Annotated in this window: 49 protein-coding genes and 2 tRNA genes (1 of these 51 running past the window's edge); 28 read left to right on the forward strand and 23 right to left on the reverse strand. The window is 43.6% G+C overall.

Features of this window, described 5'->3' with window-relative positions; translation table 11 throughout:
• Window positions 1–167 precede the first annotated feature (167 nt).
• Complete coding sequence (locus B4F66_RS00005; RefSeq protein ID WP_292355817.1) at window positions 168–779, reverse strand: hypothetical protein; 612 nt, start codon at window positions 777–779, stop codon at window positions 168–170.
• Window positions 780–1190: 411 nt separating this feature from the next.
• On the opposite strand from B4F66_RS00005, the gene B4F66_RS00010 reads away from it, so the two are divergent.
• Genes B4F66_RS00010 through B4F66_RS00020 form a run of 3 tightly spaced genes read left to right on the forward strand, consistent with a single transcriptional unit; the run spans window position 1191 to window position 1805 of the window.
• Window positions 1191–1322, forward strand: coding sequence for a hypothetical protein (locus tag B4F66_RS00010; protein ID WP_292355815.1), 132 nt, complete (start codon window positions 1191–1193; stop codon window positions 1320–1322).
• 50 nt (window positions 1323–1372) lie between these two features.
• On the forward strand, window positions 1373–1534 hold the full coding sequence (locus B4F66_RS00015) for a hypothetical protein (RefSeq protein ID WP_292355813.1): 162 nt from the start codon (window positions 1373–1375) through the stop codon (window positions 1532–1534).
• Window positions 1527–1805, forward strand: coding sequence for a hypothetical protein (locus tag B4F66_RS00020; protein ID WP_292355810.1), 279 nt, complete (start codon window positions 1527–1529; stop codon window positions 1803–1805). The genes B4F66_RS00015 and B4F66_RS00020 overlap by 8 nt, the downstream gene beginning before the upstream one ends.
• Before the next feature lie 11 nt (window positions 1806–1816).
• Here B4F66_RS00020 and B4F66_RS00025 read toward each other — a convergent pair whose 3' ends face one another.
• Window positions 1817–2704: a fructosamine kinase family protein gene (locus tag B4F66_RS00025; protein WP_292355808.1), complete on the reverse strand. Its 888-nt coding sequence runs from the start codon at window positions 2702–2704 to the stop codon at window positions 1817–1819.
• 85 nt (window positions 2705–2789) lie between these two features.
• Between B4F66_RS00025 and rpiA the strand changes: the two genes are divergently transcribed.
• Window positions 2790–3491, forward strand: coding sequence for a ribose-5-phosphate isomerase RpiA (gene rpiA, locus B4F66_RS00030; RefSeq protein WP_292355806.1), 702 nt, complete (start codon window positions 2790–2792; stop codon window positions 3489–3491).
• A gap of 56 nt (window positions 3492–3547) precedes the next feature.
• On the opposite strand, the gene B4F66_RS00035 is transcribed toward rpiA, so the two are convergent.
• Window positions 3548–4060, reverse strand: coding sequence for a peroxiredoxin (locus tag B4F66_RS00035; protein WP_292355804.1), 513 nt, complete (start codon window positions 4058–4060; stop codon window positions 3548–3550).
• Between the two features lie 149 nt (window positions 4061–4209).
• On the opposite strand from B4F66_RS00035, the gene B4F66_RS00040 reads away from it, so the two are divergent.
• Complete coding sequence (locus B4F66_RS00040; protein WP_292355802.1) at window positions 4210–5226, forward strand: Gfo/Idh/MocA family protein; 1017 nt, start codon at window positions 4210–4212, stop codon at window positions 5224–5226.
• Between the two features lie 38 nt (window positions 5227–5264).
• Here the strand turns inward: B4F66_RS00040 and B4F66_RS00045 are convergent, their stop codons facing one another.
• Both B4F66_RS00045 and B4F66_RS00050 read right to left on the reverse strand, forming a co-directional pair.
• Window positions 5265–6872, reverse strand: a complete 1608-nt coding sequence (locus B4F66_RS00045; RefSeq protein ID WP_292355800.1) for a methyl-accepting chemotaxis protein — start codon at window positions 6870–6872, stop codon at window positions 5265–5267.
• A 217-nt stretch (window positions 6873–7089) separates the two neighbouring features.
• The gene (locus B4F66_RS00050; RefSeq protein WP_292355798.1) at window positions 7090–8724 is read right to left on the reverse strand and encodes a methyl-accepting chemotaxis protein; all 1635 of its coding nucleotides are present in this window, start codon (window positions 8722–8724) and stop codon (window positions 7090–7092) included.
• Window positions 8725–9273: 549 nt separating this feature from the next.
• Here B4F66_RS00050 and B4F66_RS00055 point away from each other — a divergent pair.
• Window positions 9274–11514 (forward strand): diguanylate cyclase, encoded by a 2241-nt coding sequence (locus B4F66_RS00055; RefSeq protein ID WP_292355797.1) that lies wholly within the window; start codon window positions 9274–9276, stop codon window positions 11512–11514.
• Here the strand turns inward: B4F66_RS00055 and B4F66_RS00060 are convergent.
• From B4F66_RS00060 to mfd, 7 genes are all read right to left on the reverse strand, one after another.
• Window positions 11500–12555 (reverse strand): PA0069 family radical SAM protein, encoded by a 1056-nt coding sequence (locus tag B4F66_RS00060; protein WP_292355795.1) that lies wholly within the window; start codon window positions 12553–12555, stop codon window positions 11500–11502. The two genes, B4F66_RS00055 and B4F66_RS00060, sit on opposite strands and share 15 nt — an antisense overlap.
• A gap of 2 nt (window positions 12556–12557) precedes the next feature.
• Window positions 12558–13328, reverse strand: a complete 771-nt coding sequence (locus B4F66_RS00065; protein ID WP_292355794.1) for an SIMPL domain-containing protein — start codon at window positions 13326–13328, stop codon at window positions 12558–12560.
• Window positions 13297–14298, reverse strand: a complete 1002-nt coding sequence (locus B4F66_RS00070; protein ID WP_292355792.1) for an alpha-L-glutamate ligase-like protein — start codon at window positions 14296–14298, stop codon at window positions 13297–13299. The genes B4F66_RS00065 and B4F66_RS00070 overlap by 32 nt, the downstream gene beginning before the upstream one ends.
• Window positions 14295–15806: an inactive transglutaminase family protein gene (locus B4F66_RS00075; RefSeq protein WP_292355790.1), complete on the reverse strand. Its 1512-nt coding sequence runs from the start codon at window positions 15804–15806 to the stop codon at window positions 14295–14297. Before B4F66_RS00075 ends, B4F66_RS00070 begins: the two co-directional genes overlap by 4 nt.
• A gap of 9 nt (window positions 15807–15815) precedes the next feature.
• Window positions 15816–16685 carry an ATP-dependent zinc protease family protein gene (locus tag B4F66_RS00080; protein ID WP_292355788.1) on the reverse strand — a complete coding sequence of 290 codons (870 nt, stop codon included), beginning with the start codon at window positions 16683–16685 and terminating at the stop codon, window positions 15816–15818.
• 90 nt (window positions 16686–16775) lie between these two features.
• Window positions 16776–17543 (reverse strand): methyltransferase domain-containing protein, encoded by a 768-nt coding sequence (locus B4F66_RS00085; RefSeq protein ID WP_292355786.1) that lies wholly within the window; start codon window positions 17541–17543, stop codon window positions 16776–16778.
• Window positions 17543–21001, reverse strand: coding sequence for a transcription-repair coupling factor (gene mfd, locus B4F66_RS00090; protein ID WP_292355784.1), 3459 nt, complete (start codon window positions 20999–21001; stop codon window positions 17543–17545). The genes B4F66_RS00085 and mfd overlap by 1 nt, the downstream gene beginning before the upstream one ends.
• A gap of 152 nt (window positions 21002–21153) precedes the next feature.
• Between mfd and B4F66_RS00095 the strand changes: the two genes are divergently transcribed.
• From B4F66_RS00095 to B4F66_RS00140, 10 genes are all read left to right on the forward strand, one after another.
• Window positions 21154–21363, forward strand: coding sequence for a hypothetical protein (locus B4F66_RS00095; RefSeq protein WP_292355782.1), 210 nt, complete (start codon window positions 21154–21156; stop codon window positions 21361–21363).
• 12 nt (window positions 21364–21375) lie between these two features.
• Window positions 21376–23217 (forward strand): excinuclease ABC subunit UvrC, encoded by a 1842-nt coding sequence (gene uvrC, locus B4F66_RS00100; RefSeq protein WP_292355780.1) that lies wholly within the window; start codon window positions 21376–21378, stop codon window positions 23215–23217.
• 53 nt (window positions 23218–23270) lie between these two features.
• Window positions 23271–23828, forward strand: a complete 558-nt coding sequence (pgsA, locus tag B4F66_RS00105) for a CDP-diacylglycerol--glycerol-3-phosphate 3-phosphatidyltransferase (RefSeq protein ID WP_292355778.1) — start codon at window positions 23271–23273, stop codon at window positions 23826–23828.
• A 38-nt stretch (window positions 23829–23866) separates the two neighbouring features.
• Window positions 23867–23941: transfer RNA gene (locus B4F66_RS00110), tRNA-Gly, on the forward strand.
• Window positions 23942–24020: 79 nt separating this feature from the next.
• Window positions 24021–24094 (forward strand) — tRNA-Cys (locus B4F66_RS00115).
• Window positions 24095–24221: 127 nt separating this feature from the next.
• Window positions 24222–25466 (forward strand): tyrosine-type recombinase/integrase, encoded by a 1245-nt coding sequence (locus tag B4F66_RS00120; protein ID WP_292355776.1) that lies wholly within the window; start codon window positions 24222–24224, stop codon window positions 25464–25466.
• A gap of 24 nt (window positions 25467–25490) precedes the next feature.
• Window positions 25491–26351 carry a DUF6387 family protein gene (locus B4F66_RS00125; protein WP_292355774.1) on the forward strand — a complete coding sequence of 287 codons (861 nt, stop codon included), beginning with the start codon at window positions 25491–25493 and terminating at the stop codon, window positions 26349–26351.
• Between the two features lie 93 nt (window positions 26352–26444).
• Complete coding sequence (locus B4F66_RS00130; protein WP_292355772.1) at window positions 26445–26648, forward strand: helix-turn-helix transcriptional regulator; 204 nt, start codon at window positions 26445–26447, stop codon at window positions 26646–26648.
• Window positions 26645–26941 carry a hypothetical protein gene (locus B4F66_RS00135; protein WP_292355770.1) on the forward strand — a complete coding sequence of 99 codons (297 nt, stop codon included), beginning with the start codon at window positions 26645–26647 and terminating at the stop codon, window positions 26939–26941. The genes B4F66_RS00130 and B4F66_RS00135 overlap by 4 nt, the downstream gene beginning before the upstream one ends.
• Window positions 26934–28478, forward strand: a complete 1545-nt coding sequence (locus B4F66_RS00140) for a replication endonuclease (RefSeq protein WP_292355768.1) — start codon at window positions 26934–26936, stop codon at window positions 28476–28478. Before B4F66_RS00135 ends, B4F66_RS00140 begins: the two co-directional genes overlap by 8 nt.
• A 63-nt stretch (window positions 28479–28541) precedes the next feature.
• On the opposite strand, the gene B4F66_RS14370 is transcribed toward B4F66_RS00140, so the two are convergent.
• The 4 genes from B4F66_RS14370 to B4F66_RS00155 are packed head-to-tail and all read right to left on the reverse strand — an operon-like array spanning window position 28542 to window position 32127.
• Window positions 28542–28754 (reverse strand): MJ0042-type zinc finger domain-containing protein, encoded by a 213-nt coding sequence (locus B4F66_RS14370; protein WP_366652825.1) that lies wholly within the window; start codon window positions 28752–28754, stop codon window positions 28542–28544.
• Between the two features lie 39 nt (window positions 28755–28793).
• On the reverse strand, window positions 28794–30608 hold the full coding sequence (locus tag B4F66_RS00145; protein WP_292355767.1) for a hypothetical protein: 1815 nt from the start codon (window positions 30606–30608) through the stop codon (window positions 28794–28796).
• Window positions 30608–31102, reverse strand: coding sequence for an ABC-three component system middle component 2 (locus tag B4F66_RS00150; protein ID WP_292355765.1), 495 nt, complete (start codon window positions 31100–31102; stop codon window positions 30608–30610). Before B4F66_RS00150 ends, B4F66_RS00145 begins: the two co-directional genes overlap by 1 nt.
• On the reverse strand, window positions 31090–32127 hold the full coding sequence (locus tag B4F66_RS00155; RefSeq protein WP_292355763.1) for an ABC-three component system protein: 1038 nt from the start codon (window positions 32125–32127) through the stop codon (window positions 31090–31092). Before B4F66_RS00155 ends, B4F66_RS00150 begins: the two co-directional genes overlap by 13 nt.
• A gap of 1098 nt (window positions 32128–33225) precedes the next feature.
• Between B4F66_RS00155 and B4F66_RS00160 the strand changes: the two genes are divergently transcribed.
• The 6 genes from B4F66_RS00160 (at window position 33226) to azu (ending at window position 40863) form a co-directional block, all read left to right on the forward strand.
• Window positions 33226–34590, forward strand: a complete 1365-nt coding sequence (locus tag B4F66_RS00160; protein WP_292355761.1) for a sensor histidine kinase — start codon at window positions 33226–33228, stop codon at window positions 34588–34590.
• Window positions 34583–35275, forward strand: coding sequence for a response regulator transcription factor (locus B4F66_RS00165; RefSeq protein ID WP_292355759.1), 693 nt, complete (start codon window positions 34583–34585; stop codon window positions 35273–35275). The genes B4F66_RS00160 and B4F66_RS00165 overlap by 8 nt, the downstream gene beginning before the upstream one ends.
• Window positions 35276–35435: 160 nt before the next feature.
• Window positions 35436–37790 (forward strand): autotransporter domain-containing protein, encoded by a 2355-nt coding sequence (locus B4F66_RS00170; protein ID WP_292355757.1) that lies wholly within the window; start codon window positions 35436–35438, stop codon window positions 37788–37790.
• A gap of 111 nt (window positions 37791–37901) precedes the next feature.
• Window positions 37902–38732, forward strand: a complete 831-nt coding sequence (locus tag B4F66_RS00175; protein ID WP_292355755.1) for an alpha/beta fold hydrolase — start codon at window positions 37902–37904, stop codon at window positions 38730–38732.
• Between the two features lie 313 nt (window positions 38733–39045).
• The gene (locus B4F66_RS00180; RefSeq protein ID WP_292355752.1) at window positions 39046–40035 is read left to right on the forward strand and encodes an aq_1923 C-terminal domain; all 990 of its coding nucleotides are present in this window, start codon (window positions 39046–39048) and stop codon (window positions 40033–40035) included.
• 378 nt (window positions 40036–40413) lie between these two features.
• Window positions 40414–40863 (forward strand): azurin, encoded by a 450-nt coding sequence (azu, locus tag B4F66_RS00185; RefSeq protein ID WP_292355750.1) that lies wholly within the window; start codon window positions 40414–40416, stop codon window positions 40861–40863.
• 82 nt (window positions 40864–40945) lie between these two features.
• Here azu and B4F66_RS00190 read toward each other — a convergent pair whose 3' ends face one another.
• The 4 genes from B4F66_RS00190 to B4F66_RS00205 form a co-directional block, all read right to left on the reverse strand.
• Window positions 40946–41716: an EAL domain-containing protein gene (locus tag B4F66_RS00190; RefSeq protein ID WP_292355748.1), complete on the reverse strand. Its 771-nt coding sequence runs from the start codon at window positions 41714–41716 to the stop codon at window positions 40946–40948.
• Window positions 41717–41763: 47 nt separating this feature from the next.
• On the reverse strand, window positions 41764–42201 hold the full coding sequence (locus B4F66_RS00195; protein WP_292355746.1) for a BLUF domain-containing protein: 438 nt from the start codon (window positions 42199–42201) through the stop codon (window positions 41764–41766).
• 170 nt (window positions 42202–42371) lie between these two features.
• Complete coding sequence (locus B4F66_RS00200; RefSeq protein ID WP_292355744.1) at window positions 42372–43367, reverse strand: PA2778 family cysteine peptidase; 996 nt, start codon at window positions 43365–43367, stop codon at window positions 42372–42374.
• A 14-nt stretch (window positions 43368–43381) separates the two neighbouring features.
• The gene (locus B4F66_RS00205; RefSeq protein ID WP_292355742.1) at window positions 43382–43759 is read right to left on the reverse strand and encodes a DUF6627 family protein; all 378 of its coding nucleotides are present in this window, start codon (window positions 43757–43759) and stop codon (window positions 43382–43384) included.
• A gap of 228 nt (window positions 43760–43987) precedes the next feature.
• Here B4F66_RS00205 and B4F66_RS00210 point away from each other — a divergent pair, with 228 nt between their 5' ends.
• Window positions 43988–46795 (forward strand): sensor domain-containing diguanylate cyclase, encoded by a 2808-nt coding sequence (locus B4F66_RS00210; protein ID WP_292355740.1) that lies wholly within the window; start codon window positions 43988–43990, stop codon window positions 46793–46795.
• A gap of 17 nt (window positions 46796–46812) precedes the next feature.
• Here B4F66_RS00210 and B4F66_RS00215 read toward each other — a convergent pair whose 3' ends face one another.
• From B4F66_RS00215 to B4F66_RS00225, 3 genes are read right to left on the reverse strand one after another with little or no spacing between them, the layout of a single operon-like run.
• Window positions 46813–47868: a TIGR01620 family protein gene (locus tag B4F66_RS00215; RefSeq protein ID WP_292355737.1), complete on the reverse strand. Its 1056-nt coding sequence runs from the start codon at window positions 47866–47868 to the stop codon at window positions 46813–46815.
• Complete coding sequence (locus tag B4F66_RS00220; protein WP_292355735.1) at window positions 47868–49277, reverse strand: YcjX family GTP-binding protein; 1410 nt, start codon at window positions 49275–49277, stop codon at window positions 47868–47870. The genes B4F66_RS00215 and B4F66_RS00220 overlap by 1 nt, the downstream gene beginning before the upstream one ends.
• 39 nt (window positions 49278–49316) lie before the next feature.
• Window positions 49317–51149, reverse strand: coding sequence for a sensor domain-containing diguanylate cyclase (locus B4F66_RS00225; RefSeq protein WP_292355733.1), 1833 nt, complete (start codon window positions 51147–51149; stop codon window positions 49317–49319).
• Window positions 51150–51354: 205 nt separating this feature from the next.
• Between B4F66_RS00225 and B4F66_RS00230 the strand changes: the two genes are divergently transcribed.
• The 5 genes from B4F66_RS00230 to nirB form a co-directional block, all read left to right on the forward strand.
• Complete coding sequence (locus B4F66_RS00230; protein WP_292355731.1) at window positions 51355–51876, forward strand: MarR family winged helix-turn-helix transcriptional regulator; 522 nt, start codon at window positions 51355–51357, stop codon at window positions 51874–51876.
• A 21-nt stretch (window positions 51877–51897) separates the two neighbouring features.
• Window positions 51898–52356 (forward strand): YybH family protein, encoded by a 459-nt coding sequence (locus B4F66_RS00235; RefSeq protein WP_292355729.1) that lies wholly within the window; start codon window positions 51898–51900, stop codon window positions 52354–52356.
• A gap of 412 nt (window positions 52357–52768) precedes the next feature.
• Entirely contained in the window at window positions 52769–54898 is a 2130-nt protein-coding gene (locus tag B4F66_RS00240; protein WP_292354115.1) for a putative bifunctional diguanylate cyclase/phosphodiesterase, read from the forward strand.
• Window positions 54899–55046: 148 nt separating this feature from the next.
• Entirely contained in the window at window positions 55047–56486 is a 1440-nt protein-coding gene (locus B4F66_RS00245; RefSeq protein WP_292354117.1) for a sensor domain-containing diguanylate cyclase, read from the forward strand.
• Window positions 56487–56691: 205 nt separating this feature from the next.
• A protein-coding gene (gene nirB / locus B4F66_RS00250) for a nitrite reductase large subunit NirB (RefSeq protein WP_292354119.1) crosses the window boundary here: on the forward strand, window positions 56692–57671 show its beginning. It continues 1450 nt past the right edge of the window; 980 of the gene's 2430 nt are visible here — the first part of the coding sequence; its start codon is at window positions 56692–56694; its stop codon lies off the right edge, out of view.

The raw sequence follows: 57671 nt of genomic DNA on the forward strand, positions 1-57671 counted from the left end.
TCCGAAAAACTCGGGACGATTCATCGATTGTATGCGGTTTATTGAATGGCTAGAATCAACTCTGACGGATGTAATTCGTCACTGCAGCACAACAATGGTGGATGTGCGAATCGTTTCCTTGCTCCTTGTAACGTAAGCTCTCAATTCGTGCATCTACCGCCTTATTTCTAAACTTGTTTTGATTTCTCGACTGACTCAATATCACTTATATATCTTGCTTCATCCTCTTTAGATATCATCTTCCAACTTGATAATCGATATATGGAATCAGCCACAATCGGTTGAAGATATTTCACTACAAATTTATCATTCGAAGTAGTGAATTGAGAAAAATGCTTATATAAGTTGATTAGAGACAATCCTTTGACTCTCACTTGTGAAATAAATAAAAAGTACCTTCCATATCCTGGATGTTTTGCATCAAGATCAGATGGAGTAAGGACTTTATAATTTCCTACATCAAGTATGTGTAATATTCGCATTGCCTCATCTAATGACCTGCTTTTATCAGAGACATTTCCTTTAATAAAGAATACAGAGTTTAAGCTTATAGCTTCAGGCTCGGATGAGTGATTAAATGGTCCATTAGTTATTCTCTCGAACGCCTCATGTGCACTATCAAATCTTGCTAATAGCAGTTCTAATCGGTGCGCGTTCTGCTGATCCCTAAACTGGATTCGTTGATAATTTAATGTAATAACTAAAGCAATAACTGATCCTATAGTAAGTAAAGGAGTTACTATGCCACTGTAATAGTTAGCAAAATCGGCAAAATCCATGGGACTGCCTATGGAATAGCCATGAAAGAACCATATAAAAACTATTACAGGTAAAATTAATATGACGAATGAAATCAGTACTATTAAAAGGAACTTTTTTGAATAAATTTTCCTCAGCAGGCCCGGCATACTTTTTATCCTTGCAATCGTTTGACATCGCCCATTAAAACGCCTAATCTTTAATTTCACCAGCTAAATCTGGTGCCGGTTTTAGCAGACTGGAATAAACCAAAGACGCACAGCGCGTCGAGTACGCGTTTTTTTGTGCCCATAGTTTATGGTGGGTGTGCGTGGGAGCCCTTCGGGGCTGCCGGTTCTCTTTGGTTCCCGGTCTGCTAACCCGCGTACATCCATCACCCTTATTTAGCAGTATTGGTGATGGTTTCTAAAAAAACCAAAGGAGACATCAGCATGTCTATGCAACAATATTCCCGCCTGCGCTTCGTTCAGGCTATTTCACAATTACCCGCTAATGAAAACGTTAAACCAAAGTTCGCCACCGGCCATGTCTGGGGCTGGCGTGACAGTATGGATGCCCACTAATTATCCAACTGACCAATGGTATTCTTTTCACTTGTGGTGGTATTACACCCATGGAACGACGCTCAGCAATTGCTGCAGGTTCAGTTGGCCATCAGGTTGAGTTTTATCACTTTGGCTTTGATATCCAGGGCAAACCTATCGATCCACGCTTTAAGACATTAGTCATTGATACCACACGACCAATGTTGATGATAGGTGATGGCCATGAGTGAGCTAACCACCTATGCCAATCCGGCAGAGCTTTATGGCCAACCAATCCGTATGGTCATCGATGAGCAGAAGATGACATGGTGGTCATTGGATGATTTGGTGATGGCTACAACTGAGCATCCTGAGGACATGAATGAGTATCGTGAGTCGATGGCGATTCAATGTGTTGAAAAACTGATTGGTACACATAATTGGTACACAATAAGCGCTAAACTATTATATGCCGTTATTCGCTATATATTGCCCATGCAGACAAATAACACTTTGATTTGACTCATTCGTAACTAACTCCGTAGCTCGGCCAGTAATTGTGAAATCATGGCGTCGGCCTGACCGAGGTAGCCGCCACCAAACAGGTTGAGATGATTAATAATATGATAAAGGTTGTAAAGCGTTTTGCGTGTGCGATAGCCTGAGTCGACAGCACGAACATTGCGATAAGCCGCATGAAAATCGCCGCCAAACCCCCCAAATAATTCGGTCATCGCCAAATCGGTTTCGGCATCACCGTAGTAACAGGCCGGATCAAATATCACCGGATTACCCTGTTCATCACCGGCAGCATTTCCCCCCCACAGATCACCGTGCAACAGGGAGGCTTGTGGCTGATAATCGGTAAAAAAGGCGGGCAACTCATCAATAAGCCGTTCGCCATTTTTTTGCAGACTGCCTCTGAAACCATTGCTTGCAGCAAATTCCAGTTGTTTACCCAAACGCTGCTGTTGCCAGAACTCCACCCAATTATTTGAGCGATCATTTAATTGTGGCGTGCTGCCAATGGTATTATCCATGTGCCAACCAAAATAGGGTTGGGGCTGTTGGTGGAGCAGGGCCAGTTGTTCACCGAGTTTGGCATTCGCGCCACCGCGCATGCCGCCTAAAGCAATATATTCCAGCACCAGATAACTATGTCCATCAGCGGTGCCGAAACAGATTACTTCCGGGACTCGCACAGCATTCAATGCGGCCATCTCCTGCAGGCCCTGCGCTTCTGCGACAAACATATCCGCCAGGTTTGGGCTATTTACCTTGATAAAGAATTGCTTGTCGGGCGTTTTCAATTGATACGCTGTATTAATGCAACCTCCTCCGATGGAAGACAGTTGATGCGGATGGCAGCTTAGTCCGGTGACGCTTTCAATTTGCTGAATAATTTCATTGAGTTGAGCCATGAATTTCTCCATCAAAGATGAGCAGGCGGTTTAACCATGCTAAGCTGAAACGGTAATTTTGCCAAAACATTCAAGGAGTTTGTCAATGTCTACTGATACCGAGGCCACGCCACAAAGCCCCAAACAGCAAGTGGCAATCAAAGCCGCTGAAATTGTCGACAATGGCATGATTGTGGGGCTGGGGACAGGATCAACAGCGAATCTTTTTATTGATGAATTGGCTCGCCGTCAACGAGAAAATCAACTGGATATTCAAGTGGTCGCCAGCTCTGTGATCAGTCGGGTTAAGGCCGAACAGGCCGGGCTTAGAGTTATGGCCATAGAGCATCTGTCGCATCTGGATATGTATGTCGATGGAGCAGATGAAGTCACCAGCGATATGACTTTACTGAAGGGCAGAGGGCAGGATCTGGTTTGTGAAAAGTTGCTTGCCAGTCATGCCACAGCCTTTTATGTGATGGTCGATGAAAGCAAAATGGTGAACAAAATAGGTGAGAAAAATGCCATTCCAATTGAGGTAATCCCGCAGGCAGCACAGCTGGTATTGAATCGCTTGTCCAAATTACAGGCCAAAGGCAGTTTGAGATTAAATGCCGCGGGTGACAATGTTGCTTACAGTGCGGCAGGGAATTTGATTCTGGATATGCAGTTTACGACGTTTGAAACCGCACAGATCAATGCTTTACTGACAGTGATGCCGGGAGTAGTTGAGCATGGGATTTTTGCTGATGTTGCCAAAGCCGTGTTTGTTGGCTCATCTGACGGCGTCAAGTTATTGCAGGCCTGAATAAAAAAGGGCAGTGATCAACACTGCCCTTTCAGCAAACAGATAACGTAATTGGTTTATTTTTTTAATTCTTCAAGAATGGTTTCGGCTTTGGATTTACCAAACTCACCCGAACCTTCAACACCAATGTATTTCACTTCGCCATCGGTAATGATCATCGCTGCACGGAATGAACGTACACCCATTCCACCACCGGTTAAATCACGATCCAGACCTAATGCTTTAATATATTCCGCACTACCGTCTGCCATCATGCGAACTTTGCCATTGGCCTTTTGTTCACGACCCCATGCCGCCATCACAAATGCATCGTTCACCGCTAAACACCAGATTTCATCAGCGCCAGCGGCTTTTAATTCTTCAGCATGTTCAATAAAACCGGGCAGATGTTGAGATGAGCATAAAGGGGTAAAAGCGCCGGGAACCGTGAATAAAACAATGGTTTTGCCTTTTGCCATTTCACGTACATCCATCGGAGATGGATTCATCGGGCAGCCATTCTGAGGATCAAACTCCACACACTCTGTGAGTTTGCCATCGGGTATTTGTTGTCCAACTTCGATTGTCATAATCTCTCCTTATGGATAAATAAGCTGACTGGTTAGCATAAGCCATCTGTCAGGAGATATAAACACTGATTATTGCAGGGACTTTCAAGTTTGGTGCAATCAACTTAAATCGTTATGATGGATAGCACAAATGATTGATGGAGAAAAAAATGACGGCAGATAAAAACATTCTGAACTGGGGCATTCTCGGTGCAGCGCGTGTCACTGAAAAACTCATACCAGCCATTACGCAAGCCAGCAATGCGCGGTTAATCGCTGTGGCTAGCCGTCGTAAAGGGGCTGCAGCGGAAGTAATTGAAAAACTGGCCCCGGCAGATAACGGTATTCAGGCCTGGGATGACCCTGAAGCTTTATTAACGCATCCTGATATTGATGTGATCCATTTACCAATGGCCAATGAAGAACATGCTGAATGGGCATTAAAAGCGATTGCTCATGGCAAGCATGTGTTGATTGAAAAACCGATGGCTCTCACGGTTAAAGATATTGATGCCATTACCCAGGCTGCTAAAGAAAAGGGCGTGACGGTGATGGAAGGGTTTATGTATCGTTTTCATCCTCAGCATGATGCAGTTCGGGAGATTATCGAATCTGGTGTTATTGGCGAAGTCAGAACCGTCAGTAGCCGTTTTGCCTTTCCAATGAAACCGGCACGTTTATACCGGGTTAATCGACCCATTGCCAATGGTGGTGGAGCAATGTGGGATATTGGCCCCTATGCCATTCATACTGCCAGATTATGGTTTGAAGAGGAGCCCAAAGCCGTTACTGCGGTGGCTAATCTAAATGAGCACGGTGCTGACTTAAGTCTGACCGGTATTTTTGATTATGGTGAAGGAAAATTCGCCCAGTTTGAGATGAGTTTTCAACATGCCCGCCGCAGTGTCTACGAAATTATTGGCACTTTAGGCGGAGTCACCTGTCATGCCACCTGGCAACCGGCTGACGAACCCGCCAAGATTTCGTGGTGGACCGAGGCGGGCCAACATGAAACGGTTGAAGTGCCCGCTGCCGATCAGTTTGTTAACGAAATCGAACATTTTTCCAATTGCGTGTTGAATAATAGTGCTCCATTACTCAGCCTGGAGGATGCCCGGGCTAACTGCAAAGCGATTGTGGCTACATTGCAGTCGGTTAAAGAGGGCAAAATGATAAAACTGGATTAACAAAAAAGGCTGCACATTGATGCAGCCTTTCTATTTAATCAAACCTGGAATTTATCGACAGTAGTTTTGAGCCGTCCGGAGAGCAAGGCAAGTTGCTCAGCAGTTTGTGATATTTGCTCACTGATTTCGGCTCGGTCTTTTGCCATTTGTGAGATTTTGTCTATCTGGCTGTTAATTTGCTGACTGTCCTCACTTCCCTGGGCTGCTGCCGAGGCAATATTTTCAATGACATTATTTGTCTGCTGAGCGCCGGCGTTAATTTGCAGCAGGGATTGACCTGCTTTTTCGACCAGTTCCACGCCGTGTTTTACCAGTACTTCACCTTGATCTGCATGTTTAACAGCATTCTGCGTTTCCGATTGGACTGCGGCGATAACTTCTCCAATCTCTAATGTGGCCTGGGAGGTACGCTCGGCTAATTTGCGTACTTCGTCAGCTACAACGGCAAAACCTCGTCCCTGTTCACCCGCCCGTGCGGCTTCAATCGCGGCATTTAATGCCAATAAATTGGTTTGAGCTGCAATATCCTGAATCACTTGAAGAATGCCACTTATTTCGTCAGAACGTTCGCCGAGATTGGTAACCGTAGACGCCATATGTCGAACGGCTTCAGCAATTTGATTAATACTGTTAGCAGCTTCAGCCACAACCGCCCGACCGTTTTCTGCAGAATGTTGTGCGGTTTTGGAAATTTCCTGAGCTTCAGAAGCATTATTGGCAACTGACTGGATAGTGGAATTGATATGGCTAATTTTCTGAACGATATCATCTACCACTTGTTTCTGTTTGACTGAACCGGTGGCGACGCGATCGGATATATCCGTTAGCTGATTGGCAGATTCTGAAGTTTTTTGGGTATGTTCCAGTAAATCACGAATAATATTCTGTAAGTTATTCATAAACTTATTAAAGGCACTGGCCACCACGCCTATTTCATCATCGGCATTCACTATTGGTAACCGTTTGGTTAAATCGGCCTCACCCATAGCCAGATTGCTCATCGACGTTTCCAGTCCGTTAAGCGGCAGCAGTAAACGGCGGGTTAACAGACGAATGGCAATGGCAGAAATAATTACCAGAATAATGGCAAATATCATGCTTTTAGTCACCAGCTCGCCAATAATGTCGAAAAACCGTGCTTTTTCGACACCGACATACAAAATGCCGATGACTTCACCCTCATTATTCAGAATAGGCTCATAGGCAGTAAAGTATCGTACTCCCAGAATATCTGCTTCACCATGAAATGGCTGCGCCTGTTTTAAAACTGTGTCGTAAACTTCTCCTGGTGCGAGCTTTGTACCAATGGCCCGCGTGCCATCGTCTTTAATCACATTGGTCGATATGCGCGTGTCATATTGAAAGATAGTGGCCGTACCGCCCACTAACTGTTTGATTTTATCGACGACAGCATAATCCTGATCAATGGGTTGGCCATCTATCAGTAATTGGTTGTTTTCCAGACTGAATTGCTGGCCTTGTTGCTCTAACACTGACCAGGCTACCCGCATATTGCTCTCCTGGTTTTCCTGAGCTTGCATGTATAAACCCTGACTCAGGATATAGGTAGTGGCGCTGACAATAATTAAGGTTAGCAACAGGCTGCTCACCACATTGGAGACAATGAGTTTCTGGTATAGCTTCATATTCTCTCATCCTAGTGTACTGATTTTTATAGAATAACTATGGCCCTTGATAGTTATCGTCCGCAGTAACTTTTTAATGAGTTTTATATTCTATTAAGTAACTATTTGGGGTGAGCTATATGTCCAGAAGTGAGGTGTAAAGCGATTAAACGGCGTTGTTAAACAAAAATGCCACTTAATGAAAAGTGGCATTTTCTATGGTCTTGAAGTGAATGATTTAACTTGCAGTTTTAAATTTACTGATGGATTGTTGCAGTGCATCAGCCAGTTGATTCAGTTCAGTACTGAGTGAAGAAATAGACTGTGATCCCGCTTCCGCCTTATCAGATACATCGGTAATCCTGCGAAAGTTATTGTTAATTTCTTCAGCGACGGCTGACTGTTGTTCGGCGACACTGGCTATCTGAGCATTCATATCATTGATGGCGGTAACTGAACGGCTGATGACCTCCAAAGATTCACCGGCATGTTCTGCCTGGGTGACACATTGATGGGCTTTGTTTTTGCCTTCTTCCATGACTTTCACTGCGATTACCGTTCTACTTTGAGTCTTTTCAATTAATTTCTGAATATTGAGCGTCGACTCTTTGGTACGGCTGGCGAGACCACGAACTTCATCAGCAACCACGGCAAAGCCTCTGCCATGTTCACCAGCACGGGCCGCTTCAATAGCAGCATTCAATGCCAATAGGTTGGTTTGTTCGGTAATGTCTGCAATAACTTCAACAACGGTGCCAATTTGTTTGCTGTCTTCGGAAAGTTCATCAATAACTCTGGCAGCTTCTTCTACTTTTGCCGCCAACTCTGCAATGCTGGTAAGTGTTTTGGCTACTTCCTGATTACCATTAATTGTCTCTTTATCCGCTGTTTGAGCTTGCATCGCAGCCTCACTGGTCAGACGTGCAATCTCTTGTACTGAAGTGGAAATTTCACTGATGGCATTGGCCCCATCTAGCGTTTGCTGTTTCTGGTCAATGACTAAACTCTGATTATCTGCCGAAGTTTGATTCATTACTTTTGCCGCATCTGATACTTGTCCTGCGGATGAGCTAATGGCTTTCATAATATGCGAGAGTTCGCTCGACATAGTGCTTAGTGCACCGACAATACTTTTAGGAAACTTTGTTTGAGCTTGTTGAGTTAAGTCACCTGAAGCAAATACTCTGATTAATTGAGCTGCTGAATCAGGCTCACCACCAATGGTTGAATACAATCGGCCAATCAATCGATAGCTGACAAAGATGGCAATGACGAAGGCGATCAGCGTCACCGTAATCATTAATGCCATAAATCCCCCGGTTTGCTGACGTATATAGTCAACCTGATCGCTGATGGTGGCTTCCTGAAAATCAATAAATTGATTTACTGCTTTCAACCATTGTGTGTAAGCAGGGGAGGTATTCAGTAACAGATAATCCTGTGCTTCATTATCCCGACCCTGATTAATCAGCTGTATGGTTTCTGCGGTGTGGGAAAGCGTTTGTTGTTCAATGGTTTTAATATTATCCAGCAGCGTTTTTTCCTGAGCGGTAAATTGCTGAGGATTATTGGCCATTGCTTCCAGGCTTATCGCTGATTCTGCATAGAACTGTTCTAAACGTTCGATATCCTGAAGATGCTGCTGGCGCTCGGCACTGCTGTCACTTAACACCACATCCCGAATCGAAATGGCCCGGTCGTGAACACTGCCTCGAAAATTAATAGCAGCCCGTTGTTTTACGGTATCAACCTCATTGATTTTACTCATAGTACGGTCAATTTTACTGACTTCATTAATCCCGATAATGGCGATTAACACCATTAAACTTAAAACGATGCCAAAGCCGAGTTGAAGCCTGTTTTTAATAGTCACTGAATATTCCTGATATGCGTAAACGTGCACGACATTGCGTAGTTAGCTGATGAAGCTGGCGATTATCTTTCAACACATGTGAGATTTATGTCAAAGCGGTATTATCGATGCCGTTTTAAATTATTGCTTCAGGAAATTTCTCTTTGGTCTTGGCAATTGTGGATTAAAGGAGAACGCAATAACTGCTTAGAAAGACACTATCGAAACAACTTCGCACTTTTTTCGGAGTTGGAATGGATCCTACGCATTTTAGTTTTATTTAAGAAGTTCATAGAATGTCGTTAGCATGGATTTTTTTGAATGCTGTCGGCATTTACAGCACGCCAGTAATACATCGAATAAAACAAAACATTTATTTCACAAAGACTTATGGTTTGGTACCGTAGAGTTAAAACGTTATGATAGTCAAAACAAATTGATTTAGTTGAAGTAAGTAATCCACCCATCCTTACCTAAAATCAGCACCGTTACGCTATTTAAACAGAAACAATTAACAAACTTCTTAAGGCGCAATAAAGCCATAGATGAATTCGAAATTGTAAGGTTTACATGTCCCTATTCTCAAAATTTTTCCCTCAGTTAGCCAGTATCCGTAGTCGTTTAGTTTTGTTGGTTTTGTTAAGTTTGGTTCCAGTTGCATTGGTATTAATCTATTCAGCTTTGGAAAATCGACGACTCACAGGTGAACAGGCAATTAATAAATTGTCCACGATTGTTGAATTGATTCACAACGATTTCGAAGATGCTATTTATGCCTCTTCTCAGTTATTAACCTCATTGTCATTAACACCTGAGAAATGGCTTAAAGCTTCTCCACAATGTAATCAGCAGTTGGCCAATCTGAGTAAACAATTTGCCAGTTACAGCAATATTTATTCGGTGGATCTCAATGGGGAAGTCATTTGTACTGCAACAAATAATGAGACAACGATAAATCTGCTGGATAGGGATTACATTCAGAATTCCTTGTCTGGTGGAGCAATTATTGTTGGTCAACCCGTAGAAGGAAAAATCTCCAAGCAAATGGTCATGCCAATAGCGCTGCCTTTATATTCATCAACGGGTGAAATTATGGGTGTCGTTGGCGTTAGCATCAATCTTTCCCTTTTTCTCAATCATAATCTTCGGTCGCATTCTCTCAACAGCAAAAGTCTAAATAATGTCACGGCGACTTTATGGCAACCAGATGGAACAGTACTGGTCAGAGCACCGGACCCGTTCTCTATGACTGGGCTGCAAGCTCGTGAAAGTGAATTGTTTCAAACGCTCATTGGTAACACGACTAATCGACAGACAATGGAAGTACGCGGGCTGGATAATACACCGCGCTGGTATGCATTTGACCAAATTGGTCTTGGTGAATCCAATATTTTATTGAGCGTAGGTCTGCCAACGGAGGAGTTATTTGCGGAAGTCGATGCTATTTTTTGGCGAACATTAAGTGTACTGGCGGTGGTTAGCCTTTTAGTTATTCTCGCTGCATGGTTTATCGCTGAGCTCGCAGTGCGTCGGCCGGTGAGCAAGCTGGCAAGCCTGGTTGAACAAGTGTCAAGCGGTCAGCGTGGTATTCGTATTGGACAAATGGTCGGGGCCAGTGAATTAAAAACACTAGCCCACAACTTTGACTTAATGGTTAGTTATCTGGAAAGTTACGAAAACAAACAGGCTGCCAATCAGCAAGCTTTGACACAAGCCAAAGAAAGTCTTGAACTTAAAGTGCAGGAACGGACTCTGGCACTGGAGTCGGCCAGTCGTGAAGCTATTGATAGAGCTAAGCTGCTGGAAAAACAACGACTTGAAATTACTGTTATGAATGAGCTGACTGACATGCTGCAGTCCTGTCATACATTGGATGAAAGTTGGCCAATTATTGGGCGGTCTCTTACCCAATTGTTTGAGGATTTAGAGGGGACGATTTATACCTATCGGGATAGCGGTAATGCTTTAATGCATGGTGTCAGCTGGGGGAAAAAAGCGATCGAAAAACATGATGGCTTTGCCCCTGACGATTGCTGGTCTTTAAGATTGGGCCGTAGCTGGCAATTTGAACCCGAAGGACTTCATACCCGTTGTAATCATATTGCTGAGACAGAGCAAGGTGCTTATATTTGCATTCCTATGCTGGCTGATGGCAAAACACTTGGAGTATTACATCTTCAACTACCCAATAACGACGGAAAGCAGGTTTTTGTTGAGCTTGCTCAATCGGCTGCTGCACGATTGGCCCTTGCCTTATCCAATATCAAACTAAGACAGACGTTACGTAACCTGTCTATAAAAGACGTGTTGACCGGATTGTATAATCGTCGTTTTGTTGAAGAAATATTTGAGCATGAAGTCGCGCGCTGTCGTCGTAATGATAAATCTTTGTCAGTACTGATGATCGATGTTGATCATTTCAAACGTTTTAATGACAGTTTCGGTCATGATGCTGGTGACGTGGTTCTTCGAGCCGTGGGCTCCCTGTTGAAAGAAAGTTTCCGTAAAACTGATTTTCCATGTCGTTTAGGTGGGGAAGAGTTTTTGGTCATTCTTCCTGAGTGTGATGGCAATGCGGCTTTCAAGGTTGCAGAACAATTAAGACTAAAAATCAGTGAGCTTGTATTGTTTCATCAGGGTAAAGCTTTGGATGGGGTGACAGCATCAATTGGTGTAGCCACTTGGCCAGAACCGTTGAAAGACGAGCATATATTGATTGCTGCTGCTGATGCCGCTCTTTACTCAGCAAAACATGCTGGCCGTAATCAGGTGCACACTGCCGAAAAGAATGATGCATTAAAAAAGGGATAGCTGTTGACCGGGAGCCTGGAATAAATCCTGCCTTAAAGGCGCTAATTTAGAGTCGATCTGAAGTTTTTTAGTGATATTTCGAAAGCGTTGGGCTAACAGATCAGCAAATATCCCTTCACCGCGCAGGCGGTGACCAAAGCGCGGATCGTTGTTTTTACCTCCACGTAAGTCATGGATTCGGTTCAGAATGTGCTGGGCCTGATCTGGTCGGTGAGTTTGCAGCCAGTTTTCAAATAATGGGCTTACCTCAAGGGGTAATCTGAGCAGAATGTAATTAACATCCAATGCGCCTGCATCGGTAACAGCTTTCACAATATTTTCCAGTTCGGCATCGGTTAATACGGGTATAACCGGGGCAATCAATACCGTCACCTCGATGCCTGCAGCACGTAAGGTTTCAATGGTTTGTAGTCGTCGTTTCGGCGCGCTGGCTCTGGGCTCCAATACACGCGATAGCGCTGGATCCAATGTGGTTACTGAAAGATGTACCCGAACCAGATTTTGTCGGGCCATTTGCTGCAGAATATCGATATCCCGTTCAACCATAGATGACTTGGTGACGATATGACAGGGATGGCAGGTTTCATTCAACACTTGCAGGATCTGTCGGGTGATTTGATATTCGCGTTCAATGGGCTGATAGGGATCGGTGTTGGCTCCCAATGATATTGGCGAACATGAGTAGCTTTTTGCAGCTAACTCTTTTTTGAGCAAAATGGCAGCATTGGGTTTGGCCGTAAGTCTGGTTTCGAAATCAAGGCCAGGCGATAACCCTAAATAGGCATGTGATGGCCTTGCATAACAATAAATACAGCCATGTTCACAGCCCCGGTAGGGATTAATTGATTGGCTAAAAGGCAGATCCGGGGATTGATTACGGGTGATGATGGTTTTGGGTTGTTCAATCTCCACCGTTGTTTTGGGTGGATTATCTGGTTCCTGAAACCAACCATCTTCAACCGTTTCACGCTGATGGGCGTTATAACGTCCATCAATATGAGCAGATGTACCGCGTCCTTTGATGGGATCTTTATGACTCAAAGTTAATCAGACAGATAGTATTCCACTGTAGAAACCACCCGAACCTTTTTGATATGCGGATTATTATTATCGCGGGCGCTGATACTGAATTGACCTTGCGAGGCTTTGCGGATTTTGCCTAGATTGCTGTCAGAATCCTCGGCAAATTTTTCGGCAACTTCACGGGCATTTTCGGTAGCTTCTTCAATCATTTCCGGCTTGACTTCGTTCAGTCGTGTAAACAGATATTCGGTCTGTGCCATATAGTTATTACCCGCTAATACCAGCCCTTTTTTGCCCAGATCGGCCAAATCTGTCATTGCCATACGAACCGCTTCAATATTTTCTGAATAAACGGTTATTGTCTGGTTTGCGGTGTAACGAAATTCTGCCCTTGGGCCACCACCGTATTGCTGGGCTGATTTATCGGTAATCGAAGGAGCGTTAAAAGTGATTTCAGCTTCATCAATGCCACGTTGGAGCAGAAAATCACGAACTTTACTGCTGTTATCTTCGACAGTCCGATAAAGCTCCGGCAAATCATTGTTGGCTTCAATAAACTGAATAGGCCAAATCACCACATCAGCAGGGTAGTCACGTTCAGATAAGCCTTTTACCGTGACGCTGCGTTCGAACTGTTTAAAATCGATCAACGCCTTGCCAAGTTGAAATCCCAGCAGTGTCAAGCCCAGAAATAATGCGCCACCTAAAATCAATGCGGTCGATTTGGTTTGATTGGCCATATCCTGAACTCCCATAGAATCAGCGATGATCGGTAAAGTGTTCTCTTGCATAGGCGACGCGGTCAGCGACACTCATTCTTCTCTTATGACTAAGACTTTCTATCTGGCGTAGTCGTGGCAGCAAGCCTTTGCCATTGGCAATCTGGATGGTCAGTCCAGGCCGGGCATTTAATTCAAGTAGCATTGGCCCTTTAAAACGATCCAAAACAATATCTGTGCCTAAGTATCCCAGCCCTGACATTTCATAGCAAGATACTGCCAGTGTTAATACTTCTTCCCAATGCGGGACCTTCAAAGTCATCATATTCAATCCGGTATCCGGATGTAATAGAATCGGCTTGTCAAATTGTACGGCCCGCAGAGCATGACCATCACCTATATCCAGTCCAACACCGACCGCACCTTGATGCAGATTGGCTTTACCATTGGAATCTGCGGTGGATAAGCGCATCATCGCCATGACTGGAAAGCCCCGGAAAACAATAACACGGGTATCCGGTACGCCTTCATAGCTGAAGCCGCTGAAGCAATCATCAAAGTGAATCAAATCTTCAATAATGGCTACATCGGCTCGGCCGCCCAGTGAGAATAGACCCGCCAGAATATTGCTGACATGGCGTTCCAGATCACTAATAGTGGCAAATTGACCGTTAGACTTCCGGTAACCTTCTTCACTCTGACGAGTAATTACCATGATGCCCTTACCGCCTGATCCGTGGGCTGGTTTGATGCAGAATCCGCTACTACAGCGCTGCAGAATCTGACTTAATTCTTTAACCGCATGCTGTTCACTGATAACGCCAATTAAATCAGGGACTTTTACCCCGGCCTCTAGGGCCAGTTCCTTGGTCTGAAGCTTATCGTCTACTAATGGAAAAAGATGCCGGGGATTGTAACGGCTAATATAGGAAACATTACGACGGTTCATCCCCAATACACCGATTTTACTCAGTGCACCGGGATGCGCGTAACGTTCACGCATGGTTTGGAACCAGTTCATTTTTACTGCTGGCTCGCTCATGATTTGTCCAGTTTGGTTAACGGTTTAAAGCGTTTTAACTCCAGTAAACGATAGCCGGTGTAACTTCCTGCCACCAGGGTCAATCCCATCAGGATGAATTGAATTCCCATGAAGTTGAAGGTCAAGTGACGCACCCAGTCCAGATTCATTGCCATATAAGCCAAAATGGCCACCAACAGAGAACCGCCACCCTGAATCATGACTTGTTTGGCACCTTCTTCTTCCCAAAGAATCGACATACGCTCAATGGTCCAAGCCAGAATGATCATCGGGAAGAAGGTGATTTTCATACCTTCAGTCAGGCCAAATTTATAGGCGATGATGGAGAAAATGGCGATCATGCCAATAACCATGATGATTACCGCGGATATTCGGGCTACCAGTAATAGATTCAGGTAGGACAAATAGGAGCGAATCATCAGTCCCACACCGACAATCAATAAAAAGCCAATCAGACCGGTCAGCAGACTGGTTTGAATAAACGCCATGGCGATCAATACCGGCATAAAGGTACCGGAGGTTTTGATACCGACCAGAATGCGCATTAATACAACGATTAAAACACCAACCGGGATCAACAAAATGCCTTTGAAAATGGCCTGCTCTTCCAGCGGAAGTGTATATAACGAGAAATTCAGCCATTCATTATCGGCAAACTTTTGATTTAACGCGATATTAAAAGGTTGTTCCTGAGAGATCATTGAAAAGGAAACCTGAGCATTTGTCGCCCCAATGACTTCCAGTACCGGTCCGGAGTGATATTGCCACAACAACATATTTTCCGCTTGACCCTGCTCACCTGTTTCAGGATTGAAGATGTCATATTCTTCCCCCTCAAACACCTGAATATATTCAATTAGCGACTGTCGGCGACGGCCATCCTCAAGTTCTAATGCATGGATACGCCTCGCTGGTACACCTGCCTCCTGTAGCAATTGTGAAATCCAGGCTGTTCTGGGTTTGACCTGTGCCAGCAGTTCAGCGGTTTGTTGTTGATTATTAAACTCATGTATTAACTCCCGAGCCAGCGTGTAATTGGATGATGAACGTTCTATTGCACGATCGAGAATCATTTGTGCTGCAGTAGCATAGGGCTCTTTTTCGACATTCGGTTTAGCGCTTGGAATGACAACCTGTTCGTCTGGAATGGCAAAAGGATCAACCAGCATATCTACTTTGTAATACAGAGACTGGTTACCAGTTGCCTCACGAATTGACCATTCAGCATAGGTACCACTTTCACGTTCAACAAAAGAAAGCCCATAACCCGGGCTGGCCGTCTGTTGGTTCAGCTGTGTAAAACCGGGTTGGGTATTTGGAATGGCTAAACGCGCCGTTACCGGATTTCCATCAGCTTCAAAATCTACCTTGGCTTCAATTGACCAGGTCTGTCTTTGCTCACCGGGAAACCACGGAATATCAAAAGCAATATGCCGGTGCAGAGTTAACGCAGTACCGGCAAGAAACAGCAGACTTACCAGAATATAAAAAGGCGTACGTGATGCCATGATGAATCCTTATTCTTCGTCTGATGCTTTAGGGTTAGCCTGCTTGGCTTTTTTCGGTATCGCCGATGCACGATCTTTGAGGATTTCGGGTTTTGGCTGAACATTTTTCTTAGCCACATCCACCACCGCGATATCTTTTAAAAATTCACGACCCAACAGAATCGGATAACTCATATGCGAGCGATCGGTCAGGGTGAACTCTGCGGTGTCCGTCATGTTACCAATACGAATGGTCAGTCTTACCACTGGGCGTTTATCAAGTTCGTTGGTCGAGGACTGGCGAATATTCGCTATGCGGGCAATGGGGGCTTCCACTTCGTAACTATTGTCGCTGCCTTCTTCCGGAACAATGGTGAAACGCGCCCATTTTTGTCCATCACGCTCCAGAGTAATAATATCCTGAGCTGTCAAAGATGATGTTGTGGCGCCTGTATCGACTCGCGCAGGAAACACCCGATTTACGGCTTCAATCCACAACCATTCTGTTTGGCCCAATACCAGTTTGTCATTTAACGTCATGGGTGCCGCTGGTGGACAACTGCTGGTTTCCATTGGCTGAATAGCTTGTACTGACTGAACAACGGCACGTTTAGCCAGTGTTTCATTCAGTTCTGCAACTTGATCATTAAGCTGATCAAGCTGTTTACGGGTAATTTGTTGTTCTTTGGAAAATGACTGTAGCCCAGACTGGTGTTTGTTCTGGTTATCAATGATTTTCTGGCACTGTTGGCGAACCTGAGTTTCCATTCGTGATTCAGTGTCGCTAAGTGCGGATTTTAATTGTTCATTGGAAACAGTCGGGCGTGACTGGTTTTGAATACAAGCAGTGGTCAACAGACTTGATACCAGGATGATGAATGGAAGTTTTAGTTTGAGCATGTCTTTCCTAAATCTTAAAACGGATTATAAAGTCAAAACGCGTTTATCAAGTTCGGCTTGATTGGGCTGCATATTATGAAGTATTCCCGGTTAACCCGGCGACTTTTTCTCGGCCAGTAAATGCACGTAACGTCCCATATCACGATAGGTTGGCATTCGGCAATATTGCTGCTCTAAAGCCAGCAATTCCTGTTCATTTGTCTGGCGACGAGTCTCAGAGTTCAAATAATCACTAAACACGCGGATTCCACTGTGTTGTTTAATGTCAAAACCCTTATTTTGTAAAAACTGAATCAATTCAAATGGGTATTGCGGATTGGGTGGGCTGAGCTTGTTACCAACACCAATATAGCGATCATTGAGAATTGGTTCCAGTCTCCAGCCACCACGAATGATATTTTTGTAAACCATAGCGTTACGATTATAGAACATCAATGAGAGATAACCACCGGGTTTAACGCGATCCATGACCTGTTTCAGCGTTTCCAGGGGAGTTGCCAGCCATTCCACAACGGCGTGACAAATTACCAAATCAAACGCTGCCAGTTGCGGCGCCAATTGTTGAATAGAGGCATGGTGAAAACTGGCTTCCAGTCTTGCCTGAGCAAATTCCTGTCGCGCCTGACTTAACAGTTTTTCAGAGATATCACACAATGTCAGCTGGTGACCAAACCCGGCTAACCATAAACTCATCTGCCCGGCACCACAGCCAGCATCCCAGATTGTTAATGGTTTTGCCTCGGTAAACTGCTGTAAATCCTGTTTAAGGATCTCTAATCGTAACTGGCCTTTAGCTGTGTCATAAATTCGCGCATTAAATCGCTCAGCCAAATCGTCGAAATTTCGATCCTGTTGCATCAGGCGGCCGGTTTAAGCAGGTTATCCAGCAGGGTATCTATAACCATGATCCGACTTTCCGCGTCCGGCATGTTATCGGTAAAGCGTAATTTATCCTGACCATCCAGTTTGAAGCGAGAGGGTTGTTTTTGAATCAACTGGATGATGGTCATCGGTTCAACCTGAGGTTCTTTATCAAACAGCAAACGACCCCCTTGATCATAAACATCAATCTTGCGAATACCGATGGTTTTGGCTTTAAGGCGCAACTCATGTACAGCAAATAAGGTTTGTACTGGTTCCGGTAACAAACCAAACCGATCAATCATTTCCACCTGCAGTTCGCGTAAAGCTTCTTTATCTGCCGCCGCTGCAATGCGTTTATATAACACCAGTCGGGTATGCACATCAGGCAGATAGTCGGATGGAATCAATGCGGGCACATGCAGATCGATTTCCACTGTGTGGCGCGCCATATTATCCAGATCCGGCGTTTTGCCTGATTTCAATGCATTGACCGCACGTTCCAGCAGTTCGTTATATAAGGTAAAGCCAATTTCCTGCATCTGGCCGCTTTGCTCATCACCCAATAATTCACCGGCACCACGAATTTCCATATCGTGGGTCGCGAGGGTAAAGCCTGCCCCCAAGTCTTCAATTGATTCAATCGCTTCAAGACGTTTAATAGCATCCGCTGTCATGGCCTGTTGCGGTGGGGTAATCAGATATGCATAAGCACGGTGATGTGAACGACCAACACGACCACGGATTTGATAAAGCTGTGCCAAGCCTAATTTATCGGCTCTGTCGATAAAGATAGTATTGGCAGTTGGTACGTCGATACCAGTTTCAATAATGGTGGTGCAGACCAGCACATTAAAACGCTGATGGTAAAAGTCGAGCATTACTTGTTCCAGCTCACGTTCACGCATCTGACCATGGGCTACGGCAATGCGCGCTTCAGGCATTAAGGTTTCCAGTTCGCGTGCGACCCGATCAATGTCTTCGACCTTGTTATGCAAAAAGTACACTTGTCCGCCACGTTTGATTTCACGCAGCATGCCTTCACGTATTTTGTCGGCATTCCATTGCAATACGAAGGTTTTGATTGCTAACCGGCGTGCCGGTGCTGTGGCAATAATCGATAAATCACGAATGCCGGAGATAGACATATTCAAGGTACGGGGAATCGGTGTCGCGGTTAAAGTGAGGACATCGATCTGGGCACGATATTTCTTCAGCTGTTCTTTCTGTGTGACACCGAAACGATGTTCTTCATCAAGAATAAACAAGCCCAGTCGTTTGGGATCAATATCCTGCTGTAATAATTTATGGGTACCAATGACAATATCGGCAGTCCCTTCGCTGATCGCTGATTTAACATCATCAAGCTGTTTCTTACTGCGGAAACGGGACAAAACTTCAACGCGCATGGGCCAATCAGCAAAACGATCTTTGAAGTTTTCATAATGCTGTTGAGCGAGCAGGGTGGTGGGCACCAGGACCAAGACCTGTTTGCCTGATTGAACTGCTAAAAATGCGGCGCGCATGGCGACTTCGGTTTTACCAAAGCCCACATCACCACATACCAGCCTGTCCATCGGTGTTTCTGATTGCATATCAGCAATCACCGCATCAATCGCATCCTGTTGATCGGGCGTAGTTTCAAACGGGAATGCCGCGGAGAAGGCTTCATATTGTTCATCGGGTGATTGCATCGGCGGTTTTTTGTTGGCAGCGCGTTTGGCATAAATATCGAGTAATTCTGCTGCCACATCACGTACTTTTTCAGCTGCACGGCGGCGCGCTTTTTCCCATTGCGTAGTACCAAGTTGATGTAACGGAGCAAGTTCAGGTGCGGAGCCGGAATAGCGGCTGATTAAATCCAATGAGGCCACGGGCACATAGAGCTTGTCGCCCTTGGCATATTCCAATGTGACATATTCAGTGGCGACATCACCAACATCCAGTGTTTGCAGACCCAGATAGCGGCCAACACCATGATCTTCATGCACCACGGCATCACCAATGGTCAGTTCAGCAAGGTTTCGGATGATGGCATCGGAGTCACGTTTTTTACGGCTACGACGTCGGCGTTGCATAACCTGTTGGCCGAACAGCTGGGTTTCAGCCACCACCGCAATGTTTTCAACTTGCAGTAGCAAACCCTGTTCGAGTGGAGCCACGGTAATGCATAGCGGAGCATTTTCGTTAATAAACGCATCCCAGTTGTCGACGACTTTGGGCTGCAGCTGGTTTTTACGCAATAGGTCCAGCAGGGTTTCACGACGTCCTGCCGATTCGGCAGCGATTAAGATTCGGCCGGAAAATTTATCGATAAACTGATGTAACGCTTCACAGGGACGATCCTGCTTGGAGTTCAGCGGTAAAGATGGTGGCATTACCGTGGCATAGTTGCTGTTACCTGCCGAGCCATCCAATTCAAAGTTCTGGCATTGCAGTCTTTGCCATTGTTTGAACTGACTGAATAATTCTTCTACCGGCACAAACACATTGATCGGGGGTAACAATGGTCTTTCTGGATCAACACTATGCTGACGGTAACGGATCTGGATTTCCTGCCAGAACAGTTCAGCAGCATTAAAGGTGTCATTGAGCTGTACTAACAGCGTGTTATCCGGCAGATAATCGGTGAGTCGGGCAGTTTGCTCGAAAAATAGTGGCAGATAAAACTCGATACCGCCCGGCATATTACCGGCACTGACTTCCCGGTAAATCAAACTGCGTTGCGGATCCCCATCGAAATACTGACGGAATTGTTTACGGAATAACGCAATACTGTCGTCACTAACTGGAAACTCTCGTGCAGGTAACAACTGAATCTGATCAATGGAGTCGATGGATCGCTGGGTTTCCGGATCAAAGGTTCGAAGCGTATCAATTTCATCATCAAATAAATCAATACGGTAAGGATGCCGACTGCCCATTGGAAACAAATCGATAATCGCACCGCGAACCGCAAACTCACCGTGCTCAATCACCTGGGCAACATTCCGGTAACCGGATTTTTCCAGTTTCAATCGCCATTGTTCAATATCAAACTGATCGCCAATCTTCAGTTCCAGGTGGTTGCCATCGAGAAATGCTCGCGGTGCAATGCGCTGCATTAGGGTGGCAATCGGCACCAGTAAAATGCCGCGTTTAAAGTCGGGTAGTTGATGTAATGTCTGCAGTCGTTCTGAAACAATATCCTGATGCGGCGAAAAGCTGTCGTAAGGCAAGGTTTCCCAATCCGGGAAATGCAATATTGGCAGCTCGGTATCGCCCAGATAAAAACGAATTTCCAGTTCAAGCCGATGGGCGCTGGCAACATCATCAGTGACCACTAATAACGGACCATTATGTTGCTGAGCCGCTTTAGCTAACAGCAAACCCTGTGCACTACCGTATAATTGTCCGGCACGAAGTTGATCTTTGGCTGATGCTGGTAAGACAGGCTGAAGCAAATTAGCTGGCAAGAGTGATACCCTGATAGTGAAATGATAAAGCGCGTTATTTTCCCACAATTGCCCGATCACAGCACTCGTGATTTCGGAGGAAGATAATGTCCTTACAAACAATAAGTGTTAATGCTATAGTCAAAATTTTTGCAACGAAGCGGAGATGGAACATGGGGAAACGTACGGAAAATGTTGTGTTATTAAAAGTTATTGGCACTGCTGAGTTATTAGCTGCCTTGGCCATGTTTTATTTTTATCACGAAAATGTACCTGCAGTAATCGGTGGATTAATTTTACTGGGTTTGTCTGCTAACAGTTTTTATCAGGCCCATAAATGTTATCAGCGCCAATATTCTCCACGAAAAGACGATAATTCTTAATTACGAAATTTAATGAGTCAGGCTGAAAACCCCACAATAGAATCCCAATTCGATCCGGTCAGTTTTGTAAAATCACTAACCAGTCGTCCTGGTGTCTACCGTATGCTCGATGCTGAAGGCACGGTCATTTATGTCGGCAAGGCGAAAAACCTCAAAAAACGTGTTGGCAGTTACTTTCGCAGCAGCGGTTTAACCAGTAAAACCCAGGTGATGGTGGCGCAGATCGCGGCGATTGAAACCACTGTCACGCATACTGAAAACGAAGCCTTGATCCTGGAAAATAATCTGATCAAGGAGTTGATGCCTCGCTATAACGTGTTATTGCGGGATGATAAAAGCTACCCATACTTATTGATATCCGGTGATAAATTTCCTCGCTTAAGCGTTCATCGCGGCGCCAAGCGTAAAAAGGGCAAATACTTTGGTCCTTATCCCAGTGCCGGGGCGGTTCGGGAAAGCCTGAATCTATTACAAAAACTGTTTCCGGTGCGTCAGTGCGAAGACAGTTATTATCAAAATCGCAGCCGGCCCTGTCTGCAATATCAAATTAAACGCTGTACTGCGCCCTGTGTAGATTTAGTCTCTGAAAGCGATTATCAAAAAGATGTGCAGCACACCATTATGTTTCTGGAAGGTAAAAACCAGCAGGTAATGGATGAGTTGAGCCAGCAGATGGACACGGCGTCACAGAATCTGCAGTTCGAACAGGCGGCTTTTATCCGTGACAAAATCATCAGTTTACGCAGGGTGCAGGAACGCCAGTATGTCAGCTCAATGCAAGGTGATTCCGATGTGCTGGCGGCGATAGTTAGAGATGGTATAGCAGTAGTTGAAGTCAGTTTTGTACGAGGTGGACGTAATTTAGGTAGCAAATCCTATTTCCCTAAAGGGTCGTCGGATTTGACCGAGTCAGAATTACTGGCGGCCTTTATACCGCAGTATTATCTTGGTAAAGACGTGCCGGCGGAAATCCTGCTGAGTCATGAAGTTGAAGAATCACAGCTGTTGCAGGAAGTATTGCAAACCGAATCGGGACATAAAGTCAGCCTGCGTAAGCCGCAACGTGGCCATGCGACACGTTGGTTGCAGATGGCGATGACCAATGCCGATATCAGTCTTACCCAGCGTATCAGCAGTCGCTCCAATTTATTGCAGCGTTTTGAAATTCTGCAGGATGTATTAGAGCTGGATGAAATGCCCAAACGTATTGAGTGTTTCGATATCAGTCACACCAGTGGCGAGCGCACGGTAGCTTCCTGCGTGGTATTTGGCCTGGAAGGCGCAATTAAAAGCGATTACCGTAAATTCAATATCGAAGGCATTACCGGTGGCGATGATTATGCCGCCATGCATCAGGCATTGAGTCGTCGATTTACCCGATTGAATAACGGTGAAGGAAAACGACCGGATTTACTGTTGATTGATGGTGGTAAGGGACAGATTAAAGAAGCGCAGGAAGTGCTGGCTGAGCTGAATTTAAGTGATCTTCCTATCTTAGGTATCGCTAAAGGTCCTGCACGTAAACCAGGTGAAGAAACGTTATTTCTGGTCGGTCGGGCTGGCGAAGTGACCTTATCTGCAGATTCACCCGCATTACATTTACTTCAGCAAGTTCGGGATGAAGCGCACCGTTTTGCCATTACCGGTCATCGTCAACGCCGTGCCAAAGCCCGTAAAAGCTCAACCTTGGAAGATATTGCCGGATTAGGACCCAAGCGGAGACAAAAATTATTGCAGCAATTTGGCGGCCTTCAGGAAGTAAAACGGGCAGGGGTTGAAGATCTACAGAGGGTGGATGGAATCAGTGCTGCTTTGGCACAAAAAATTTACGATATGTTCCATCCGGACAATTAAACACGTCATAGTGCTAACATAAGCGTTATCTATAGCTTATAACGAAACGATTTATGCTGAATATACCTAACTTACTCAGTCTGCTCAGGGTGCTTTTAATACCTGTTCTGGTGGTACTGTATTTTCTTCCCAGTACCTATGCTCCTTTGTGGGCCACCATTGTCTTTGTGCTGGCGGGTATCACGGATTGGCTGGATGGCTATTTGGCTCGAAGGATGAACCTCACCTCGCCCTTTGGAGCGTTTATTGATCCTGTCGCAGATAAATTAATTGTGGTGGTGGCGTTATTGCTGATTCTTTTCAAATCACCAGTATGGTTTATTCTGCTTCCGGTGATTGTCATCGTATTTCGTGAAATCACAATTTCCGCATTACGCGAATGGATGGCTGAAATTGGTGCCCGCCATGTAGTTCAGGTTTCTTCTATCGGCAAATGGAAAACCACATTTCAAATGGTCGCTATTGGTTGCCTGATATTCTATAAACCGCTGTTTGGATTACCTGTTTTTGAAATCGGTGTAGGCTTGTTATACATAGCCGCATTACTCACTTTGACCTCAATGATCAGCTACTTGAAAGCAGCCTTGCCAGTGTTGGTAGATAAGGGTTGACAGAAAATATTAAGTGCCTATAATGCACGTCTTCCTAAGCGGGAATAGCTCAGTGGTAGAGCACAACCTTGCCAAGGTTGGGGTCGCGAGTTCGAATCTCGTTTCCCGCTCCAAGAATAAAAAAAGCCGCGGTCAGTCCAAGTTACTACTGCGGCTTTTTAGTCTTGAAACGTAAGAAAAAAGACATACCATGGCTGGGTGGCAGAGTGGTCATGCAGCGGACTGCAACTCCGTTAACGCCGGTTCGATTCCGACCCCAGCCTCCATTTACACTTCCACAACCATCCTAAATCGTCCGTAAAACCAGTAATATCAACGGTTTTATGGATTGTCGTGTTCCAGCCTCGTCCAATAGTGTCTATGTACTTCCCACCATTTTTAGTGGTAACTTTGATGGGAACATTCAAAGTGCTGGTGGGAACAATGGCTTTAACAGACATGAAAATCCGAAATGCTAAACCTGAAGCTAAGCAATACAAGCTTTCAGCAGGACTTGGCCTTTATCTTGTTATTTCTCCCAAAGGTGGAAAGTGGTGGCGCATTCGTTATCGCTTTGGTGGGAAACAAAAAGAATTGTCTCTGGGAACATATCCCACAACTACCCTAAAATCTGCTGTCCTTAAACGCGATGAAATCAGAGCAATGGTTGCTGATGATATTGATCCAGCAGTCGAGCGAAAGACTGAAAAGCTATATAAACATGCTGCAAGCGAAAACAGCTTTAAAGCTGTAGCTGATGAGTGGTTTACAAAATTCTCTAGTGAATGGTCTGAACAGCATAAACAACGCACAATCGGCCGATTGCGTAATGATGTTTATCCTTGGCTTGGTTCAAAAGTAATCAATACTGTAACCGCACCAGAATTGTTAATGGTACTGCGTCGAATGGAAAGTAGGGGCGCTATTGATAGTGCTCACCGTGTTCGCCAAATCTGTAGTCAGATCCTACGTTATGCAATTGCCACCGGTCGGGCTGAACGCGATCCTGCAGCAGATTTAGTTGGTGCTTTACCTCCAGCCAAAAAAACTCACTTTGCATCTATTACCGAGCCTAAAGCTATTGGTGAATTAATGCGAGCGATTCAAGGCTATCAAGGCAGCTACATTACTGCATGTGCTCTGCGTTTAACGCCCTATGTATTCGTCAGACCGGGAGAGCTTCGACAAGCCGAATGGAATGATATCGATCTGGAAAATGCTGAATGGCGTATCCCAGCCGAAAGAATGAAAATGAAAGTGTTGCACATCATCCCGTTATCAAAACAAGCATTAGCTATATTTGAGGATATAAAGCCACTTACAGGCAGAGGAAAATATGTTTTTCCAAGTAACCGAACTCTAGCAAGGCCGATGAGCAACAACACCATCAATGCAAGTCTAAGAAGATTAGGTTATACCAAGGAAGAAATGACTGCTCACGGCTTCAGAAGTATGGCTTCTACAATTCTCAATGAGCAGGGCTGGAATCGTGATGCTATAGAACGACAACTTGCCCACAGTGAAAAAAATGGTGTGAGAGCAGCTTATAACTACGCTCAATATTTGCCAGAACGAAAAGAAATGATGCAGGCATGGGCTGATTACCTTGATGGATTAGCCAAGGGTGCAGATGTTATCCCGATTAAAAGCAATTCTTAAACAAAATATTCAAGGCATTACCAGATGAACCAAGAAAACTTAAGTGAGTTTATTCCACCCGAGTTTGATATAACGAAATACGATGCAGCAGCCAATATGGAGTTAGTGAATTGGCTTGAAAATCTCACGATGCGAATGCTTGGTTATCATGCTATTGGCAAATCTATAGATGAACAAACAAAGAAATTAATATTAGAGCTGACACAGAAAAATATCAGCTTGGGAGTTGTTTTAGAGAGTTCATATGCCAAAATTTTAAATGACATGCTTGCTGAGGATAATGCCCAGTATGCTTCTGTTGTCAGACAGCTGACTTACTTCGATCTCTTTAGCACAGCAGATGGATTAAAAACTGCTGAGCTTGAGCAGTTATATTCAGCAGTACAAACCCAAATTTATCCACTAATTAATCAAAATAATCTCGGCCAACTAAACGAATTCATGCAAATTGAAGCTATGGATGGAAAAGACAATTTGGCGTGGCTTGAGATCGATCTGAATTGCTCTAAGAATGAGATTTTAGATGCCGTCTCAGGATGGGTGGCAAATGCCAAAGCTGAACGGCAAGCAACTCAAAAGACCAACAACAGAGAGCGCAAGATTAATAGTTTCAATCTTGTTGCTTTCAGAAAATGGCACGATGCCAGAGTTTTAGCATATTTAGACTTAGCAACATGGAATAGCTTGGTTGGAAATAAAGTAACCAGCCCAATTCTTGGAAAAATACTCTTTCCAGATCCTAGGGACGTAGTTGGTAAAGCCGGAAGGATAGATGATTCGTCTAAGCATTACGCCAATATATTAACTTCACAAGCATCTTTAAGAAGAATGCTAAATGTTCTCGCAGACGCAAATCGGAAGAAAAACACCCAAAAAACTTCCTAGGAAGATTTTATGGCTATTCTCATCCAATGAAACACTGAGTTAACTACTGGAAAATCTCTCCCTGCATCTACTACAAATCACAGGGAGATATTGATGTCTGAACAAATTCTAAAACTGCCAGAAGTCATAACGACGACGGGCCTTGCTCGCTCAACAATCTACAAATTGATCAGTGAGAATCGCTTTCCAAAACAAATCAAGCTAACAAGCTTTTCAAGCGGCTGGCTCAAGTCTGAAATTAATCAATGGCTTGAAGAGCGTATTGCTGCTTCTCGCAACCTGGAGGCATTGTCATGAAGCCTCTGAAAAAGCTAAAAATCACGCCTGCACAACTTAATTATCTGCAATGGCTTAATACTGGTGGATTGGAACCCGAAAATGTTGTTCTGATTTGTACAGATTTATGTGAAAAGTTTGGTGCAGTAATACATTCCTCAGTCCCACCTTTTAAGACTGATATCCGAGCTATTCAAAATCTGTATAAAAACGGATTAGCTGAAACTTATCCAGAAATTGACCTTGGGATCACATGGCTGATTGTTACGATTAGCGATAAAGGCCGACAATACTTGGAGGCTAATCATGACTGAAATACATCGTGATGATCGCCTTTTTGTGGATGAAAAAACCAATACCCTGCCAGATATCTTTAAGAAAAAAATCATTGTGGAATATCACAAACGCTTAAAGAACCAAAGCCGACGAGAAGCAAACCTGTATCTCTTAAATATAAGCGAACATATCGAATCTGCTGTGCTAAGCAGATTAAGCCTGAAAACCTTAAATGCTGATGAGGATGACTTAAAGATACTTGCTGAGAGTGAGGCCCAAGAGTGCATTTTTATCTGGCAGTCTTCAAACAGTGAATCCCTCAAAAAACCTTATAAGAGAATTCTCAGCTTTATGGCTTCTAGAGGTATTCAGCCGTCTGGTCTTAAAGAAGGGCCAAGTACATCTGATATGCTTTCAATCATTCGACACTCAATTAGAAAAAGTTGGTGGCTTTCTAATCTTCGTACAAGACAAAATCGTGATATTGAAATCATCGCCAGAACATTAAATTTCGTAAAGAAAAACGCAGAGATATATGCCTCAGATTTAAATGTCAGGCGCCGCCGATGGCAAAAGCAAAAACAGCATGAGTTTCTGGAAAATATGCTGGTTACTAATGAGGAAGGTCTTTCGTTTTTGTTATCCGAGATGAAAGCTACTAGCGTTTCCAATCCGGCTATAAGAAAAGCTGAGCTGATGGTACGTTGTCGAGGGTGTGAAGATTATGCCAAATCTAAAGGGCATATTTCGCTTTTTATAACCCTGACCTGTCCTTCAAAATATCACCGAGCTTATTCAACCAGTGGCGATCCCACCAAAAACTGGAATGGCAGTTCGGCAAGAGATGCTCAAGAATATCTGAAAACAACCTTTTCCAGAATTCGATCCGAGTTAAATCGTCAAGGTATACGTCCCTATGGTTTTAGAGTCGCTGAGCCACATCATGACGGAACGCCTCACTGGCATCTGCTGTTATTCATTAAAGGTTCAGATGAACAATCGCTTAAAGATATTTTCACTCACTATGCCTTTGAAGAGGAAGGAGATGAAGAGGGAGCAGATAAGCACCGTATAACCATCGTTAAAATTGACCCTAACAAAGGAAGTGCAACGGGCTATATCGCTAAATATATTTCAAAAAATATAGATGGTGAAGATATAGATATCGGTGTTTACGGTGAAAACCCATCGGAAGCGGCCAGACGAATCGAAACATGGGCCTCTATATGGGGGATCAGACAGTTTCAGCAAATTGGTGGGGCTGGAGTAAGTATTTGGAGAGAACTACGCCGTTTGACTCCTCTAGAAGATCCTGAGTCGCTTATCGAGTTGGGCCGAAAGGCTGCTGATGATAGTAAGTGGGATGAGTATATGAAATTGATGGGAGGTCATGATTGCGCGCGAAAAGATCGTCCAATCAAGCTTGTTTACAAAGAGTCGGTTGATATTTCTACCGGTGTGCTTAAAGAAAACCAATACGGTGAAATCAAAGCACAAAGCATTTACGGGCTTGAGCATGACAATGTCAGAATCAATACCCGACCACACACATGGGAAATTTCACGGGCTAGCTGATTAGCCCGCTTTTACTTGGAGTTCTGTCAATAACTGTACGTATTAGATTTGAATAGCTCTAGTTCAATCCTTAATTAGCGTGTAAATGTAATAGGAAGTTGAATTCCAGCTTTTTATTAGATGACCACATTCAGTACATGAGAATGAATCTTTATCTCTAACTGGCACTCTGTGTTCTACCACTTTGTAGAATGCACGACAGTTTTCACATTGTTCGCTTGTTTCTTCAGACTTCCAAGTTTTAACCATTTTTAAATCCTTACAATACTTATTCATAGGGGTATTGTGAACGTAACGAGTTGTTTTTTTTATAGGTCAAAAGGTATTTTTTTTAACTACAGGATAAAACCCCGCCCTTCCTTTATCTAATACTCCTGAAAACTCGATTGGAGATAATCGACTTGCTGTATCTTGTTTAACAGGCTCGTTCTCCAACACGATAACTTGTCCGGGACCAGTCCATTTAGACAGCCAGTCATAAAATAGGTCACGAACAGTTATTGGTGAAACAGTTGCCTCGGCGGCATTATTTGGATCAGAGTATGACTTAAGTGGGGAATCTAAAACAACAACGCCTAGATGAGGATGTCCATTATCCAATGCATGCTGCATCAAAGCTACTATCAATGCAGAGAGGAATATTGCACGCTTTCCTGCACCATAGCTCAATCGTTGCCTCCCATCAATTTTTATATCGCAATCTACAGCCTCAAGGTCAACAGTATTTATCTCTTTAAACCCCCATGAGTATAGAAGGGTCTTCACTATTTCTCCGACCTTCACTGCATCCACATCCGTTTGTCTTTTTATCGCGGCTCCTTTTTTAGTTGAGATAAGCTTAGAGATAATTTCTTGTTCAGCAACTAACCTATCCATTTCTTCGAATATTTGAAGTTGTGCTGAATATTCAGTTTTAGCCTCTGCAAGTTGCTTTGGATCAGCGCTAAATTCAGAAACACTGTTTTGTAGAGCTGTTTTTTCTTGATGGGAAATCCTAGTGAATTGCTCCTTGAGAATCTCAACATGACTGGTAAGCTCCGAAATAATTATATTTTCTCTTTCTAAGGCATCTTTCAATCCACCCCGAAGAGCTTCTATCTTCTTTGCCTCCGCTTCCATCGCAAGTTGTTGTTTCAAAACTGTTTCAGTTAAAACTTCATTGCTATCAAGCTGTGAGTCAATCGGAGTACCACAGAGCAAACAAGGTTGACTAGGTAGAGCATCAAAAACAGCAATGCCATCTACAACTGCACGGAGCCTGTCTAAATCACTTACATACTTTTCATCCAGAAGCGAAAATCTAGACGCCATAAGCAGAGACTGATTTAATTTAGATTCAACAGTCGATAGCTCAGATATTGTTGCCGCAAGTGAATTACGAATTTCACGCAGCTCTGATGATCGCTCTTTTTGTTGGCTAGACAGTATGTCTAGAGTGAGATTAACTTTTGATAAAGCATCTTCAATTTCAGATTTTGTCCTTCCATCAGGAACCTCTTTTTTTATACGCTCTAAGTCATTTTCTATAGCTATAGCTAATGTTTTATTCTTCAGCTTTTCATCTTTAGATTGAGCCAATATTACTGCCGAATCATCTTGCCCTGTTAAAAACACTGAAAAAGAAGCCTTGCGCTGAGTTCTGCTACTATATGATTCGCCTGTCGTCTTTTCCTCACTAATCATCGCGGGCTGTGATATGAGAGACCAATGCCGTAAATCCCCTCCTGTTATCGGCCCACGCTTTGATGTGGAACGTAAGACTAGCTTGCCTTTCGCTCCAGAGAGCCCAACAAGAAATACTCCAACATCATCAGACAAGGGCTCATCTGTATTTATATCTTCTTTTTCACCATTAAAAATCTCGGCAACACCACCTAAGAGTGAGTGTTTAATTGTATAAATGTCATTTTCTGATGTCTCTAACTGCAAATATAGGTTTGTATAACCCTTACTCTCTGGTATTTCTTTTGGTACCTTTTCTCCCCCAAGGAGATACCAAAGACAATCTCGAATATAAGACTTTCCTGTATCACTAGGACCTCTGACAAGAGTACCATTGCCTCTAAAAAGTATCTCCGCCTCAGGCTTTCTAAGTCCTGTGGCAATTAACTTTTGCAGTATTACTGGCATTATTCAAATATCCTTTTTGACTCTTCATTCATTTCAGCTTCCCAACGACAACCTAAATCATGAAATATTTTTGTTAACTCAATCATATCAACAGAGCCATACTTTGAAGTTACCCAGTTGCAACGCATCACTAGTTCTGAAAAGTAAGGAGATTCGACCGAATCAACAATTGCTCGAGCATTAATCCCAGCAAAATATGTAATCCCATCGTCATCTAATTGGATATCGACTAGATTTTTTGTTGCCATTAAACGCAGGCCCGACAGGACGATTGTTCGTCTGGTATATATCTCTGCACTTCTATATGGAACTGGTGTATGCAAGCTCACTGGGCCAGAAAAATCTCCAGAATAAATAGCAGCATAATCAAGCAATAGAAGTTTTTGTAAGTCCGCTCCTCTAGGAAACATGCTGGACAGCATATAGACCATTCGGATCCCAAGCTCGAAAGGAGAGTTAAATGGTAATGTTTCAAATAAATTTATTTTAGCCATTTTAGTTTCTCATCGTTAACTAGTTGATGGCATGCTCCAGGAAGATCTGCTGGCAGTAACCTAGTAGACAGAGGGTTATTTGTGATTTGAAGCTCAGCAGCAGCGCTCAATACAGTCTCGAGCTTATCCATGCCGTTTTTATGCTTTGGACTTGCCGCTATACGTTTAATACCAGCAAGCACAGACACTAAAAGTCGATCAAATTCACCCGGAAGCACATCTCTGCTAAACCTTTTTAGACCCTCAGCGCTATAAAACTCGCCTCTACACCCTTCTAGATGCTCCTTATAAATTTCGGATTTGAAAATATGCTCTAGTAGAAGATCACTGTTAGCGTGCTCTGAGTAAACCTTAATGAGTTGATTTATGTACACTAGCTCCTCTTCTGAGGGCAGTATTGGTGTAGGAGGGTTGTCTCCCCTAAGTGGTTCCAATCCGAAAAGAGCGGCATGAGCCTGCAAATTTTTTGAATGCAGCGAAATCAGATCCTTTACTGGGTATTCTTCAACTTTAGAATAATCAAAATTTATTGCGGCATTTAATGTTGGACCAGCAAGTGGAAATTTTGTTGTATCAATACCGTGCTTCTTGTCTTTCCAGCTTGTTAAAAAAGTTTCTTTCAGTTCATGGGGATGAGCAATTAAGTCGTGTAACTTTGGTGTTGTATTCTGAGATGCGCAAACATAATATGTATGTGGTGAGGGATAGGTTCCGCTACCAATGTGATACATTATTTTTGCTAGTTCTGGATATAATACTGACTCGCCAATAGCAGATTGATAATGCTTCGCTTGGTATAAATCCCATTCATTTACTTTCAGCTCTTTTGAGTATCTAGCTTCAATATCACGACCTCCATCACCAGCTCCTCCCATCTTTTGCACAAACTGATATTTTTTGCCTTCTCCCATGTCTACTCGGCAACAATCCTCGATAAAACTTTCCCACTCATCAGCACTAAAAAGCTGAATTAATGATGCGGGGGGAAATTTTACCGAATTTATTTTTTGAGTTTTTTTAGCCATATCCCTGCCAATAGTCATACTTCAAAAATGGATATTCTCACTTCATTTCTATTGTGTCCAATATATGTAGTCTCATGTATTTATTTAAAACATTCCTTGGCCGTCTACATAGTGTCTACATTAGACAAAAATAAAAAAGCCCCAACAATAAACAAGTGCTGAGGCTTTGATATATGGTGGGCACACAGGGACTTGAACCCCGGATAAAGGGATTATGAGTTAATACTTCATCTGTACAACAAAATTATTATAGATAAACATTTCATTGAGCTGGTTAAAACGATATATGGATAAAGTAACTAGGGCCACTATGGGGGCAAAGTGTAAAATAGGGTTTATCTAAACTTATGTATGTCGTGTATATAGGTGAGGTATTCGTTTGACGCCGCCGGATCAACATATAAATACTATTTTTAAACATTGAAGTAATGTACAAGAAATTAATTTGATGGTAACTATGGTGGTAATATTTTATTTAAAATAAAAAATACTCAACAAAAACAATGCTATACACCTTCTATTTGATAGTGACCCCACCTCCATTTTAAAGTTCAATACAATCAAATAGTTAAGGCGCTTTCGGCGCTTTTTTTATGCCTGCAATTTGATGTATGCCGATGATTGATACTCAACGCCTGTATGACAAATAGCTTAGTTTGCAACTAAATCATTCATTTTAGATGAGCTTAGTGGAAAAGTTGTATGCCTTAATGATTGGCCCGCTTTTCGTTTTTTTTGAAAACGAGGGTAGGGGGATGGGTCTGCAGATGTTTTGTGATCTGAATAGACGCTAAAAGAAACTGTTTTCTTTATTTTCAACAATTGTGAATGTATCCAGTTGTGCTGGAAACCTCATAGAAATGGAGGGTGTGTACCAGAAACTTGAAGGTGACATTTAACCACTTTATCATTGGGCGAAAGACTGATTGGTGGACTTCGTGTGCCATCAGCAGCAACAGAAATCAGGACTGGTTCGTAGATTGCTCATTTCCCGCTGGTTCATGTTGTTTATTAAAAGTCTCAAGTCTTAAATTCCTCACTAAAGTGATTTAGCCGGACTCTTTCGCTCTATCTCAAACCTGTCTCTGCGAGAAAATAGTGTTTCCTGATCTTCGAACAATTGTCCTTGTTTTAGTTATCACCACCTGTATCGCGGCAATCGCCTTATTTCTGTTTTATCGACTGATAAAAGAGATAAATGGATTGCAATATGCCGCCATTGGAGGCGGTTGTCAGGCATTAGGCTCCGTGTTCTTATTACTCAGAGATAGCATCGACCCGATGGTGTCGATCATGGTGAGCAATAGCTGTTTTTTTCTGTCATTTCTTTTTTATTATCAGGCTGTCAGATTACTGACCGATTTAAAAACGAGTTGGGTGATTCCATCCACTCTAATCGTTATTTTGTCCCCGCTGTTTATGTTGTTCCCTGGCAATGAAAACCTTGGCGAACGTATTATCATCTCGTCGTTGGGTCTTGGGATATTAGGCATGATGTGTGGTTGGGTGTTAGGCAAAAATGCCATTGATTTGCCAGGCAGAAAAGGCCTGGCATTGATGTTTTTTTTATTCAGCGCGATAAGTTTGTGGCGTATTCCGAATATGTTGATTACCCCAATTGGGGAAGTGGGATTTTTAGACTTCAATGCAGGCTATATGATTTTTCTGTGGGGAATCATCAACAGTATCGTAACGACCATCGGTCTTATCATATTGGCATCGGAAAAGTTACAGCAACAATTAAGGGTGAAGTTCGAGCAGGTCAGTTATGCCCGTGACATTGCCCATCGTTCGCTACAGGAACAGCAGCACTTCATGGCGATGTTGTCGCACGAGTTCAAAGCACCGATTGGTGCAATCAAAGCCAATGCAGATGCTGCCTTGTTGCTAGCAACGCCACAGACCGGCTTCGTGGAAGAGAGTTTGTCACGAATTAAAAATGTTTCAGAACGACTCAATTCACTGGTGGAGCGATGCCTGGATGATGAATGGATGGCCCATTCAATCGAAAACAACCAGGTCAGTTTAGAACCTGTTTCGCTGACGCAAATTCTCAGGAATTTATCTGACGAATTTAATGTGACATTTCACTCCACAGTTTCTACCGATGCTGTGGTCAAAGGTGAATCCATTTTTCTGCCGGTATTATTTGCCAATTTGATTGCCAATGCCTTGCGGCATGCGAGAAATATTGAATCTGTGCAGGTGAGTTTACTGGAGCAGGGCAATGATTATCTGGTTCAGGTAATGGATGATGGTGAAGGTATTGATGAACAACAGCGCCATTATATTTTTGATAAATACTACCGTGCTGACAATGGTCACTCGACAGGGGGCTCAGGGTTAGGATTGTTTTTTGTCAAAAAAATTACCGAAATGCATGAAGGTGAGGTCACAGTGAACTGTGATGGGCTGACGACATTTACCGTACGGTTAACAAAGACAGAGAGGAACAATGGCTAAGCCCAGAGTTGTAATAGTCGATGATGACGCGGATTTCCGGGCGCCAATCAAAGCTGTGCTTATCAATGAGGGCATTGTGGTGGAAGAGGCAGAATCTGCATCGCAGCTAAGGCGGGTAATGGAGACCTTTCACCCTGATATGGTATTGCTGGATGTGAATTTGCCAGATGACAGTGGTTTCAACATTGCACGCCATTTAAAACAAAATACTTACGTGGATGTGGTCATTCTGTCCTCAATGGGTGAAGTAGAACACCGGGTAAGTGGTCTTAATTCAGGTGCGGATTATTACTTGCCCAAACCCGTTGATATTCGTGAATTATTGGCCGTTATGCGTAATCGTTTTACGACGCAGGCTGTGAACCCTGTCAGGCAGACCGGACGTTGGACGCTGGATACAACGAGCTGGCTTCTGACATCACCCGATGGTCAGCAACATGTTTTGAACAGCAGTGAGTTTGCTTTGTTAAATGAGCTTGCCAAACAGTCTCAGCTGAGTAAGCCGTCAACCCGTGAAGCCTTATATACGGCTATAGGAAAGCCTAATTATTCCCCCGAAAGTCGAAGTCTCGACTTGCATATATCTCGGCTGCGTCAGCGCCTGAGTTCAGACCAGTTCCCGTTCCCGATAAAAACAGTGCGAAATGTCGGCTATGAGCTGACCGAAACCATGGTGATTGTGTAGTCATCTCCCCCGGATTTATTGATACAAATTGATACAAAAATAAGCTTAGAAAATACCCGCCAATTGAGTATGGTTTATCGGTGCAAACAGAATCCTGCAGTGAAATAAAATGCTGCAGGGTTACCTGTTTATCGATGAAAAAAACGTTACAGGAACTCTCATGAACCGGGTATATCGCATTGTATGGAACGCCAGCCGTCAAGCCTGGATGGTCGCTGCTGAGCTCACTCGCGGCAAAACCAAAAGTCAGATCAGCCGTAAAAAAGGGTTGCTGAAGCTGATCAGTAGCAGCTTGTTGGTTTCAACCAGCCTTGCCTATACCGGTACTGCATTGGCAACAAGCTACGACTGGAACATACCGAGTGGTTATTGGAGTGAGGGGGCAAACTGGGCCGAAGGTGCAGCACCAGACGAAGCTAATCCTGAAAGAAACTACATTCGTATCAGTAATGGTGGCGAGGCAATTGTTCACAATACGATTGATCTCGAGGCCAACAACAGTATTCTTTATGTTGGCAATGATACCAGTCAAACTGGTTCACTGGTTATCAACGATAATGGACAACTAACGCTTGGCCTATTGTATATCGGGACATATGACGATTCACAAGGGAAGGTTTTGGTTACAGGTAAAAATGCCCGGTTAAATATGACTAGCACGAGTAGTAGGTCATATTTTGGCTTTAGTGGCAGTGCTGAAATTACATTGAATAACAGTGCTGTTATCACGGCAAATAGTATTACGCTAGCTTCATCTGTTGGCTCTAACGGCATAATTAATATTGGTGCTGCGAAGGATGAGCCGGCAGTTGCTGGGGGGAAGTTTGATGTTAACCAGTTAAGCTTTGGAGATGGGGTTGGCAGTCTGGTGTTTAATCACACTGATGAGGATCTTCAATTTCGCTCTTCAATAATTGGTAAGGGAGATATTGAGCTCTATAGTGGCACGACCCGATTCACTTATTATAATCAGCGGTTTTTTGCTGGTGATATGCGAGTAAATGGAGGCACGCTGGCAGTCGATTCAGGTAATACTCTAAACGTTGGAAGTATATATGCTAGTCAGGCAGCCAATTATCATCAGGAAACCAATGCCAAATTGAGACTTGGGGTGGCTACAATGGATAACTATGCCAAGTTGAATGTGATGGGGACTGCCACATTTGCCAAAGATACTGGTCTGGATGTCAATGTGATGGGGTCACCATCACTGACTCAGGGCGGCACTCTATCGAGTGTGATCAGTGCAGGCACACTCAACGCTTCTAGTTTTACCATGACTGATAACTCAGCTTTATATGATTTTGCCTATGAGATTAATGGCAATGTAGTTGACCTGAAAGTCATTGCTGAAGGAACGGGAGGGGATTCGGGCGATGACTCTGGCAATAGCGTGCTCAGAAGTGTTAATAGTCAGGGCTTTACACCAGGCCGCGGTGCTGCCAGGGTGCTGGATACCTTTGTAAATAGTGGTATCACCGGTACTGATATTGAAAATGTCACAACCGCTCTTGGTAAATTATCTACACAACAACAAGTCAGTGAGGCTGTAGCTGAAACCTTACCATTATTAGTTGCAGGCACCACTGGACTGGCTTCGAACACCATGCGCGGCACCAACCGGGTGATCCAAAGTCGGCAGGCCAGTAACCGTGGCTTATCCTCTGGTGATGAGTTCTTGGTGGATAAAGCGGTGTGGTTAAAACCCGTGGGAAGCTGGAGTCGGCAACAAGAGCGTAATGGCGTCAGTGGTTACGATGCTGACAGTTATGGGTTTGTTGGTGGTATTGATGGTGAAATAACGCCCACTAGTCGTTTAGGTTTTGCCGTGTCTTATATGAATACCAATGTTGATGGCAATGGCTTAGCATCTGGCAATCGTGCCGATATTGATGCCTATCAGCTTATCGCCTACGGTAGTCATAACTTGACGCAATTTGAAGATATCGAAGTTAGCTGGCAAGCCGATGTGGGTCTCAATAAAAACGATGGCAAACGCCGTATCAGCTTTATGAACCGCAAAGCCACCGCTGACTATGACAGTTACACAGCACATGTTGGGGCGGGCATTGGCAAGCGCTTTCAGCTGACTGAGCAAAGTCTGATTATGCCGACCCTGCGTGCTGACTATGCTTATATTAAAGATGAAAGCTATACCGAAAAAGGTGCCGGTGCATTAAATCTGGATGTGGATAGTATCAATGCCGAGGAATTGATTCTGATGGCACAAGTGGAAGCTAACCATCAGTGGAGTGAGTCAACTTCTTTATCGACTATGCTTGGTGTTGGTTATGATGTGATTAATGACGACACCAGTTTGACCGCCTCATATACGGGTGGTGGCACTGCTTTTACCACAGAGGGAATAGATCCATCACCCTGGTTAGCGCGTGCAGGGGTCGGAGCGACCATGTCATTGAATGATATGACCGAGCTGACAGCCAGCTATCATTTGGAAGGGCGTGAAGACTTTTTGAATCAAACAGCATCAGTGAATATGCGCTGGCGTTTTTAACAAAATGCTATGTTTAGTATAAAGAAAAGCCTCAGTGGATAACCACTGGGGCTTTTTTTGTGGCTTAATGCCCATGTTAAGTATGACGTTCAAAGTATTTAAGGATGGCAGTTGAAGCAGTTTGTTAAATCGTTTCCTTTTTATATTATTTTTATCCTGCTGATCACTGGCTGTACTCATCTGCCATCTACTCAGGAACGCCTTGCGAGTGCTACAAAGCTTGCTGAAGACGCTGGCTGGACCTCTGAAACCATATCCACCTCCTATTTCGATCTTCAGGCTTTTATACCTGCACAGCGTTTGAAAAATAATCGTTTAACAGTATTTATTGAAGGAGATGGCTTAGCCTGGATTTCACGTTCACAGCCTTCCTCTGACCCTACGCCGTTAAATCCTGTTTCACTGAAGCTGGCCTTAGCTTATGAGTCTGATGATGCCGTGGCTTATCTTGGGCGACCCTGTCAATTCACATCCCATGATCAAAAGCGTTGCACACAAAAATATTGGACCTCCCACCGCTTTTCAAAAGAAGTCATTATCGCCACAGGTGAGGCGATTACAGCACTTAAAATAATGATAGGAGCTTCTGAATTACAGCTGGTAGGCTATTCTGGTGGCGGGGCTATTGCAGCGTTAGTTGCCAGTCGACGCGACGATGTGACGCGTCTAGTCACGTTTGCAGGCAATCTGAACACAACAGCGTGGACAGAACTGCACCATATTTCACCGTTATCAGGGTCGCTCAACCCCGCAGACGCGGTATCAGGGCTTCAAGGTATACAACAGATTCATTTTGTGGGAGAACATGACCGTGTTACCCCTGCAGAAATTGTAGAAAGTTTTAATCGTTTATTACCACTGACAGCGGATAGTCAGATCATTATTATCCCCGAGGCAGATCATCGATGTTGCTGGCTACAGGTCATCAAACAAATGAAGTAAGCGTCTTAATCAATGCTGATAATCAGCACTTAATAAGTTTTGATTTACCCATACAGCAAAAGCCGCTCATTTCGGATAAATCTCACAAAGCTCACCCGGTTGAAGTAGTGTTTTCATGGTTGATAAACGTGAGAATTTAGTTCCTTTTGCCAACTTTCGTCTCTATGCATAAAGGCAATCAAGTGCTGGGCGGAAAGGAAAGTTGAAATAGCACGCTTTAAGATTAGCCTATGTTCTTAAACTAAACTGGTTCGTTATTAGTCATACAGGCATACTGCGTTTCTGTTTTTTTATTATTTTGTTGGAGACAACAGTGTTCAGAAAAAAAATCATTTATGTGCCTCTGCTGATAATCGCTATTGCATTGGGTGGAGCCCATGCAGTTGCTAATAATGAGGCAAATCAGGCAGCTCAGGCGTTAGTTGATGAGTTAGTCGCTAAAATTAACCAGAATGGCGTTCAGGTCGAAGTCGGGGAGGTTGTTGCCAACCCCTATACCAAAGATATTACGGTGAATGATGTTCTCATCACTGATGATGCTGATCGTAAACACCAGATTGGTTTACTGACGATAAGTGATATTGAGTTGAATCAGGCGCAGGATTTTATCTATGCGATGGATATTTCAACTGAGGATGCGTTGTTTACCGTTACCGGTGGTGATGGCACGGAACAACAGGAACAATCTTTAGTTGAAGCATTGCGAAACCTGGGTATTAAAGAAGACAAAATTGGTCACAACCAGCATCTGGCTTACCGCTATCATCCTGTTGAGCGCCAACTGACGCTGAATTTGCAGAATCAGTTTTATAATCCCGAGTTAACAGAAAAAGATGCGGCACAGCTGTTTTCGATGAATCTACATACCAACTTTAGTCAGATCCCGGATCTGGAAAGTCAGATGAGACGGTTAAGAAATAATGAGGATATGTCGGCTGTTACAGCAGAATGGATGCAGACTGGTTTGATAACAGCTGCCATAGAGTTTGAAGATGCTGGTGCGTGGCAGCCTTTAATAGAGCAAGGTGCTGAAAGTGCAGGGATGACTACAGAAGAATATAAAGCTGGCTTGAAACTGCAGATTCAGCAACAGTTTTCAGCTTTACAGGCGCTTTCACCCGGATTAAGAACCCAGTTGATTGAAGCCAGCAGCCAGTTTATTGATAGCGATACACCACAAGTCGAGCTGGATATAAATTCTAAAAGCCCCGAAGGTGCTGGAATATTTCTGGTCTTTATGGCGACGTTGATGTCGCCAAACGCACTTGAAAATTATTTTGATATTCAGGTAGCAGCCGAATAGGTCATGCTTATTATATCCATTTGGCTGAAAGCTTCCCAATAGCTTGTTTTAGCTGGAGTTTCACGGATAGCTACAGGAATTATTCCTCAATCTTTCCTGACCTATTGTTATCATCAAAACAGGCTCTTTATAATGAGAATGGTTGTTATTAAAGCTCAGTATCAAGTTTTGTCCCTGCAACATTAGCATTAGCTATCCATGAAGCTTAAGGACTACTTGTTTGTTATGGTTTGCTTGTAACTTTATCCCGGTAACGTTGAAAGGATGAGCATTAATAATGAATCATGTTTAACGCATATTAAACCAACTTAATTTTTCAGCTGATAAAGTTGATGCTCGTTGAGAAGGCAATGTTGCCGGAATTATTGGGAGATCAAAATGAAAAAAAATCGTTTGTTAATTGCTGTGGGATTGTTTGCTTTATTACCATTCACAGCATTTGCCGATGAATGTGATTTAGTAATTGAAGCGACAGATCAAATGACCTACAACACTAAGAAAATGTCAGTTCCTGCCAGTTGTGAAACAGTCAAAGTCACCCTTAAACATATAGGTTCAATGGCTAAAGATATGATGGGCCATAACTGGGTTTTGACCAAGACAGACGATATGCAGGCAGTCGTGAAAGCTGGCGCTGCTGCGGGACTGGATAATAATTATCTGCCGGAAGGTGATGATCGTATTATTGCCGCGACGGAAGTAATAGGTGGTGGCGACTCGGCGGAAGTTGAGTTTTCTACTGAAGGACTTGCTGATGAAAAACTGACTTTTTTCTGCTCATTCCCTGGGCATAGCGGAATGATGAACGGTCGTTTCAATATCAAATAAGTTCACCTGAAATCCTCCCTCCAGCTTGGGACTGTTGTTCTTTAACAGCCATCACTGCTGGAGGGAGGATTTTTTATTTATATCATTCGTAAAGTGCCGGGTCGACTTCTGGCAAAGCTTCGAATTGAGGCCTGGCAAAATAATAACCCTGAAATAAAGCCACGCCTTGATCGCGGATAAATTGAAACTCTTCTATCGTTTCGACACCCTCAGCAATGACTCTTATCTCCAAATCCTTACAGGTCATAATGATTGAGCGGACAATCGATTGTCTGACTTTATCTTTATTAATACCCCGAATCAGTGCCATATCGAGTTTGATAATATCTGGCTGCCAGTCGGCGAGCAAATTTAAGCCGGCATAACCGGAGCCAAAATCATCAATTGCTGTAGTGAAATTATGCCGTTTGTATTCATCAAAAATATTTTTCAGATGATTATTATCAGTAACCTTTTCCACCTCGGTGACTTCAAATATTAAATTTTTGGTGGGAAAATCCATTAAATCAGCTGCTTCCAATGTCGCTCGAATGCAGGTTTCCGGACGATAAACGGCATTAGGAAAGAAATTAATGCTGAGCATGCCTTGTAAATCAAGTTGTTTAGCCAGCTGAATGGCTTTCACCCGAATTGTCTGATCAAAGGAATAACGATTGGTGTCATTCAATTTATCCAGAATGGTATAAGCCGGCTCATTATTTATGCCACGAACCAGTGCCTCGTAACCAAAAATCTGTTTTTCCTGAATATTAACAATTGGCTGAAAAGCCATTGAAAAATTGAAGTCCAATCCACCACCTTCTAAACATTTATTACAACCTAAAGGTTTGAAATCGGGTAGTTGATTTGTCATTTGATACTCTTTCTGTGTGTTGTTTATCGTTGGATAGTCATCTGTCATCAGATAAAAATCGTCTGATCAGTTTTCTTTATCGGGTTATTTAAATAATGTTTCAGCTGATAGGCAAAGTTGTCAGCATTATCATTCGATAACTTTTCTGGTAGCTCTTGCCTCAGCCGGCGCATATCGCCCTGACTGATATCAATGTATCCCATTGCCCAATTATTAAAAATGTATTTATTGCTAAGGCATATATTAATGAGTTTACAGTCATGATGACGTTCATCATCAAGGATTCTTTTATAGAGAGCGATAACAGCTGTTTCGGGACCTTCGAGCACCTGAATAAAATCGGAATGGTTATAACATAGGATGCCATGAATCTGAATGCGCTGATTATTTTCACGACTCTGATGTAACAATCTGGTTAAATCGACATCGGATAAGCGATTATGGGTTTTACTGGTATACAAAATTCTCAATAAGCTTTTCGTCAAAATACCGCATCCTGTTATCCAATACGAACAAGCTGGTACAACTAACCTCGTCTTGTTTCAGATTAGTCTATGTCAGTGAATGCACGACGACAAGCTTAAACATGCATCTAACAGACCTGTATCACCTTTCTTGATAACCGTCCTTGAGCTGCTGTATTTTGTCAGACTAATCAATCTGGACAGTTAATCTTGGGGCAACTGTTATGGGTCAGAGGTTCAAGCAGTAACATCTCCTGAAATGTGGACTGAATATTTTTATCATCAGGTGCCAATCGTGTCGCACAAGATGCAGAAGCTAACGCAGTTTGATGGCAACCAATATCTTTCAGGCTATAGGCCCGGTTATTCCACAGAGAAGCGTCGTATGGGAATTGTTCGGTTAATTGACCATAGACATTATCAGACTTATCAAAACGCTCCTGCTGATAATACAAATTGGCAAGTGCGATTCCTGCCTGCTGATGTTCGCTCCAATGCTCCATCGCAGCGATATAGGCTTGTTCTGCTGTTTTATGCTGTCCGGTCTTTTCAGCATCATAGGCAGTTTGTAACCAGGCCGGCATGTTCGCGGTGGCAGGGATTTGTTCAGGCCTGACAATGACCAGTGCCCAATGATCGGTGCGGGCCCAGGTACGTTCAAAGGTTTTTAATGTTGTTTGCCATCGTTTGGTTTCACCAGAACGCAGAATGAGTTCCTGTGAGTTGATATCAAAACCTATCACTACGGCATAATGCCAGAAGGGTTTCCAGTTATAGCCAAGGTTTTGCATCACTAAAACGGGATTGCCATTCGCCACTTCAGTCAATAAATCGTTCATCTTTGGCGCCAAAGGGTAGGGCATCAAGCCTTGTTTTCGAGTTGCCGCAACCATTTCTATCTGCAGGCTGCCTTGTTTCTGTGGAATATAGACCTGGTCAGTTAACTGATCGGGTGTGATATCGACGCCACGATATTGCATCACGGTTGCTAAGGCAGCCGGACCACACTGATATTGGGTCTGGGGAAAAAAGGGCACATCATCGAGCTCGGCCTGAACTGGATCGAATGGCTGTTGATTCAGAAGATTTGTCTGAGGTGTATGACTGCAAGCGGTCAACAATAAGCTCAGTAATATTAAAACACCCAGCCGAAGCTGGGTGTAGAGAGAGCGATTATCTATTTGCATAAGCTTGAATCAGATTAACGGACCGGTCTGACAAAAGGGAAAATGTCGGTTGCACCGATAGCGTCAGTAATAACAAACACCACAAAGATAAGTACTATTGCACCGAGTATCCCGCCAGCTGGCATGTCATTAATTTGCTCATTTAACTGGGCAATTTCAAAATCAGTCATGCTGTTGACACGATCCTGAACGGTTTCAGGGGCAACTCCCATTGACAATAGTTGTTGCTGAACATCGTCACGTTCCAGCATGGAAGACAATTGCTCGCGGTCATATGCAGATTGTTGTGATTGAATAACATCAGGCGTGCTGATCATTGCTGCCTGCACCGGTAAGGTGATGCTTCCGAAAAAGCCAAGCAAAGCAATCCACGCAAATACTTTTTGTTTCATACATCCCTCCGTTGATTTAAAAGGCCAAGAACTGGCCTGAATTTCAGCTTACCATGACTACGGTGACAAGAACTATATAAAACCAATTCTATTAACTTCAAGCATCAAAAAAAGCCCTAGTGTGATGAATTACCTTCGATTTTGATTATTTATTAGGTAGAGTTTCTTTATATTTTGCTTGATGGCAAACTTAAGCAAATAAAATCAACGTCAATTTTTTGCTGATGAATGGCTCAATTTGATATTGATTCCCTGAAAAATGAATTCGTTCATTCAACGTATGCGCTATTAATGGAGCTGGTTATTCGCACTAATCAAAGCTTATTGCTTAAACCTTTTACCTTTGTAACGTCTTTTGTGGCGTTTTTGTTTTGTTTGGTTTTAACCTATTTCGTTGCAGGGAAAATGGCTGAGATGGAGTCTGTTCGTTTAGAGGCTGCTTATAACGTCACTTTTAATCAGGCCGTCGATGCCGTGGTCGTAAAAATAAATGCCTATGAGGAAATGCTACGAGCTACCCAGGGCTTGTTTTATGTCTCTCCTGATTTGTCTCGTGAGGATTTTGCCAATTTTTATCAAAGCCTGAAACTGGAAGAAAATTATCCAGGCATTCAGGGACTGGGCTATGTAGTTGCTCTCTCTCCAGAACAAAAACAGATGCATATTAATGCAGTCAGACAATCCGGTATGTTGAGCTATGATATTCATCCTCAGGGAGTGCGTGATAAATATACCTCAAACCTTTATATCGAACCTGTTACCAAGAAAAATATGCGGGCTTTGGGCTTTGATATGTATGCCGATATCACTCGAAGAGACGCCATGGATAGAGCGGTCAAAACCGGCAAGGCAAGCATTACCGAAAAGGTTTTTTTAAAACAGGATGGTTCAGACTCGACCATCAATGGTTTGTTGATGTATCTGCCTGTGTACATCGACGCGAGCGAATCAGACGTTGCCATTGGTAAGCGAACTATTCATTCAGGCTGGGTCTATGCAGTGTTTCGTATTGATGATGTTTTGCAGGATGTGTTGATGACACATAAGAATGTCGGCTTGCTAAACATATATGATGATGAAGCCGAAAAATCCGAAAGCCTGTTATTTTCTCAGCCTGGAGTAGCATCCGAAGAGTCATTTAGTTTGCAAAAAAGCTACGAGGTGGGTGGCCGTACCTGGTCATTTGTAGGCCAACCTGATCGGGAATTTGCTGATTCGATCCTGCGTAACAATACAGTGATAACCTGGATAATCGGAATCGTGATTTCCCTGTTATTTGCCCTGGTGATTGCGGCCATTGCGAAAAGCCGGGCAAACGCCATCCGTATTGCTTCACAAATGACCAAATCCTATCGACAGAATGCACGGAGACTGGCGCTGGCAACAGAGGCGGCTGAAATTGCTATTTGGGAATGGGATGTGGAAACCAATATTATTATGTTCGACAGTATGGCGAGCAAGGTATTTGGTCTACCCAACTCAACTGAGCAAATGGATTACGCGGAATTTGAAAAATTGATTCACGAAGCGGATCTGTTGCCTTTCCGAGTGGCTGTAGAACAGTCCATTCAACAGCATAAATCTTTTGACGTTCGCTCCAGAATACATCATGGTGCTGAGATTCGAATGATTCATACTTCAGCAGAACTCTATTTCAACGATGCTGGACAGCTGCTTTCTCTGGTCGGTGTCAGCTACGACATCACCGAAGACTGGCAGCACCAGAAAAGGATTCTGGAGACTGAGCAACGTTGGAAACACGCTCTCGAGGGCAGTGGAGCCGGGGTCTGGGACTGGGATGTGGCCAATAATGTTGTGGTGTTCTCTGATAAATTACTGGCCATGCTCGGCTATGCTCCGGGTGAAATTATCGGTCAGATGGAACATTGGCTGAAATTAATACATCCTCAGGATATCGAAAGGGTAACGGCCGATATCAACCGGATGTTTAGTGGGGAAAAACCGGAATATCGAAATGAGCATCGTATTCTCAGCAAGGATGGCAGCTGGAAATGGATGCTGGGCAGCGCCACGGTAGCCGAACGTGATGCCGATGGGAATCCGATTCGCGTTATTGGCACCAAAACCGATATTTCATGGCGTAAACAGGCTGAGTTGGCATTGCAACAAAGTGAAGAACGTTTCCGCAATGCGTTTGATACCGCCGCAATTGGCATGGCGATTGTTGGTCTGGATGGTCGTTGGTTGGAAGTAAATGGTGCACTCTGTCGAATGTTGGGATACAGCGAAGAAGAGTTGATGGATAAAACCTTTGTTGATGTCACACATCCAGACGATCTGGATTTGGATCTTGAGTATGTACGGAAATTACTCAATGGGGATCTCGAACACTATCAGATGGAAAAGCGCTATTTTCATAAAACCGGTGATGTCATTTTTGTATTGCTGAGTGTGTCGTTAGTTCGTAATGAAAAGGGCGAGGTCATCCATTTTATTTCACAAATTGAAGATGTAACCGCTCGCAAATCCGAATCGGATCGTATTCGTCAGATGGCATATCACGATACCTTAACGGGGCTACCAAATCGGCGTTTGTTTGATGAACGAATTGGTCATACTCTGGCACATGCGAAACGGGTGGGCTATCCCATTGCGTTGATGTTTGTCGATGTCGACCACTTTAAACAAATTAACGATACCCATGGTCATGATGTTGGGGATGAGATTCTTAAATCTGTTGCTGACAGAATGTCACACTGCTTACGACAGACAGACACCTTAAGCCGTGTCGGTGGTGATGAATTTGTTATTTTACTCACCGAACTCAAAAAGCCAGATGATGCCAAATTAGTGGCAGAGCATATTCTGGAAACGGTATCGAAGCCTTTAAATGTAAATACGCATGACTTTCGTATTACCCTGAGTATCGGGGTAGCAATCTTCCCAGGCGATGCTGAAAACGAAACGGTCAGCGAGCTTACCAAAAAGGCGGACCTGGCCTTATACGAGGTGAAATCTGCTGGACGTAATGGGGTGCATATATTCGGTTCAAATCACCTGATCGCTCAACTCTGACAGCCAGAATAGTCAGGTTAATCTGAGTCCTGTTCTGCCGTCAGCTTGGTTAATTTACGGCGTAACAGGTTGGCAAACATATTCAGTTTGGGTCTTTCGTCATTGGTGAAGGCGACTGGCCGAATATGTTGCATTGCATGGATACCAATTCTGGCCTGATACAAACCCACACCAAATCCCTGGGCCACGCTGCCCAGAATTTTGCCCCCCAAACCAATACCGACCTGTTCAGAAAAGAAACTAATGCCCGCCTGGCTGGCGTAACTGCCAAGTGCAATTTTGCATACCCGTAGATTTAATCGCCATTGAGCTAAGGGGTTTAATCTGACGCCATAAATCATATTGATCTGGTTAATCATTTTCAGTGTTTTCCAGACCACTAACAAAGAATCAACAACTGCCAGCTGGCTGACCGCAATCATTGCAGCACTGCTGATACTGGTACGTTCAATAATATGGATTGCCTGGCGGTCCAGCTGTCGGTAGAAATCTTCACTGATACGATAGACAACTTCACTGTCATTTAGATAGTCAGGTAGCTTATCAACACAAGGTTTTAATAAATCAGCCTGTGGCTGACCATCATAGAAAGTCTCTAGCGAATTCAGCCATTTTTTTGCATTGCCGATATGTTGTTCATGGACCAGTTGAGCGGCCTGTTCGCGGATTTGATCGGCCCGTTTAAGCTGTTTCTGGTTGCGGCGATACACCAGTAATTGCTGTCCTACCAGGCCTGCTAAAAAAGCTGCGAAGGCACTGAAGGCTAACCCCATCGCTTTGCTTTGTTGCCAGAGCATTTGTGCAAAATCAACTATATCCCAGGCCAACATACCGATTAACAGAATGAACAATGTGACGATCAACCATTTCAAACCACGATTACGGCGCGGCGGTATCAGTAATGTGTCGTCAAAATCGAGCAATGGATCAGTTTCCACCGAATCAGGCAGGTTGACCTCGTTGTTTTCGGAGAGAACTTTGAAAAAGTTTTCAGTTTCCTCGGGGGATATATCCGCTTTTTGCTTAGCTTCCTGTTGTGGTTTAGGTTTAAAAAAATCTTCTGTGGAAGCCATCAGAATTTATCTCCTATCAAATCCCGTAATACTTTATCCATCCGAATATGAGCCAGACGTCCGCCCATTATCAAGTCAGGGTTGAGCGGAGCTCGAAGTACGGGCGGATTCCAGCGTGATAACTGATGCCACTGATCGGTATCAGGAAGTTTGTCGGGAATAGCAGGGTGGCGTAGTTCGCCATATTGTCCATCCAGTAGTCTGGCAGTCAGATGATCATTATGATCATGTGTCGTTCTTACAGCGGCCGCTATCTCCGTTTCGATTTGAATACGATTTCTAACCGATTGTGGGCAGATATGGCTGATTATATCGTCACACAGACGACGCAAAGATTCGTGCTGATTCATTAAAATTCGATCCGGTTTGGATGCCAGAAACAGAATTTTTTCGACCTGAGGGCTGAATAAACGGTTCAGAAACGCATTATGCCCCACGCGATAGCAATCGATAATCCGGCTGAAAGCAATCACCATATCGTCAAATTTTTCCTTGCCTCCGCTCAAAGCTTTCAGCACATCGATCAATACCACCTGACGATCAATGCCACGGAAAAAAGTTTTATAAAATGGCTGAACAAAGTTTTTCAGATAGGTTTTATAGCGTTGCTGCATGACTTTGTATAAGGAGTCATCATCGGCATTGTCTAATGCTTGCGGGCTTAGCGCTTGCAGATTGAACAATGGTATAAACACTGGAAAGTCACTGCTGTCAGGCAATAAAGCCCGCCCAGGTTGAATAAATGTCAAACCTGCTGTTTTACATGTCATCAGAAAACTTCGATAACGGACAAATAATGCTTCAATTTGTTGTTCATCAATTGGGGCGAGCGGATCCAAATCATTAAACTCTTTTTGCATCTCTTCCGCGAGTTGATGACGGATGCCTTTGGAACAAAGTGCAGCAGTATCCATACTCCATTGCCGATAATCTTGCTGCAACATGGCAATGTCGAGCAACCACTCACCTGGATAATCACGTAATTCCAGCGTGAATCGACGGGTTTCTCCTGTAAAGGTCGGCAACATGGATTTCTTTTTGAATTCAATGATTAACCGGCAACCGCTGATATGAGTAGTTGATGGTGGCCAGGCAGGTGGATCATCTGCCAGAGCCTGAATTCCCTGTTGATAATCGAATAGTGGTAAATCATCCAGTGGCTGTAATTTGACATTTAACAGGCGTTCATCTCTGGCTGGCAGGAAGCCTCCCAGATTTGCATTACTGGAATATTTGAGTTGATGAATAAGGCTGGTAATAAAAGTCGACTTGCCACTACCGCTAAAACCGGTAATGCCGATACTTAGATGTTTATCGAGACTGCGCGCCACCCATTTGCTGGCTTGTTGATCAATTCCATCAAGTGTTTTATTAAGGCGCAGACCTAGTTTTTCAATCTTTGAATTCATAGGCATCAGCTTACATCAGACGCTTGCTGTCTGTCTGAATTAAGAAGCAGTTGAACGTTTGTCATAATACATACTGTTATCAGCATGCAGAATCAGCTCATCGGCATCCTTACCATCATGAGGATAACAAGCAATACCAATGCTGGCACTGATATTCAGCATCACGCCAACATTTAATTCATAACCAACCGATAACTGTTCCCGTAGCTTTTCCGAGACTTGCATGGCTTCTTCCAGATTACTGTGGTTAACAATAATGGCGAATTCATCTCCCGCCAGTCTGGCAGCCGTGTCTGACTGACGAATTGATTCACGAATACGTTGTGCCACCAGGATCAGCAACATATCGCCATTCAGATGCCCATAGTTATCGTTGACTAGTTTGAAATCATTGAGGTCGATATAAAGCAGGCAAAAGGGCTGTTTATATCGGGCTGATTCGGTAATGGCCTGATTCAGTCGATCATAAAATAAAACCCGATTGGGTAACTGCGTCAGACTGTCATGTGTTGCCTGCCACTGCAGGGCGTTTTCAGATTTTTTACGCTCGGTAATATCAATGACAACAACCAGCATTCTGTCCTCGTTGATTGGCGAAGAGCGGGCCATGAAAAAATGCTGTTTGCCTGACAGATTCAGTTCGTATTCGTAATAATCACTTTCTCCACTACCCAGCGTTTTTTGTAACGCCAGTAACGTCCGCTGCGCCAGAAAGTCAGGTAATGTTTCAGTTATATGTTTATTAATAAAGTCCTGTTCAGACATCAGCAATGGCACACCATCGCCGTGTTCAAAATCAATGATTTTGCCATTTTTATCAATGGTAAACAGCAGATCCGGAATGGCTTTGATAATCGCCTGATTACGCTGATAGCTTTGCTGCAGAGCCGCTTTGCTTTCAATCAGCTGTTTGTTTATATCCAAACGCCGGCCAATTAACCAGGCGGTGGCCAGAATCAGTAACATTAGGGATAGCGCGGTCAAAAAGCTGTTACGGAGATGCGCAAAACGGTAGTTGGAAATTAATTCATCGACTACGGCTCGATTTTCACCGACAAAAACGTGTAACTTCCATTTAGGCAATGTCTGATAGGCAAATTGATAATCACCACTAAAATGCTGATAAATCCCTTCACCGGTTAAGGGTAGTTTGTCTTTATCGCTCCGATCTTTTACGTAATCCAGAGTTTGCCCAACTTCGAAGTTTCTATAGGGGACTCGAAATACAACTTCACCTTCTTGATGAACAATCGATGAAAATAGCTGGGCATTGACACTGATACCACTAAGAGCCCATGAAAAGGTTTCGATATCGATAACGGCGGCGATGACCCCTTGAAAATTATCGTTCGAATCATAAAGACCCCGACTGATCACCATAACCGGCTCTGAATGTCCCCTGCCAGGAAGCATGGGTTTTGAAGTGAAAACGCCATCCGTTTTTGAGTTCTGATGCACTTTAAAATAGTCTCGCCCGGATAAATCCAGCTGACTACGCTGATGCATGGGATAGCGTAACAGCCCATCCGCATTGATATGCAATAGAGCCTGCATTTCAGGATTATTTTGAGAATATTTCTCAAGGAGATAAGTATGAGGTGCAGAATTTTTAATAAAATCGGGATATGAACTGATCAGTTTCAACGTTTGATCAATGGCTTCCAGTTTAGATTCCAGTAACTGGGTCTGCATCAATGCCAGCAACTGGTTACGTTGCTCGATCTGTTGGTTAATTTGTGAGGAGTAGGCTGATAACTGCGATTGATAATTTTGATAAATGACCAGCAACGTCAACCCAATCAGCACGAAGGTATAAAGCAGTAGTTTGCTATGAATTGGGTAAGGTAATTTTATAACAGGTTTATCAGACACCGGACAAACCTATTAGAGAAGGTATTGGCGAACCACGGAAAATGGACTCCGTTCGCTGGATCGAAATAAGAAAAAAGTTGAGTCAATACAAAACAATGGTGTTATCTCAGCAAACAGGACTGTTACATTCTGATTCAAATATATCATTAATTACTAACTGAATTGGATTTGACATGATTAGGTGGCTAACTATAAGCTGGCTATCATGTTACAAGTTAAAGATATTCCTAACGCTGAAATATTACAGAAGTTTGCCGATCGTTACCCGCAAACCGACATTAAAAATGTCATGACATTTTTGAATCTGCTGCGCGTCGGTTCTGATTTGTCTTTGGGATTAAACAGCTATCTTGCGGAATATGACTTGTTACAGGGACGATGGTGGGTTTTGCTATTGCTGATGCGAGAGGATAACCTGAGTTCAACACCCTCAGCGCTGGCTAAAAAAGCGGGGGTTTCGCGAGCCACCATGACCGGTTTATTAGATGGGTTGTTACGCGATAAATTAATCAGTCGCGTGCATGGTAAGCGGGATAGACGGCAGATACTGATTCGAATGACCGTTCTGGGACAGGCAAAACTTGATGAGGTAATGCCTGGTTATTATCAACGTGTAAATCAATTAATGCAGGCGCTGAGCGAAACTGAAACAACCCAACTTATGTCGTTATTGAAAAAAATCTATCAACAACGACATGTTTTTGAAGATGAATCTCATCTTAAATAATGTAAAAAAAAAGGAATCTCTATGAAATTTTTAAATCGTTTATTACCCTTAAGTCTGCTTATTCTGGCAGTGAGTGCATGCAGTAACCCCGGTGCTGATTATGATGCACAGGAAGTCATTAATTCTGCCAATGAGCAGTGGAATGCTGCTTTCAACGATAAGGATCTCGATGCGTTAACCGAACTTTATGCATCACAAGCCACTTTGTCGCCCGGTGATGGCAATGTGTTGAATGGCCAGCAGGAGATTGCGGCACTGTTTCAGGGCTTTTTCGATAATGGGCTGCACAATCATAATATAACCACTATCGCCACTTATTCATCTGCAGGACAAGTCAGTCAATTGGCTAACTGGTCAGCAGATGTTGAAGGTGAAAATGGTGAAACGATGACATTTAATGGTGTGTTGATGACAGTTCTGCAACAGAACGACCAGGATGAATGGGAAGTCGTTTCACATATCTGGAATATGGCTGAATAAATCCAACAGTCTTTGCAGCAAAAAAAGCCGATCTCAATGATCGGCTTTTTTATGCTAGGGCTTGTTTATCTTTCATCTCCGCCTCTGTTGTGAGCTGAAAAAGCGTCAATCAAGGCACGAGGAGCGCCTTTTAGTTGTTCTAAATAAGCGACGAGTAACGCAGAGTGACGCTTTTTCAGTCACAACCCGAAGGGCTGGGACGATTTTTGCGGCCGCCTGTGTTGTCAATCACTTATGTAGGAAGGCTACACGGCGTGCTTTCCGCCTTGTCGGACACAAAAATAGCCGCCAGCAGTGGTGGATATGAAAGATCAACAAGCCCTAGAGGAATATTGAAAGGAAAACTTGCCTAGGTCATAAAGGCTATGCTAAAAACCCTATTGATTTTATGGTTTTTATAAGGATATTTCCGGTGAGCGCCTTACTGAAGCAACAAAGACACTCTCTTTTGGAAATGCTGTTTGATCGAGTACATGAAGGCATCATTATTACCAATGCCGATAATATCATTGTTGATGTAAACGATACATTATGTTCCATCACCGGTTATAGCAGAGACGAATTAATCGGCCAACAACCCAATATTCTAAGCTCCGGCAAACAAAGTAAAGCCTTTTACAGCACAATGTGGCAAAGCCTGTCAGATAACGGTTATTGGTCGGGTGAGGTGTGGAACCGTAAAAAAGACGGGTCATTTTATGCTGAAGTGCTGACGATTCATCGCACCACTGATCCGCAGACGGGTGAGATGTTTCATTTGGGACTGGTTTCTGATATCACCATGTTAAAGCAGCATCAGGCCGAACTGGAGCGACTGGCGCATTATGATGCGTTAACCGCTTTACCTAATCGAAATCTGCTGGTGGATCGCTTTGAACAGGCCATCGCCCATAGTAATCGTACGCAAACATTATTAGCAGTATGTTTTCTGGATCTGGATAACTTTAAACCTGTTAATGATGAGTTGGGACATAACGCCGGTGATGAATTACTGATTGAAGTCGCGCAGCGTATCAAGAGCATGTTGCGACAGGATGATACCGTTTCCCGTTATGGTGGCGATGAGTTTGTCATGTTGCTTGGTGAAATCAAAAACCGTCAGGATTGCGAACTGTTGCTGCACCGATTAACTGAAGAGCTAAGCCGACCCTATCTGATTGAGCACAATACCATCCGCATCAGTGCCTCAATTGGTTATACCGTTTATCCATTTGATCAGGGGTCGATGCAAACCCTGATCGAGCACGCTGATCAAACGCTGTATAAAGCAAAACTGGACGGTAAGAAAACCTTTCGCATGTATGAAACAGGGAACGAAGCCTGGCGTGATGAAAAAACCGAGCAGCTTTATGCTATTCGCCGGGCTTTGAGTGAAAACCAGTTTCAGTTACACATGCAGCCAAAAATCAATATGTGCAGTGGGGAAGTGGTCGGATACGAAGCACTGATTCGCTGGTTGCAACCTGAAAACGGACTGGTGTTTCCGCAACAGTTTTTGCCTTTAATTAACGGCACATCGTTGGAAATTCAGTTAGGTGAGTGGGTCATTCGTCAGGCGTTGAGTTATTTACAACAATGGCAGGCCGACTCTAAACAATGGAATATCAGCATCAACCTGTCGGCCTATCATCTTGGAAGTAATGGTTTTTTAAAGAGACTTGGCGAGATCGTTGATGAGTTTCCAGCAGTGGATTTACAGTATTTCCAATTTGAGATTCTGGAAAGTCACGCTCTGGATGATCTCAGTCTGATCGTTGATGTGGTCCGTCGTTGCAAGGATGAATTCTCTATTGCAACAGTACTGGATGATTTTGGTACAGGATATTCATCACTGAGCCACATCAGGACTTTGCCAGTATCTGCGGTAAAAATTGATCAGACATTTGTGCGGAACATGTTAAATGATGTGGATGACTGCAAAATTGTAGAAGGTGTTATTGCATTGGCCAGATCATTTGATTTGGAGGTCATTGCAGAAGGCGTGGAGTCACTGCGCCATGGTCAGATTTTGCTATCAATGGGCTGTGAACTGGCTCAGGGGTATGTGATTGCCAAACCGATGCCAGTGACGGAATTAACGCATTGGAAGCAACAATTTGAATTGCCTGAAGAATGGTTCAGTTATCGCTATCATCGCCAGCATTTGAAATGGACACAGTTAAACCTATTTTATTTGTATCTGGAATTAAGCCTGGAAAGCCTTGAACAGCGTTTTGATGTGGACCCCGAAGAACTTGAACTGTGGCCAATTCTCTCAATTAAACAATCGCATTGTGGTGTCTGGTTGGAGCGAACAGAAAATCTCCAACTTATTGATAAAGAATGTCTGCAAATTCTAAAAGAAAAATATCGAAGTTTTCATCATCTGTTAACCATGACGATTAAACTCTATCAAGCCGGTAAAAAACAAACGGCCATGCAGAATTTCCAATCGCTCAGAACACGTTATCAGGATATGCATCAATTTGTTCATGCCAAACTAATGCAAATGCAGCCAGCTGAGTTGAATGCGGACAATTTGCAGGCCTTAACAAAAAATTAGGGCCATTGTCGCTTTGGTCAGCCTCTGAAAGAACAACAAGCCTTGGGCTGATTGCAATAGAAATGGGGATGAAAGAGCAATAGCCACTAGGATCCTTACTCCAAATTCACTATGATTAAAAACTTTGTTTAATAACAGGCTGGCCGGAATGCAAAATCGGAAGAGAATTTTCACGCTGACAATCAGCGCGCTGGTTTTGCTGGGATTTATGGCCACCAGTCTGATTGGCTACTTTGTGGCGCGGGATTCCACCAGTGACCAGCTGCAAAAACAAATGCTGCCGCTGACCAGTGATAACATCTACTCCGAAATTCAGCGTGACCTGTTGCAGCCATTGTTAATCTCATCATTGATGGCGAATGATACTTTTATGATTAACTGGGCTGAGAATGGTGAACAGGATCCCCAGCGTTTAGCCGAATATCTGGCGCAGATACAACGAAAATACAATACGATTACCGCTTTTTTTGTCTCTGAAAAAACGCGCAATTATTATCATCCCAAGGGCATTATCAAACAGGTTGATGAGTCAGATCCGGCGGACAGCTGGTATTTCACCACACGAAAAATCACTACCGATTACGATATCAATATAGATTGGGATACCGCCGAACCCAATCGTATGAGCATTTTTGTTAATTATCGCGTTCTGAATCAACAAGGTGAGTTAGTCGGGGTTACCGGTGTTGGCCTGTCGATGGAGTCAGTGGCTCAACTGATTGAAAACTATCAGCGACGCTATGGACGGGAAATCTATTTTGTTGATCGTCAGGGTGAAATTACGCTGCGAAGCAGTCAGTTTCAAGATGATATCTACCTGCAAAACAAAACCGGTTTAGATCAATTATTTATACAGATCCTCAGTAATCCGAGTGCGTCGGTGAGTTATGCGGCGAAAAACGGTAACACTATCTATTTAAACAGTCGTTTGGTTCCCGAATTTGACTGGTTTTTGATCGTCGAGCAAATCAACGATCCCGCCGCTGACCGGATTGAAACGGCGTTATGGATCAATATTGCGGTTTCTCTGGCTATCAGTATCTGTGTATTAATGCTTGCCCATTTCACTATCCGGGGCTACCAGCGTCGTCTTGAATTGATGGCGACTAAAGATAAACTCACCGGGGCGACCAGCAGACAGGTATTCGACTGGGTCTTTAATAAAGCGCAAAAAACTGCGTTACGTAAGGATTGGTCTTTATCAATGATCGTGCTGGATATTGATCATTTTAAATTGGTCAACGATAAATACGGTCACCAGTTTGGTGATCAGGTGCTCAAATCGGTGTCTCGGCTGATAAAACAAAAAGTGAGAGATGTAGACGTTTTGTGTCGCTGGGGTGGTGAAGAGTTTTTATTATTGTTAGAAAACTGTGATCAACAACATGCAGCACGGGTGGCAGAAACGATTCGCGAAGCTGTCAGCGAGCATAAGATCCGGGTTAAAGATGACAGTATCAGCGTAACCATCAGTGCCGGTGTGACAGAGTTTCAACTGGGAGAAAGCATGGATGATCTGATTGAACGTTGTGATCACGCCCTGTATGAGTCCAAAAATAAAGGCCGTAATCGTATTACGGTTTATTAGGGCTTGTTGAGCTTTCTATGACAACAGAGGTGTTTCTGAAAGATAAACTGGCCCTAATTCACCATCTTTGTGCGTAGTGCACCGTTTTGCACCACAAAGTCGCATGTTACTTACCTGTTTAAAATTAATGTGTAATTAAATTAATAAGTTACCTGTTGGCACAGTGCTTGCTCAAGCATATTTAATCGAAATGCAGGAGCGATCCATGAAAGAAAAATTAGTGCTGATAGGTAATGGTATGGCCGGTGTGCGAACACTGGAAGAATTACTCAAGTTAGCACCTGAAAAATACGACATTACCGTTTTTGGTGATGAGCCTTACGGTAACTACAACCGTATTATGCTTTCACCTGTGCTGGCAGGCGATAAAACCATCGATCAGATCATGATCAACGATCGGCAATGGTATATCGACAATGGCATTACCTTGCATGCCGGTAAAAAAATTACCCATATCAATCGTGTAAAACGCCAACTGGAAACCGCAGAAGGCGAAGTCTTTGAATATGATCGTTTATTGCTGGCCACCGGTTCTCGCCCATTCATGTTGCCCTTACCCGGTCGTGATTTGCCTGGCGTTATCAGTTTCCGCGATATTGCTGATGTCGATACCATGCTGGAAACTGCCAAATCCCATAAAAAAGCCGTTGTTATCGGTGGTGGCTTACTTGGTTTGGAAGCAGCCAATGGTTTGATGATTCAGGGGATGGAAGTCACCGTGGTGCATATTGCTGATGTGTTGATGAATCAGCAATTGGATAAACCTGCTTCGGATTTAATGTTGCATGAGTTGGAAGCCAAAGGGCTTAATTTCCTGATGTCGCATGAAACGGCTGCGATTGAAGGCAAAAAACGGGTTGAAAAAGTCGTCTTTAAAAATGGCACAGAAATCGATACTGACTTAGTTGTGATGGCGGTCGGTATTCGTCCTAATATTGAACTGGCACAATCTGCCGGAATTCATTGTGAACGCGGTATTGTGGTAGATGACACCATGCAGACCTTTGATCCTAAAGTTTATGCAGTGGGGGAATGTGTACAGCATCGTGGTTCAACCTTTGGTCTGGTGGCCCCGTTATTTGAACAGGCTAAAGTCTGTGCCAACCATCTGGCTCAAATGGGTATTGCACGTTATGTCAGCTCCATTACCTCGACCAAACTGAAAGTTACCGGCATTGATTTATT

Origin of the sequence: Methylophaga sp. UBA3603, assembly GCF_002375335.1 — a bacterium.
Lineage (GTDB): Bacteria > Pseudomonadota > Gammaproteobacteria > Nitrosococcales > Methylophagaceae > Methylophaga.

Excerpts from the sequence above, each read along its gene's own strand:
- B4F66_RS00005 (WP_292355817.1), bottom strand. The coding sequence starts at position 779 with ATGGATTTTGCCGATTTTGCTAACTATTACAGTGGCATAGTAACTCCT.
- B4F66_RS00010 (WP_292355815.1), top strand. The coding sequence starts at position 1,191 with ATGTCTATGCAACAATATTCCCGCCTGCGCTTCGTTCAGGCTATTTCA.
- B4F66_RS00015 (WP_292355813.1), top strand. The coding sequence starts at position 1,373 with ATGGAACGACGCTCAGCAATTGCTGCAGGTTCAGTTGGCCATCAGGTT.
- B4F66_RS00020 (WP_292355810.1), top strand. The coding sequence starts at position 1,527 with ATGAGTGAGCTAACCACCTATGCCAATCCGGCAGAGCTTTATGGCCAA.
- B4F66_RS00025 (WP_292355808.1), bottom strand. The coding sequence starts at position 2,704 with ATGGCTCAACTCAATGAAATTATTCAGCAAATTGAAAGCGTCACCGGA.
- rpiA (WP_292355806.1), top strand. The coding sequence starts at position 2,790 with ATGTCTACTGATACCGAGGCCACGCCACAAAGCCCCAAACAGCAAGTG.
- B4F66_RS00035 (WP_292355804.1), bottom strand. The coding sequence starts at position 4,060 with ATGACAATCGAAGTTGGACAACAAATACCCGATGGCAAACTCACAGAG.
- B4F66_RS00040 (WP_292355802.1), top strand. The coding sequence starts at position 4,210 with ATGACGGCAGATAAAAACATTCTGAACTGGGGCATTCTCGGTGCAGCG.
- B4F66_RS00045 (WP_292355800.1), bottom strand. The coding sequence starts at position 6,872 with ATGAAGCTATACCAGAAACTCATTGTCTCCAATGTGGTGAGCAGCCTG.
- B4F66_RS00055 (WP_292355797.1), top strand. The coding sequence starts at position 9,274 with ATGTCCCTATTCTCAAAATTTTTCCCTCAGTTAGCCAGTATCCGTAGT.
- B4F66_RS00065 (WP_292355794.1), bottom strand. The coding sequence starts at position 13,328 with ATGCAAGAGAACACTTTACCGATCATCGCTGATTCTATGGGAGTTCAG.
- B4F66_RS00070 (WP_292355792.1), bottom strand. The coding sequence starts at position 14,298 with ATGAGCGAGCCAGCAGTAAAAATGAACTGGTTCCAAACCATGCGTGAA.
- B4F66_RS00075 (WP_292355790.1), bottom strand. The coding sequence starts at position 15,806 with ATGGCATCACGTACGCCTTTTTATATTCTGGTAAGTCTGCTGTTTCTT.
- B4F66_RS00080 (WP_292355788.1), bottom strand. The coding sequence starts at position 16,685 with ATGCTCAAACTAAAACTTCCATTCATCATCCTGGTATCAAGTCTGTTG.
- B4F66_RS00085 (WP_292355786.1), bottom strand. The coding sequence starts at position 17,543 with ATGCAACAGGATCGAAATTTCGACGATTTGGCTGAGCGATTTAATGCG.
- B4F66_RS00095 (WP_292355782.1), top strand. The coding sequence starts at position 21,154 with ATGGGGAAACGTACGGAAAATGTTGTGTTATTAAAAGTTATTGGCACT.
- uvrC (WP_292355780.1), top strand. The coding sequence starts at position 21,376 with ATGAGTCAGGCTGAAAACCCCACAATAGAATCCCAATTCGATCCGGTC.
- pgsA (WP_292355778.1), top strand. The coding sequence starts at position 23,271 with ATGCTGAATATACCTAACTTACTCAGTCTGCTCAGGGTGCTTTTAATA.
- B4F66_RS00120 (WP_292355776.1), top strand. The coding sequence starts at position 24,222 with ATGGGAACATTCAAAGTGCTGGTGGGAACAATGGCTTTAACAGACATG.
- B4F66_RS00125 (WP_292355774.1), top strand. The coding sequence starts at position 25,491 with ATGAACCAAGAAAACTTAAGTGAGTTTATTCCACCCGAGTTTGATATA.
- B4F66_RS00130 (WP_292355772.1), top strand. The coding sequence starts at position 26,445 with ATGTCTGAACAAATTCTAAAACTGCCAGAAGTCATAACGACGACGGGC.
- B4F66_RS00135 (WP_292355770.1), top strand. The coding sequence starts at position 26,645 with ATGAAGCCTCTGAAAAAGCTAAAAATCACGCCTGCACAACTTAATTAT.
- B4F66_RS00140 (WP_292355768.1), top strand. The coding sequence starts at position 26,934 with ATGACTGAAATACATCGTGATGATCGCCTTTTTGTGGATGAAAAAACC.
- B4F66_RS14370 (WP_366652825.1), bottom strand. The coding sequence starts at position 28,754 with ATGAATAAGTATTGTAAGGATTTAAAAATGGTTAAAACTTGGAAGTCT.
- B4F66_RS00145 (WP_292355767.1), bottom strand. The coding sequence starts at position 30,608 with ATGCCAGTAATACTGCAAAAGTTAATTGCCACAGGACTTAGAAAGCCT.
- B4F66_RS00150 (WP_292355765.1), bottom strand. The coding sequence starts at position 31,102 with ATGGCTAAAATAAATTTATTTGAAACATTACCATTTAACTCTCCTTTC.
- B4F66_RS00155 (WP_292355763.1), bottom strand. The coding sequence starts at position 32,127 with ATGGCTAAAAAAACTCAAAAAATAAATTCGGTAAAATTTCCCCCCGCA.
- B4F66_RS00165 (WP_292355759.1), top strand. The coding sequence starts at position 34,583 with ATGGCTAAGCCCAGAGTTGTAATAGTCGATGATGACGCGGATTTCCGG.
- B4F66_RS00170 (WP_292355757.1), top strand. The coding sequence starts at position 35,436 with ATGAACCGGGTATATCGCATTGTATGGAACGCCAGCCGTCAAGCCTGG.
- azu (WP_292355750.1), top strand. The coding sequence starts at position 40,414 with ATGAAAAAAAATCGTTTGTTAATTGCTGTGGGATTGTTTGCTTTATTA.
- B4F66_RS00190 (WP_292355748.1), bottom strand. The coding sequence starts at position 41,716 with ATGACAAATCAACTACCCGATTTCAAACCTTTAGGTTGTAATAAATGT.
- B4F66_RS00200 (WP_292355744.1), bottom strand. The coding sequence starts at position 43,367 with ATGCAAATAGATAATCGCTCTCTCTACACCCAGCTTCGGCTGGGTGTT.
- B4F66_RS00205 (WP_292355742.1), bottom strand. The coding sequence starts at position 43,759 with ATGAAACAAAAAGTATTTGCGTGGATTGCTTTGCTTGGCTTTTTCGGA.
- B4F66_RS00210 (WP_292355740.1), top strand. The coding sequence starts at position 43,988 with ATGGCTCAATTTGATATTGATTCCCTGAAAAATGAATTCGTTCATTCA.
- B4F66_RS00215 (WP_292355737.1), bottom strand. The coding sequence starts at position 47,868 with ATGGCTTCCACAGAAGATTTTTTTAAACCTAAACCACAACAGGAAGCT.
- B4F66_RS00220 (WP_292355735.1), bottom strand. The coding sequence starts at position 49,277 with ATGAATTCAAAGATTGAAAAACTAGGTCTGCGCCTTAATAAAACACTT.
- B4F66_RS00230 (WP_292355731.1), top strand. The coding sequence starts at position 51,355 with ATGTTACAAGTTAAAGATATTCCTAACGCTGAAATATTACAGAAGTTT.
- B4F66_RS00235 (WP_292355729.1), top strand. The coding sequence starts at position 51,898 with ATGAAATTTTTAAATCGTTTATTACCCTTAAGTCTGCTTATTCTGGCA.
- B4F66_RS00245 (WP_292354117.1), top strand. The coding sequence starts at position 55,047 with ATGCAAAATCGGAAGAGAATTTTCACGCTGACAATCAGCGCGCTGGTT.